Source organism: Xanthobacter tagetidis (genome assembly GCF_003667445.1).
In the GTDB taxonomy this organism is placed as follows: domain Bacteria; phylum Pseudomonadota; class Alphaproteobacteria; order Rhizobiales; family Xanthobacteraceae; genus Xanthobacter; species Xanthobacter tagetidis.
Window position 1 is genome coordinate 169,618 of record NZ_RCTF01000008.1, and the last position, 56,927, is coordinate 226,544.

General features: G+C 68.6%; 51 protein-coding genes and 1 tRNA gene (2 of these 52 only partly in view). 23 read left to right on the forward strand and 29 right to left on the reverse strand.

Annotated elements, in window-relative coordinates; all coding sequences use genetic code 11:
- The 4 genes in view from D9R14_RS11835 to crtY are tightly spaced (each overlapping or abutting the next) and all read right to left on the reverse strand, a layout consistent with a single transcriptional unit that may run on beyond the window.
- Positions 1-759, reverse strand: the 5' portion of a protein-coding gene (locus tag D9R14_RS11835) for a glycosyltransferase (protein ID WP_147453011.1). It extends 492 nt beyond the left edge of the window; only the first 759 of its 1,251 coding nucleotides appear in the window; its start codon is at positions 757-759; the stop codon falls past the left edge of the window.
- A complete protein-coding gene (locus D9R14_RS11840; protein WP_121623539.1) occupies positions 756-1,691 on the reverse strand; it encodes a phytoene/squalene synthase family protein in 936 nt (311 codons plus the stop codon). Before D9R14_RS11840 ends, D9R14_RS11835 begins: the two co-directional genes overlap by 4 nt.
- Positions 1,688-3,205 carry a phytoene desaturase gene (locus D9R14_RS11845; protein ID WP_245420759.1) on the reverse strand — a complete coding sequence of 506 codons (1,518 nt, stop codon included), beginning with the start codon at positions 3,203-3,205 and terminating at the stop codon, positions 1,688-1,690. Before D9R14_RS11845 ends, D9R14_RS11840 begins: the two co-directional genes overlap by 4 nt.
- A complete protein-coding gene (gene crtY / locus D9R14_RS11850) occupies positions 3,202-4,359 on the reverse strand; it encodes a lycopene beta-cyclase CrtY (RefSeq protein WP_121623540.1) in 1,158 nt (385 codons plus the stop codon). Before crtY ends, D9R14_RS11845 begins: the two co-directional genes overlap by 4 nt.
- A 223-nt stretch (positions 4,360-4,582) precedes the next feature.
- Here crtY and uxuA point away from each other — a divergent pair, with 223 nt between their 5' ends.
- From uxuA to pepN, 3 genes are all read left to right on the forward strand, one after another.
- The gene (gene uxuA, locus D9R14_RS11855) at positions 4,583-5,803 is read left to right on the forward strand and encodes a mannonate dehydratase (protein WP_121623541.1); all 1,221 of its coding nucleotides are present in this window, start codon (positions 4,583-4,585) and stop codon (positions 5,801-5,803) included.
- Between the two features lie 73 nt (positions 5,804-5,876).
- Entirely contained in the window at positions 5,877-6,713 is an 837-nt protein-coding gene (locus tag D9R14_RS11860; protein ID WP_121623542.1) for a sulfite exporter TauE/SafE family protein, read from the forward strand.
- Positions 6,714-6,832: 119 nt separating this feature from the next.
- Positions 6,833-9,463 (forward strand): aminopeptidase N, encoded by a 2,631-nt coding sequence (pepN, locus tag D9R14_RS11865; RefSeq protein WP_121623543.1) that lies wholly within the window; start codon positions 6,833-6,835, stop codon positions 9,461-9,463.
- 93 nt (positions 9,464-9,556) lie between these two features.
- On the opposite strand, the gene D9R14_RS11870 is transcribed toward pepN, so the two are convergent.
- From D9R14_RS11870 to D9R14_RS11935, 15 genes are all read right to left on the reverse strand, one after another.
- The gene (locus D9R14_RS11870) at positions 9,557-10,303 is read right to left on the reverse strand and encodes a sulfite exporter TauE/SafE family protein (RefSeq protein ID WP_121623544.1); all 747 of its coding nucleotides are present in this window, start codon (positions 10,301-10,303) and stop codon (positions 9,557-9,559) included.
- Positions 10,304-10,524: 221 nt separating this feature from the next.
- Positions 10,525-11,685, reverse strand: coding sequence for a UxaA family hydrolase (locus D9R14_RS11875; RefSeq protein WP_121623545.1), 1,161 nt, complete (start codon positions 11,683-11,685; stop codon positions 10,525-10,527).
- Positions 11,682-11,978, reverse strand: a complete 297-nt coding sequence (locus D9R14_RS11880) for a UxaA family hydrolase (protein WP_121623546.1) — start codon at positions 11,976-11,978, stop codon at positions 11,682-11,684. The genes D9R14_RS11875 and D9R14_RS11880 overlap by 4 nt, the downstream gene beginning before the upstream one ends.
- Before the next feature lie 129 nt (positions 11,979-12,107).
- Complete coding sequence (locus D9R14_RS11885) at positions 12,108-13,151, reverse strand: Ldh family oxidoreductase (protein WP_121623547.1); 1,044 nt, start codon at positions 13,149-13,151, stop codon at positions 12,108-12,110.
- A 29-nt stretch (positions 13,152-13,180) separates the two neighbouring features.
- Complete coding sequence (locus D9R14_RS11890; RefSeq protein ID WP_245420761.1) at positions 13,181-14,209, reverse strand: ABC transporter substrate-binding protein; 1,029 nt, start codon at positions 14,207-14,209, stop codon at positions 13,181-13,183.
- 97 nt (positions 14,210-14,306) lie between these two features.
- The gene (locus D9R14_RS11895) at positions 14,307-15,473 is read right to left on the reverse strand and encodes a UxaA family hydrolase (protein ID WP_121623548.1); all 1,167 of its coding nucleotides are present in this window, start codon (positions 15,471-15,473) and stop codon (positions 14,307-14,309) included.
- Positions 15,474-15,475: 2 nt separating this feature from the next.
- Positions 15,476-15,763 (reverse strand): UxaA family hydrolase, encoded by a 288-nt coding sequence (locus D9R14_RS11900; protein ID WP_121623549.1) that lies wholly within the window; start codon positions 15,761-15,763, stop codon positions 15,476-15,478.
- Positions 15,764-15,834: 71 nt separating this feature from the next.
- Positions 15,835-15,960: a hypothetical protein gene (locus tag D9R14_RS23490; RefSeq protein WP_281042002.1), complete on the reverse strand. Its 126-nt coding sequence runs from the start codon at positions 15,958-15,960 to the stop codon at positions 15,835-15,837.
- Between the two features lie 34 nt (positions 15,961-15,994).
- Positions 15,995-16,888 carry an ABC transporter permease gene (locus D9R14_RS11905; RefSeq protein ID WP_210210842.1) on the reverse strand — a complete coding sequence of 298 codons (894 nt, stop codon included), beginning with the start codon at positions 16,886-16,888 and terminating at the stop codon, positions 15,995-15,997.
- A 7-nt stretch (positions 16,889-16,895) separates the two neighbouring features.
- Entirely contained in the window at positions 16,896-17,765 is an 870-nt protein-coding gene (locus D9R14_RS11910) for an ABC transporter ATP-binding protein (RefSeq protein WP_121623551.1), read from the reverse strand.
- A gap of 54 nt (positions 17,766-17,819) precedes the next feature.
- Positions 17,820-18,041: a biotin/lipoyl-binding carrier protein gene (locus D9R14_RS11915; RefSeq protein WP_184759438.1), complete on the reverse strand. Its 222-nt coding sequence runs from the start codon at positions 18,039-18,041 to the stop codon at positions 17,820-17,822.
- A gap of 62 nt (positions 18,042-18,103) precedes the next feature.
- A complete protein-coding gene (locus tag D9R14_RS11920; RefSeq protein WP_121623553.1) occupies positions 18,104-19,441 on the reverse strand; it encodes an acetyl-CoA carboxylase biotin carboxylase subunit in 1,338 nt (445 codons plus the stop codon).
- Between the two features lie 13 nt (positions 19,442-19,454).
- On the reverse strand, positions 19,455-20,993 hold the full coding sequence (locus D9R14_RS11925; protein WP_245420763.1) for an acyl-CoA carboxylase subunit beta: 1,539 nt from the start codon (positions 20,991-20,993) through the stop codon (positions 19,455-19,457).
- A complete protein-coding gene (locus D9R14_RS11930; protein WP_245420764.1) occupies positions 20,990-22,255 on the reverse strand; it encodes a CaiB/BaiF CoA transferase family protein in 1,266 nt (421 codons plus the stop codon). The genes D9R14_RS11925 and D9R14_RS11930 overlap by 4 nt, the downstream gene beginning before the upstream one ends.
- Positions 22,252-22,911: a GntR family transcriptional regulator gene (locus D9R14_RS11935; RefSeq protein ID WP_121623554.1), complete on the reverse strand. Its 660-nt coding sequence runs from the start codon at positions 22,909-22,911 to the stop codon at positions 22,252-22,254. Before D9R14_RS11935 ends, D9R14_RS11930 begins: the two co-directional genes overlap by 4 nt.
- 361 nt (positions 22,912-23,272) lie before the next feature.
- Between D9R14_RS11935 and D9R14_RS11940 the strand changes: the two genes are divergently transcribed.
- From D9R14_RS11940 to D9R14_RS11980, 10 genes are all read left to right on the forward strand, one after another.
- Positions 23,273-24,859: an acyl-CoA carboxylase subunit beta gene (locus D9R14_RS11940; protein ID WP_121623555.1), complete on the forward strand. Its 1,587-nt coding sequence runs from the start codon at positions 23,273-23,275 to the stop codon at positions 24,857-24,859.
- Between the two features lie 71 nt (positions 24,860-24,930).
- A complete protein-coding gene (locus tag D9R14_RS11945) occupies positions 24,931-25,941 on the forward strand; it encodes an ABC transporter substrate-binding protein (RefSeq protein WP_121623556.1) in 1,011 nt (336 codons plus the stop codon).
- A 116-nt stretch (positions 25,942-26,057) separates the two neighbouring features.
- On the forward strand, positions 26,058-27,026 hold the full coding sequence (locus D9R14_RS11950; RefSeq protein ID WP_121623557.1) for a hydroxyacid dehydrogenase: 969 nt from the start codon (positions 26,058-26,060) through the stop codon (positions 27,024-27,026).
- A gap of 535 nt (positions 27,027-27,561) precedes the next feature.
- Positions 27,562-28,866 (forward strand): tyrosine-type recombinase/integrase, encoded by a 1,305-nt coding sequence (locus D9R14_RS11955; protein ID WP_121623558.1) that lies wholly within the window; start codon positions 27,562-27,564, stop codon positions 28,864-28,866.
- Between the two features lie 8 nt (positions 28,867-28,874).
- Positions 28,875-29,459, forward strand: a complete 585-nt coding sequence (locus D9R14_RS22910) for a hypothetical protein (RefSeq protein WP_147453012.1) — start codon at positions 28,875-28,877, stop codon at positions 29,457-29,459.
- A 75-nt stretch (positions 29,460-29,534) separates the two neighbouring features.
- The gene (locus D9R14_RS11960; RefSeq protein WP_121623559.1) at positions 29,535-29,729 is read left to right on the forward strand and encodes a helix-turn-helix domain-containing protein; all 195 of its coding nucleotides are present in this window, start codon (positions 29,535-29,537) and stop codon (positions 29,727-29,729) included.
- A gap of 100 nt (positions 29,730-29,829) precedes the next feature.
- On the forward strand, positions 29,830-30,051 hold the full coding sequence (locus tag D9R14_RS11965) for a hypothetical protein (protein WP_147453013.1): 222 nt from the start codon (positions 29,830-29,832) through the stop codon (positions 30,049-30,051).
- Positions 30,052-31,263: 1,212 nt separating this feature from the next.
- Positions 31,264-31,602 carry a type II toxin-antitoxin system RelE/ParE family toxin gene (locus D9R14_RS11970; RefSeq protein WP_121623561.1) on the forward strand — a complete coding sequence of 113 codons (339 nt, stop codon included), beginning with the start codon at positions 31,264-31,266 and terminating at the stop codon, positions 31,600-31,602.
- A 13-nt stretch (positions 31,603-31,615) separates the two neighbouring features.
- On the forward strand, positions 31,616-32,716 hold the full coding sequence (locus D9R14_RS11975; RefSeq protein WP_121623562.1) for a HigA family addiction module antitoxin: 1,101 nt from the start codon (positions 31,616-31,618) through the stop codon (positions 32,714-32,716).
- 61 nt (positions 32,717-32,777) lie between these two features.
- A complete protein-coding gene (locus D9R14_RS11980) occupies positions 32,778-34,040 on the forward strand; it encodes a restriction endonuclease (RefSeq protein WP_121623563.1) in 1,263 nt (420 codons plus the stop codon).
- 69 nt (positions 34,041-34,109) lie between these two features.
- Here the strand turns inward: D9R14_RS11980 and D9R14_RS11985 are convergent, their stop codons facing one another.
- The 3 genes from D9R14_RS11985 to D9R14_RS11995 all read right to left on the reverse strand — a co-directional run bounded on the left by D9R14_RS11985 (position 34,110) and on the right by D9R14_RS11995 (position 39,144).
- Entirely contained in the window at positions 34,110-35,372 is a 1,263-nt protein-coding gene (locus D9R14_RS11985) for a hypothetical protein (RefSeq protein WP_121623564.1), read from the reverse strand.
- A 63-nt stretch (positions 35,373-35,435) separates the two neighbouring features.
- Positions 35,436-38,831: a class I SAM-dependent DNA methyltransferase gene (locus tag D9R14_RS11990; RefSeq protein ID WP_121623565.1), complete on the reverse strand. Its 3,396-nt coding sequence runs from the start codon at positions 38,829-38,831 to the stop codon at positions 35,436-35,438.
- A gap of 236 nt (positions 38,832-39,067) precedes the next feature.
- Positions 39,068-39,144 (reverse strand) — tRNA-Met (locus tag D9R14_RS11995).
- Between the two features lie 267 nt (positions 39,145-39,411).
- Between D9R14_RS11995 and D9R14_RS12000 the strand changes: the two genes are divergently transcribed.
- Positions 39,412-40,311 (forward strand): alpha/beta hydrolase, encoded by a 900-nt coding sequence (locus D9R14_RS12000; protein WP_121623566.1) that lies wholly within the window; start codon positions 39,412-39,414, stop codon positions 40,309-40,311.
- A 12-nt stretch (positions 40,312-40,323) separates the two neighbouring features.
- Here D9R14_RS12000 and D9R14_RS12005 read toward each other — a convergent pair whose 3' ends face one another.
- Positions 40,324-41,172, reverse strand: coding sequence for an RNA methyltransferase (locus D9R14_RS12005; protein WP_121623567.1), 849 nt, complete (start codon positions 41,170-41,172; stop codon positions 40,324-40,326).
- Between the two features lie 418 nt (positions 41,173-41,590).
- Between D9R14_RS12005 and D9R14_RS12010 the strand changes: the two genes are divergently transcribed.
- From D9R14_RS12010 to D9R14_RS12050, 9 genes are all read left to right on the forward strand, one after another.
- Positions 41,591-42,805 (forward strand): NADP-dependent isocitrate dehydrogenase, encoded by a 1,215-nt coding sequence (locus D9R14_RS12010; protein WP_121623568.1) that lies wholly within the window; start codon positions 41,591-41,593, stop codon positions 42,803-42,805.
- A gap of 322 nt (positions 42,806-43,127) precedes the next feature.
- A complete protein-coding gene (locus D9R14_RS12015; protein WP_121623569.1) occupies positions 43,128-44,570 on the forward strand; it encodes a cryptochrome/photolyase family protein in 1,443 nt (480 codons plus the stop codon).
- Positions 44,571-44,655: 85 nt separating this feature from the next.
- On the forward strand, positions 44,656-45,687 hold the full coding sequence (locus D9R14_RS12020) for a cysteine synthase A (protein WP_121623595.1): 1,032 nt from the start codon (positions 44,656-44,658) through the stop codon (positions 45,685-45,687).
- 33 nt (positions 45,688-45,720) lie between these two features.
- Positions 45,721-46,569, forward strand: a complete 849-nt coding sequence (gene sseA, locus D9R14_RS12025) for a 3-mercaptopyruvate sulfurtransferase (protein WP_121623570.1) — start codon at positions 45,721-45,723, stop codon at positions 46,567-46,569.
- Positions 46,570-46,728: 159 nt separating this feature from the next.
- Positions 46,729-47,286: a dTDP-4-dehydrorhamnose 3,5-epimerase gene (gene rfbC, locus D9R14_RS12030; RefSeq protein ID WP_121623571.1), complete on the forward strand. Its 558-nt coding sequence runs from the start codon at positions 46,729-46,731 to the stop codon at positions 47,284-47,286.
- Positions 47,287-47,319: 33 nt separating this feature from the next.
- Positions 47,320-48,369: a dTDP-glucose 4,6-dehydratase gene (rfbB, locus tag D9R14_RS12035; protein ID WP_121623572.1), complete on the forward strand. Its 1,050-nt coding sequence runs from the start codon at positions 47,320-47,322 to the stop codon at positions 48,367-48,369.
- Positions 48,366-49,277, forward strand: a complete 912-nt coding sequence (gene rfbD, locus D9R14_RS12040; RefSeq protein ID WP_121623573.1) for a dTDP-4-dehydrorhamnose reductase — start codon at positions 48,366-48,368, stop codon at positions 49,275-49,277. The genes rfbB and rfbD overlap by 4 nt, the downstream gene beginning before the upstream one ends.
- Complete coding sequence (rfbA, locus tag D9R14_RS12045) at positions 49,274-50,146, forward strand: glucose-1-phosphate thymidylyltransferase RfbA (protein ID WP_121623574.1); 873 nt, start codon at positions 49,274-49,276, stop codon at positions 50,144-50,146. Before rfbD ends, rfbA begins: the two co-directional genes overlap by 4 nt.
- 354 nt (positions 50,147-50,500) lie before the next feature.
- Positions 50,501-51,586, forward strand: a complete 1,086-nt coding sequence (locus tag D9R14_RS12050) for a polysaccharide deacetylase family protein (RefSeq protein ID WP_121623575.1) — start codon at positions 50,501-50,503, stop codon at positions 51,584-51,586.
- Between the two features lie 25 nt (positions 51,587-51,611).
- On the opposite strand, the gene D9R14_RS12055 is transcribed toward D9R14_RS12050, so the two are convergent.
- From D9R14_RS12055 to D9R14_RS12080, 6 genes are all read right to left on the reverse strand, one after another.
- Entirely contained in the window at positions 51,612-52,436 is an 825-nt protein-coding gene (locus D9R14_RS12055; RefSeq protein WP_121623576.1) for an alpha/beta fold hydrolase, read from the reverse strand.
- Entirely contained in the window at positions 52,436-53,152 is a 717-nt protein-coding gene (locus tag D9R14_RS12060) for an ABC transporter ATP-binding protein (RefSeq protein ID WP_184759482.1), read from the reverse strand. Before D9R14_RS12060 ends, D9R14_RS12055 begins: the two co-directional genes overlap by 1 nt.
- Positions 53,145-53,888, reverse strand: coding sequence for an ABC transporter ATP-binding protein (locus D9R14_RS12065; protein WP_121623578.1), 744 nt, complete (start codon positions 53,886-53,888; stop codon positions 53,145-53,147). The genes D9R14_RS12060 and D9R14_RS12065 overlap by 8 nt, the downstream gene beginning before the upstream one ends.
- Positions 53,881-54,867: a branched-chain amino acid ABC transporter permease gene (locus D9R14_RS12070; RefSeq protein ID WP_121623579.1), complete on the reverse strand. Its 987-nt coding sequence runs from the start codon at positions 54,865-54,867 to the stop codon at positions 53,881-53,883. The genes D9R14_RS12065 and D9R14_RS12070 overlap by 8 nt, the downstream gene beginning before the upstream one ends.
- The gene (locus D9R14_RS12075; protein WP_121623580.1) at positions 54,864-55,724 is read right to left on the reverse strand and encodes a branched-chain amino acid ABC transporter permease; all 861 of its coding nucleotides are present in this window, start codon (positions 55,722-55,724) and stop codon (positions 54,864-54,866) included. Before D9R14_RS12075 ends, D9R14_RS12070 begins: the two co-directional genes overlap by 4 nt.
- A 260-nt stretch (positions 55,725-55,984) precedes the next feature.
- Positions 55,985-56,927, reverse strand: partial view of an ABC transporter substrate-binding protein gene (locus D9R14_RS12080; RefSeq protein WP_245420766.1) — the 3' portion only. The gene runs 194 nt beyond the window's last position; the window shows 943 of its 1,137 coding nt (coding positions 195-1,137); its start codon lies beyond the right edge, outside the window — the gene reads right to left on this strand; its stop codon occupies positions 55,985-55,987.

Sequence of the window (56,927 nt, forward strand, 5' to 3'; positions counted from 1 at the left end):
GAACACCAGCGGCCGCCCGTCGTCCGGCGCGAGGTTCAAAGGCTCCACCGGCACCGGGCTCGCCCCGTCGCGCCACGGGCTGCCATAGTGGAACGTCGCGGGCAGCTCCTGGCGCGGGAAGTCCAGCGCCTGCGGCACCTGGGAGACCGTGAGCAAAGGCGAGAAGCCCTGGTCGGCGAACGGGTCGAGGCCGAACGCCGCGCCGTGGCGCATCAGCACCTTGCGCACGGGGCGCATCAGCAGGTCGGTGACCTGGTAGCCGCCCTTGTTCATGACGAGGCCCTTCTCGCTCAGATCGTAGGGCCAGGGCACGAAGGGCGGCGGCACGGTGGGCTCGCGGTTGAGCGGCAGCGCGGTGGCGGTGGAGATGAAGGGGATGCCGAGATGGCGCGCCACGAGGCCGCCCGCCGCCTCGGTCTGGTCGGCGATCATCGCCTCGGCGCCGATCGCGCGCAGCGCCCCGGGCAGGTCGCGGCACAGCATGTCGGTCTGGGCGGCGGTCGCGCGCAGCGTGCCGAGGAGGCCGAGCAGGCCGGTCGGCTTCGCGAGGCGGTCCACATAGGCCTTCAGCGCGCCCGGCGGATAGTCGCGCGCGCCCACCGCCTGGAAGCCGGCGCCCTTGCCGTCCACCAGCTTCGCCGCATCCGCCATGTGCAGGAAGGTGACGCGGTGGCCGCGCCGGCCGAGCTCGCGCGCCAGCACCAGAAGCGGATTGAAGTGGCCCGGCAGCGGCGGGGCGACGACCGCGAAATGGGTCATGAAGGCCGTGTCCACAGATGGGTGGGCCGCGCCGGCGCGGGCCCGGCGACGCGCGAGGCGAGCGCCGCGGCGACCCCGCCGGCGAGCAGGCGCAGCTTCTCGGCCTTCGAGGTGGAGGCGCGCGCATCCCACGCCCGCGGGCCGGCGGCGCGCACCTTGGTGCCGATGGCGCGGTAGACCGCGCGCGCCGTGGCGATGGCGGAGGCCGAGCGCAGCGGCAGAGCGCGGATGCCGATCAGCGCCTGGTCGTAATAGGGCTCCGCCATGTCCAGCAGCCGCGCCGTCACGGCCGCGACCTTCTCCCGGTTCTCCGGCGCCGCCACCCGGTCTTCCGGAATGCCGGCCTCGGCGAGGAAATCCGCCGGCAGGTAGAGCCGGCCGATGCCGGCGTCCTCGATCACGTCGCGCGAGATGTTGGTGAGCTGGAAGGCGAGGCCGAGGTCGCTTGCCCGGTCGAGCACCACCTCCTCGCGCGCGCCCATGATGAGCGCCATCATCACGCCGACGACGCCCGCCACGTGGTAGCAATAGGTCAGCGTGTCATCGAGGCGCTCGTAGCGCCGGCCCTCCACATCCATGCGGAACCCCTCCAGGAGCTGGAGGGGGTAGCGCTCGGGAATGTCGTTGCGGGCGACCACCTCGGCGAAGGCGGCGAATGCCGGATGGGCCGAGGGCGCGCCACCATAGGCGCGGCGCGTCTCCTCATAGAGCGCGTCGAGCCGCTCGGCCGGGGTGCCGGCCATCTCGGCGCGGCCCATGCCCAGTATTTGCCCGTCCACCACGTCGTCGCAATGGCGGCACCAGGCATAGAGCATCACCGCATCCGCCCGCGTGCGCGCGTCGAACAGGCGCGCGGCGGCGGCGAAGCTCTTCGAGCCCTGCGCGATGGATTCTTCGCTTGCGGCGAGGACCGTCCCGCTCGGCTCGCTCACGCTTGCGCCCCCGCAAAGTCGGCGACGATCAGCGAGGCGGTGGCCTTGGCCGAGCCCACCACGCCCGGCACGCCCGCCCCCGGATGGGTGCCGGCGCCGGTGATGTAGAGATTGGCGATCTTGTCGTCGCGATTGTGCGGCCGGAACCATGCCGACTGGGTGAGGATCGGCTCCACCGAGAAGGCCGAGCCGAGATGCGCGTTGAGCTCGTCACGGAAGCCGAAGGGCGTGAGCACGCGGCTGGTCACCAGCGCGTCGGTGAGGCCCGGCAGCAGGCGCCGCTCCAGGGACGCGAGGATGCGGTCGCGGTAGAGCGGCGCCTCCTTGTCCCAGTCGATGTCGGCCTTGCCCAGGTGCGGCACCGGCGAGAGCACGTAGAAGGCGGTGCAGCCCTCCGGCGCCAGCGACGGGTCGGTGACGGTCGGGGCATGGAGATAGAGCGAGAAGTCCTCCGGCACGTCCGGCCCGCTGAAGATCTCGTTGACGAGACCCTTGTAGCGCGGGCCGAACAGCACCGTGTGGTGCTGCAGGTGGTCCCAGGTGCGGTTGGCGCCGAAATAGGTCACGAACAGCGACATGGAGTGGCGCTTGGCCGCGAGGCTCTTGCCGTAGCTGCGCCCGCGCGCGCTGCCGCGCATCAGGGTCCGGTAGGTGTGGACCACGTCGGCATTGGAGGCAACAAGGTCGAAGGGCAGCATCTCGCCGCCCTCAAGGCGCACGCCGGTGGCGCGGTCGCCCGCGATCACGATCTCGTCCACCGGACAGGAGAGGCGGATGGTGCCGCCGATCTCTTCGAACAGGCGCACCATGCCCGCGACCAACGCCCCCGTGCCGCCGCGCGGGAAGAACACGCCCCACTTGCGTTCCAGCGCATGGATGAGCGCGTAGATGGAGGAAGTGGAGAAGGGATTGCCCCCCACCAGCAGCGAATGGAACGAGAAGGCCTCGCGCAAATGCTCGTTCTCGATGAATGTCGAGACCATGGAATAGACCGAGCGCCAGGCCTGGAGCTTCATCAGGTTCGGCCCGGCCTTGATCATGTCGGACACGTGCAGGAACGGCACGGCGCCGAGCTTGAGATAGCCTTCCTCGAACACCGCGGTGGAATAAGCGAGGAAGCGGCGATAGCCCTCCACGTCCTTCTGCGAGAAAGCGGCGATCTGGGCGTCCAGCGCCGCCTGGTCGTTCACATAGTCGAACTGCGCGCCGTCCTCCCACAGGAGGCGGTAGAAGGGCGCGACGGGGATCAGCTCCACATAGTCTTCGAGCCGCTTGCCCGCCGCCGCGAACACCTCTTCGAGGCAGGTGGGATCGGTGATGACGGTGGGGCCGCCGTCGAAGGTGAAGCCATCCTGCTGGTAGACGTAAGCGCGCCCGCCCGGCTTGTCGCGCTTCTCGAACACGGTGGTCGCGAAGCCGGCGGCCTGGAGGCGGATGGCGAGCGCGAGGCCGCCGAAGCCGGAGCCGATGACGGCGGCGCGGCGGGCGCCGGAAAGGGCGGGGTCGGGCATCATGGGGAAGGCGTCGAACCTCTGGTCTCGGTCAGGCAGCGCACGGCGCGCAGAAGGGGTACGGGCGGGCGGCCCGTGAGGATGCGTGCCTGGTCCGCCAAAGTGAGCCGGCCGGCATAGAAGCGGGCGATGAGGCCGGGCGAGAGGCGGTAGAAGCGCGCGAGGATGCGGTAGCGCTGCGCCGGCTCGGCGGCGCGGAACAGCATGCGGTTCAGCAGGCGGAAGAAGCCGCGGCTCTCCCACCGTTTCACCGCGAAATCGCGCGTCGCCGCTGCCAGCGCCGGCCCGGAAAGGTCCGGCAAGGTGGAGACGTGGCCGGCGAGCGCCACCGCGTCCGGCAGCGAATAGCCGGTGGTGGGGTGGAACAGCGCCGCCCTGAGACCGCTGCGGGCGACGCCCGCCGGCCCCTCGCCGAGGAAGGCCGCGATGTCGCCGCCGAGCGCGATGGGCAGCACGCCCTCCTCCGATCGCGCCACCTGCCCGCGCCAGCCCATGCCGGCGGCGTACGCGATCACCCGCGCGCGCACCGCCTCGGCGGACAAATCTGGGCCGTCGGCATAATAGGTGTCCTCCACCAGCAGCGTGTCGGCGTCCAGCGGCAGCACATAGACGAAGCGGTAGCCGTCGAGCTGGGTCACCCGCGCATCCATGATGATGGGCCGGGTGAGGCGGTGCGGGCGCTCCAGGCGCAGTTCGAGGCCGACGAATTTCTGCCAGCCGAGGTCCAGATGCCGGCTCGGCGCCGCGCCGCGGCCGTCGATCACGGCCCCGGCGTCGAGCCGCGTGCCGTCCTCCAGCACCACATGGTCCGCCGCGACCGTCGCCACCGGGGCGCCGGTGCGGATGCGGTCGGCGAAGCGCCCGGCGAGGGCGGCGGCGAGGCGCGCCGACGATATGCTGGCATAGCCGCCCGGCAGCGTGCGCGAGAAGCCCGGGAAGTGCACGTCGGTGCCGGCCCAGGAGGCGGCGAGGAAGGGGGCGAAGAAATCGCGGTCCGCCGCGCCCACGTCGCTTGCGTGGAACGACCAGGTGTGGTTGCCGCCGAGCGCGTCCCCCGCCTCCAGGACGGTGAAGCGCACCTGCGGCCGCCGCTCCGCCAGCCGCGCGGCGATCAGACCGTTGGCGAGGCCGCCGCCCACCAGAAGGATGTCGTCCATCACCCGCCGATCCGAACCCGCCGGTTGCCATGGCGCGCCAGCACAGCGCACGCGGAGGCAATAGCCGGTTCGGCCGTCCCGTGCCACCTCCCAAACGGCGGAGCGCGCGGGCGTTTTGACACCGCGTGACGACTGCCATACCAGTGTCGGCCAGCGCGTCGGAGCTGCCCCTCATCCAAGGCGGTGCCGAGCCTGCGTCAGTTTATGGAGCGGGAGCAAGGGGATGCGTCAGACGTGGCGGTGGTTCGGCCCGAAGGACATCGTGCCGCTTTCCGCGATCCGGCAGGCGGGCGCGCAGGGGGTGGTGAGCGCGCTGCACCACGTCGCCACCGGGGCGGTATGGACCCGCGCCGAGATCGCCCAGCGCAAGCGCAAGGTCGCCACCCACGCCGACGGCACGCCCACCGGCCTCACCTGGGACGTGGTGGAGAGCCTGCCCGTCTCCGAGGACATCAAGCGCCAGACCGGCTCCTTCCGCGCCCACATCGCCAACTACAAGACCTCGATGGAGGCTCTGGCGGCGGAGGGGCTCACCACCGTCTGCTACAATTTCATGCCGGTGCTGGACTGGACCCGCACCGACCTCGCCTTCCGCGTCGACCATGGCGGGCGGGCCATGCGCTTCGACCTCGCCGACTTCGCCGCCTTCGACCTCTTCATCCTGGAGCGGCCCGGCGCGGCGGAGGATTTCGGCGACGCGCTGAAGGACGAGGCGGCGCGGCGCTTCTCGGCCATGGACGACGATGCCAAGGCGGCGCTCGTGCGCAACCTCACGGCCGGACTGCCGGGCGCGGCGGACGGCTGGACGCTCGACGGCCTGCGCGGCCAGCTCGCGCTCTACGACACCCTGTCGGCGGAGCGGCTGCGGGCGCATCTGGTGGACTTCCTCGCCGAGGTGGTGCCGACGGCCGAGAAGCTCGGCATCCGCCTGTGCTGCCACCCGGACGACCCGCCCTTCCCGCTGCTCGGCCTGCCGCGCATCGTCTCCACCGAGGCGGACTACCGCGTCTTCCTTGACGCCGTGCCGAGCCCGGCGAACGGCGTCACGCTGTGCTCCGGCTCGCTCGGGGTGCGGGCGGACAACGATCTGCCGGGCATGGCGGAGCGGCTCGGCCCACGCATCCATTTCGTGCATCTGCGCAATGTCCGCCGCGAGGCGATGGCGGACGGCATCCGCGCCTCGTTCCATGAAGACGAGCACCTGAGGGGCGCGACCGACATGGTGGCCACCATCGGCGCCCTGCTGAAGGAGGAGGCGCGGCGCCGCGCCGAGGGCCGCGCCGACGCCGAGATCCCGTTCCGCCCCGATCACGGCCAGGACATCCTCGACGACATCGGCCGCGGCGGCCAGCCGGGCTATCCCGCCATCGGCCGCCTGAAGGGCCTCGCCGAGCTGCGCGGCATCATGACCGCGCTCACGCACGCAAGCGTCCGCTACGGCTGAGGGCGGCTTCGCAAACGGCATTCCCCCCGCCGGGACACGGTGCGATGCTTCGGGTGATCCGGGGGGATTCGCCATGACCACAGCGCCCACCGCGCCCATCGCGCCGACCGTCGCGCCCACGCCCGCTCGCCTTGCGGCGGGGTTCCTGGCGGGGCTCGCCATCGGCGGCCTCGGCGGCCTGATCGGCCTCGGCGGCGCGGAAATCCGCCTGCCGGTGCTGATCGGCCTCGGCTTCGACGCCCTGCCGGCGGTGATCCTCAACAAGGCGACCAGCCTCGTGGTGGTGCTGTGCGCCTTGCCGTTCCGCGCCGCCGCGGTGCCGGTCTCCACCATCGCCGACCACTGGGCAATCCTCGTCACGGTGCTGTCGGGCAGCCTCGCCGGCGCCTATGTGGGCACGCACCTCGCCTCCCGCTTCGCCTCGCGCACGCTGTTCCGCGTCATCTGCGTGCTCATGGTCGTGACGGCCGCTTTGCTGTTCCTGGGCGACGAGATGCCGCGCCACCATGCGCTGCTCGCCCAGCCGTGGCGCGGCATGGCCGGCGTCGCGGCGGGGTTCGCCATCGGCATGGTGGTGTCGATGATGGGAGTGGCCGGCGGCGAACTCCTGGTGCCGACCTTGGTGCTGCTGTTCGGCATCGACGTGAAGACCGCCGGCAGCCTCTCCCTTGTCATCGCCCTGCCCACCATCCTGGTGGGCTTCGCCCGCATAGGCGCCGACGAGAGCCTCGCCGTGCTCAAGGCGCAGAAGGTGTTCCTCATGGCGCTCGCCGGCGGCTCCATGCTGGGCAGCGCCATCGGCGGGCTGATGCTGGGCCTCGTGCCGGCTTCTGTGATCCTGCCGCTGCTCGCCGCCATGCTGGTTCTGGCGGCGGCGAAGATCTGGCACCACGCCTCGCGCCTGCCCTGACGCGCATGAGAGGGCCCGCTTTCATCCTCCAGGCCCGCGCACTACTCTTCCGGCCGAACACGGCGCGCGCCGCAGCCCCTGGCGCCGGCCATTTGAGACCCCGATGAGGAGCGCACCCGATGCGTGATGCCGAGCCCCAAGCCGTCCGCCTTGCCGACTACCGTCCCCCGGAGTGGCTGGTGGACCAGGTGGACCTCGACTTCGCCCTCCACCCCACCCAGACCCGCGTCACCGCCCGGCTCGCGCTGCGCCGCAACCCCAAGGGCACGCCCGGCGCCCCGGTGATCCTCGACGGCGACGGGCTGACCCTGGTGCGCCTCGCCATCGACGGCGCGCCGCTCGCGGGCACGAGCTTCGAGGCGAGCCCGGAACGCCTCGTCCTGCGCCATCCGCCGGCCGATGCCTTCACGCTGGAGATCGAGACGCTGGTGGACCCCACCGCCAACACCCAGCTCATGGGCCTCTACCGCACCTCCAACAATTACTGCACCCAGTGCGAGCCCGAGGGCTTCCGCCGCATCACCTACTTCCCCGACCGGCCGGACGTGCTGGCGGTCTACACCACCCGCATCGAGGCGGAGGCGGCCGAGGCGCCGGTGCTGCTGGGCAACGGCAACCTCGTGTCCTCCGGCCCGGTCCTCGGCACCTCGCGGCACTTCGCGGTGTGGCACGACCCGTGGCCGAAGCCCTCCTATCTGTTCGCGCTGGTGGGCGGGAAGCTCGCCAGGGTGGCGGACAGCTTCACCACCGCCTCGGGGCGCCAGGTGGAGCTCGGCATCTATGTGGAAGAGGGCAAGGAGACCCGCGCCGGCTACGCCATGGACGCGCTGAAGCGCTCCATGCGCTGGGACGAGACCGCGTTCGGCCGTGAATACGACCTCGACGTGTTCAACATCGTCGCCGTCTCGGACTTCAACATGGGGGCGATGGAGAACAAGGGCCTCAACGTCTTCAACGACAAGTACGTCCTCGCCTCGCCGCAGACCGCGACCGATGCCGACTATTCCGGCATCGAGGGCGTGATCGCCCACGAATATTTCCACAACTGGACCGGCAACCGCATCACCTGCCGCGACTGGTTCCAGCTCTGCCTGAAGGAGGGCCTCACGGTCTTCCGCGACCAGGAATTCTCCTCCGACCAGCGCTCGCGCCCGGTGAAGCGCATCTCCGACGTGCGGATGCTGAAGGCGGCGCAGTTCACCGAGGATTCCGGCCCCCTCGCCCACCCCGTCAGGCCGGAAACCTATCGCGAGATCAACAACTTCTACACGGCGACCGTATACGAGAAGGGCTCCGAGGTGGTGCGCATGCTGAAAACCCTCCTGGGCGAGGAGGGTTTCCGCAAGGGCATGGACCTCTATTTCGCGCGCCATGACGGCGAGGCCGCCACCATCGAGGACTTTCTCGCCGCCTTCGCCGACGCCACCGGGCGCGACCTGACCCAGTTCGCGCTGTGGTACGCCCAGTCGGGCACGCCGACACTGGAGGTGAAGGGCGCGTTCGATGCCGCCGCCGGCACCTATCGGCTGGACGTGAAGCAGTCCGTGCCGCCGACGCCCGGACAGAGCGAGAAGAAGCCCATGGTGATCCCGCTCGCGCTTGGCCTCGTCGGGCCGGACGGCGCCGATCTGCCGCTGACGCTGGGCAATACTCCGGTGGAGCGCGGCGTGGTGGAAGTCACCGAGCGCGAGCAGAGCTTCCTGTTCACCGGGCTCGACGCCAAGCCGGTGCCCTCGCTCAACCGCGGCTTCTCGGCGCCGGTGAACGTGAAGAGCGACCTCACCCCCGAGGACCGCGTGTTCCTCGCCGCCCACGACCGCGACCCGTTCAACCGCTTCGACGCGCTCCAGGGGCTCGCGCTCGGCCTGCTCGCGAAGGCCGCCCGCGGCAAGGTGGCGGAGGGGGAGGCGGCGCTGATCGACGCCGCCCGGCGCCTGCTCACCGACGCCGCGCTCGATCCCGCCTTCAAGGCCCAGGCTTTGGCGCTGCCCGGCGAAAGCGAGATCGCGCGCGAGCTCGGCGGCGACGTCGATCCGGACGGGGTGTTTGCCGCCCGCAAGGCGCTGCGCCTCAGGCTCGGCGCGGCGCTCGCCGGCCCGCTGGTCGAGACCTATGCCGCGCTCGGCACCGACGCGCCGTTCGCGCCGGACGCCGCCTCGGCCGGGCGGCGCGCGCTGCGCAATCTCGCGCTCGACTATCTCGCCGCCGCCGGCTCAGCCGAAGGCATCGCCCGCGCCGAGGCCCAGTTCGCGGCGGCCGACAACATGACCGACCGCATGGCCGCGCTCGCCGTGCTCGCCCAGCACGACCGGCCGGAGCGCGGGGCGGCGCTCGACGCCTTCTATGCGCGCTTCGAGAGCGACGCGCTGGTGATCGACAAGTGGTTCACGCTCCAGGCGCAGATTCCCGAGGCCGGCACGCTGGAGCGGGTCAAGGCGCTGATGCTGCACCCGGCCTTCTCCATGGGCAATCCGAACCGGGTGCGCGCGCTCGTGGGCGCGTTCGCGGCCACCAACCCGACCCAGTTCAACCGCGCCGACGGGGCGGGCCACGCCTTCCTCGCCGACGTGGTGCTGAGCCTTGACGCCAGGAATCCGCAGGTGGCCTCGCGCCTGCTCTCGGCGTTCAAGACCTGGCGCCAGCTTGAGCCGGGCCGCCGCGGCCACGCGGAGGCCGCGCTGCGCCGTGTCGCCGACACGCCCGGTTTGTCGCCGGACGTCGCCGACATCGCGACACGCAGTCTCGGCTGAGCCGGCGGGCGCGCCGGTTGAACAACCTCGGCTCTCGACCTGGACGGACGGAGGTCGCAATCCTCTGCCCGGCCCGGAGAGCAGCCGCGTTGCTCACATGGCGCCGCGGCGCAGCAACTCCAGCGAGATCACCGCCACCGCGGCAAACATGATGCGACGGAACATCGCCTGGGAGAGGCGATTGCGCATGATGGTGCCGAGGCGCATGCCGGCGAGCAGCGGCACCAGGCCGAGGGTGGAGATCAGTGCCTCGCGCCAGCCGAGCGCGCCATGCGCGACCAGAGTCACCATGAGCGGCACGCCGGTGAGAAAGTAGACCGCGGCGCTGGTGCCGACGAAGACCTCCTTGTCCACCCTGAGCCACATGAAATAGAGCACCAGCGGCGGCCCCGGAAACGAGGACAGCCCGCCGACCACGCCGATGCCGAATCCGGCCAGGGGGTTCCACAGGCGCTCGTTGACGGCAAAGCGCCCGGGGGGCACCGGAACGAGGCCGAGCAGCGAGAACACCAGCAGCGCGGCCCCGAGCACCAGATAAAGCTGGTGCTGGTCGAGGCTCATGAGCAGCGAGGCGCCGATCACCGCCCCCGGAATGAGCGCGATCAGCAGCCAGCGGAAGCGCCCGAGCGCCGGCAGCACCGTCTGCAGCTCCGCCACCTGGACCAGGTTGCTCACCAGCACCGGGATGCTGACGAGGGCGATCGCGCTCGGCACCGGCATGGTCAAGGACAGGATCGGCACGATGATGAGCGGCATGCCGATGCCGATCACGCCTTTGACGAACCCGCCGAGGGCATAGGCCAAGGCGATGAGCGGCAGGGTGGTGGCGAGGGCATCCATGGGGTCGTTCCGCGCCGGCCGGCGGCGCTCCCGCAACGTGAAGTCGGGCGGGCGAAGATCACATCGCCCGATACGCGAATATCTGATGACGATAGCGTTTTCGCCCCCGGCGGCGCCGGGACCGCGGGCGCGGCGGCTCTATGGCAGGCATGCGCCCTCCCCCTGCGCCCGGCGGGCGCCGATCCCCTCGCCTTCCCTCCGCCGCGCCATCTCGCGCCGCCTCACATGGAGGGCAGGAAGCGGCTGATGCAGGTCTCGCGCACGTCGAGAACCTCGCTGGTGGTCAGTTCGCCGGAGGCGACCGAGAGCATGTAGTCGCCGAGCCGCCCGCCCACCTCGGCCAGCGGCTCGCCGCGTTCCAGGACGCCGGTGACGTCGAAGTCCACATTGTCGGCGAAGAAGTCGACGGTGTTGCGGTTGCCGGAGACCTTGATGGTGGTGGACACCACGGAGCCGATGGGATTGCCCACCCCGGTGGAGAACAGGCAGATCTGGCACCCGCCCGCGGCGAGCGCGGTGAGCGATTCCACCGCGGGCGCGGGGGTCGCCATGAAGTTGAGCCCCGCCTCGCGCGGCGCCTCGCCATAAGCGAGCACGCCCACCAGCGGCGACTTGCCGGCCTTCGCCATGGCGCCGAGCGCCTTCTCCTCGATGGTGGTGAGGCCGCCGAGGATGTTGTCCGGGGTCGGGTTCGAGCCGCGCAGGTCGATGCCGTGCGCCATGATCTCGCGCTCGAAGCCCTGCACCGCCTCCAGGAACTGAGCCTTCACCTTCGGCGAGCGGGCGCGCTCGGCGAACAGGTGCTCGGCGCCGAAGAATTCCGAGGTCTCCGAGATGATGACGCTGCCGCCGGCCGCCGCCACCCTGTCGGCGACCACGCCGATGGCGGGGTTCGAGGCGAGGCCCGACGTGGTGTCCGAGCCGCCGCACTCGACGCCGATGACCAGCTTCGACAGCGGGAAGTCCGCCCGGCGCTGGCGCGAGGCCTCGCGCACCAGCCGGGCGGCGGCGCGGGTGCCCTCGGCGATGGCATTGATGGTGCCGCCCACCTGCTGGATAACCACCGAGGCCACCGTCTTGCCGCTGGGGCGGATGCGCTTCGCCAGCGCCTCGGTCATCGCCGCTTCGAGGCCGATCAGCAGCACCGCGGCGACGTTCGGATTGCGCGCGAGCCCGGCGAGCGTGTCGAGGGTGATGTCGAGGTCGCGTCCGAGCTGGCCGCGCACGAACAGCGTCGTCACCGGAATGGTGCCGGCGACCGCCTCCGCCACCTTGCGGGTGACGGGATTGCAATTGTCCATCACCGAGACGACGGCGACGTGGTTGCGCACGCCGACCGAGCCGTCGGGGCGGCCATAGCCGAGGAATGTCGCGCCGCTCATGCCGCCCTCCCGCTCACGTCGCCGCGCGCCCGCAGCGCCTCCACATTGTGCACATGCACATGCGCGCCCGCCGGAATGGCGGCGGTGGCGCGGCCGATCACCTGGCCATACTTCAGGATGTCGGCGCCGGCCGGAATGTCGGCGAGCGCGATCTTGTGGCCGAACGGCACGTCGGCGGAGAGCGTGACGGTGCCGGAGCGGGCGCCGGCGAGCGTCGCCGCCTCGCCGGTGCGGGCGGGGTCGATGAGGGTGGCGACGGTGTCGCCGGGGTCGAGGACGATGGCTCTCGGCATTGCGGTCATTCCTGGGTCAAGCGTTGGAGCGACGGGCGGCTTCGGCGCGCCCGAAGTCGGCTGCCGTCTCGCCGGTCATCGCGGCCGGCGGGTCGGACGTGGACGACGCCACGACAGTGCGGTTCTCCTTCACGGCGCCGGCTCCACGGGCGCGACGTCGAACGGCACGCCCGCCTTTTCGCCGGCGCGCACGAGGTCGGCCACCGTCTCCGGCGGCAGCGGGATGCCGGTGCGCCGGCGCTCCATCTCCAGCGCATGCGCGCGCTCGCCGGGATAGCGGCCCTGATCGCCCGAAGCGGTCTTGTAGGTCTCCATCCACTCGGCGAGGTGGGCGCCATAGGCCCCGGGGCCGGTGGCGAGCGCGGGGTTGACCAGCATCAGGAAGGCGCCGACCCGGCTCGGCGCGCTGCCGCCGGTGGCGGCCATGGGCGGCGGCTTGGCGCCCGAGAGCGAGCCCGCGAAGCACTCCACCAGCATGGCGAGGCCGATGCCCTTGTGGCCCGCCACCGGCAGCATCGCGCCGCGCAGCGCCGCCTGGGCGTCGGTGGTGGGGTTGCCCTCGGCGTCGATGGCCCAGCCCTCGGGGATGGACTTTCCCGCGCGCGCCGCCATCACCACGTTGCCGCGCGCGACGCCGCTGGTCGCCATGTCGAACACCAGAGGCGCACCGCCCGCCACGGGGCTGGCGAAGGCGATGGGATTGTTGCCGATGGCGGCGCCGCGCGAGCCCGGCAGCGCCATCACCGGCGGGGTGGACTGGACCATGAAGGCGAGCATGCCCTGGTCCGCCGCCTCGGCCACATAGAGGCCGAGGGCGCCGAGATGGCCGACATCGTGGAGGATCGCCACCACGGCGCCGGTCTCGCGCGCCCGCGCCGCGGCGGCGTCCACCGCCATGAGGCCGGCGCCCTGGCCGAGCGCCCCGTCCGCATGGACGTGGAGCAGGCCGTTGCGGTCCTCGAAGCGGACATCGGCGCCGGCATTCAGTTCGCCGGCCATCAGCTTGTCCACGTAGATCAGCACGCGGGCGACGCCGTGGGTTTCGATGCCGCGCGCATTGGTGCGCACGATCGCCCGCGCCGAGCGGTCGGCGAGCGCGGGCGCGACGCCGATCGCGGCAAATACGTTCCCGAGCCAGCGCGCGAGCGGTTCCGTTGGATAGGACGTCTTCATTGGCCTTGGCTCCGGCTCGGGACGCACGCTCAGGATCCGGGCCGGCTGTGGACCGGCGGGAAGAACACGGCCTTCCAGTCCTCGGGCTTGTTCTTGATGGCGCCGTTGCGCTGCATGAACTCGGCATAGACCATCAGGTGCTGCGGCGAGGAGGTGAAGATCACGTCCGGGTCCTTGATCATCTCCTCCACGAAGTCGAGCGGCAGCTTCGACTTCTCGGCGGCGATGAAGATCTCCGCCGCCTGGCGCGGGTTGGCCTTGATGAAGGCATTCGCCTCCTCCAGCGCCGCCAGCACCACGTCGAAGTACTTCGGATAGGTCTTGAAGAACTTCTCCGTGGTCCACATCAGGATGAAGCTCGTGGAGCCGCCCATCACGTCGTAGGAGGTGAGGATGCGCCGCGCCTTCCCGTCCTTCACCTGCTGGTACATGAAGGGCGGGCTGGTGAAGTTGGCGGTGATCTCCGTGCCGCCGCTCATCATGGCGTTGTGGGCGTCCGGCGGCGCGACCGAGACCGTCAGCTTGTCGAGCTGGTTGTGCTTGCCCTTGCCGAACAGCTTCTCGGCCGCGATCTGCAGCGTCACCGCCTGGGTCGAGACGCCCACGGTCGGCACCGCGATGCGGTCCTTCTCCGTGAAGTCGGCGATGGTCTTCACGTTGGGGTTGATGGTGTTGAGATAGACCGGGATCGACGACACCGCGGCGATGCCCTTGATGTTCAGGTTGCCCTTCGTGCGGTCCCACACCGTGAGCAGCGGACCGGGGCCGCCGGTGGCGAAGTCGAGGTTGCCGGAGAGCAGCGCCTCGGTCATGGCGGCGCCGCTCGCGAGCTGCATGTAGACGCCCTTCACCGGGCCGAGGCCGGCGGCGGCGGCCTGCTTCTCCACCAGCTTCTGCTGGTCCATCACGGTGATCGGCAGATAGGGGATGCCGAACCCCTTGGCGATGCGGATCTCGGTCAATTGGGCGCTCGCGGGTCCGGCGAGCGCGAGGAGGGCGGCGGCACCGGCCGCGGCGCCGACCATATGGCGCAAAGCGTTGGAAACGGTGGCGTTCATGTGCGTTTCTCCCTTCCGAACAGCCGCGTTTGCGCGGTCTCGTTCCGATGTTGGACGGCGCCGGGCGATTGGCGTTGGGTGCGCCCGGCGCCGCCGGTCACGCGCTGCGGTAGAGCTTCGTCATCGAGAATTCCCGGTGGCGCAGCGTCTCCGAGCAGGTGTAGCGGCCGTCGCAGGTGCGCAGCGTCATGTCGATCAATGCCTCCCCGGCCTGGTCGATGTTCATGCGCCGCTTGAGCAGGTCCGAGACGTCGAGGTCGATGTGCTCGGGCATGGTGCGGGCGGTGAGCGGGTTCGCGGTCAGCTTCACCACCGGCATGATGGGATTGCCCACCACGTTGCCCTGGCCGGTGGGGAAGAGATGCACCACGAAGCCGCCGGCCGCCTGCACGGTGAGGCACTCGGCGGCCGCGCTGGAGGTGTCCATGTAATAGAGGCCCGGCCCCTTCTCCGGCGTCTCGGCCGGGCCGAGCACGTCGATGTAGCGGCAGTTGCGGCCGATCTTCTCCAGGTTGCCGAACGCCTTCTCCTCGATGGTGGAGAGGCCGCCCGCCTTGTTGCCCTTGGAGGGCTGGCTGTCGAGCAGGTCGTCCACCTTGAAGCGCGTCACCTCGTCCTGGTAGTCCTGGAACACCTTCATGAACTTGGCGGCGACGTCCGGCGTGGCCGCCCGCGAGGCGCACAGATGCTCGCCGCCGGTGATCTCGGTGGTTTCGCCGAAGCACAGCGTGCTGCCCTTGGCGTCGAACTTGTCGAACAGGTTGCCGACCGTGGGGCACGAGCCGAGGCCGGACGTGGTGTCGCTCTCGCCGCACTTGGTGGCGACCCACAGCTCGTCGATGCCGGCCTTCACCCGCTGCTGCTCGGTGGACCACTTCACGAAGTCCTGCGCGGTCTTGGAGGCCGAGGCGATGGTCGCGAGCTCGCCGCGGCCCTCGATGTGGAAGCCCGCCACCGGCTTGCCGGTCTTGGCGATGCCCTCGACGATCTTCTCGGTCCAGCCCGGCTCGATGCCGATCACCACCACCGCGGCGACGTTGGGGTTGGAGCCGCAGCCGATGAGGGTGCGGAAGTGCAGATCGAGGTCCTCGCCATATTGCAGCCGGCCGTAGGAGTGGGGCAGCGCCATGGTGCCGAACACGAGGCGCTCGACGCCCTCGCAGCAGGCATTGGAGATGTCGTCCACCGGCAGGATGAGGACGTGGTTGCGCACGCCGACGCGGCCGTTATCTCGCCTGTAGCCGTAGAAGTAATCGCGGGCCATCGTCACCACCTGTTGCTCTTGATGTTGTGGTAGTGGACGTAGCCGCCCACCGGGATCGCCTCGACCGCCTTGCCGACATTGTTGCCGTACTCGATGACGTTGGCGCCGTCGTCGATGGCCGCGAGCGCCACCTTGTGGCCGAGGGGGATGTCGGCGAGCACCTTGACGGTGGTCGTCTCGTCCGCATCCATCACCCAGCCCGTCAGGGTCTGGCCCGCTTTGACCCCCTCCACGACGACGACGCCGAGCGTGTCGCCCTTGTGGTGCACGAGGAAGTCCGGTTCTTCCATGGTCTCCTCCCGATATTATTGGTCTTTACTGTCCGTCTTTGGATTTCTTCTTGGACCGCGGCACCGACGGCTCACGCGGTCGTCGGCTGCGGCGCGCCGGCGTGCCCGAGGGCGGCGCCGAGCAGGCCGAATGCATGCATCAATCCCGCCGCACGGAGCGCCTCCACCACCGCCGCGCCGTCGTGCATGTGGGTCATTGTCCTCCTCCCGCCTGTTGCCGGCATGCAGAGGCTAGTTCTGCATGCCCCACTTCTGGACGGTGTGCTTTTCGAGGGTGCGGAAGATCACGCTCTCCACCAGGAGACCGATGATGATGACCATCAGGAGGCCGGCGAAGACGTTGGCGGTCAGAAGCTGGTTGCGGTTCTCGAAGATGTACCAGCCAAGGCCGCCCGAGCGGGACGACACGCCGAACACCAGTTCCGCCGCGATCAGCGTGCGCCAGGCGAAGGCCCAGCCGATCTTCAGGCCGGCGAGGATCGAGGGGAAGGCCGCCGGGATCAGCAGCAGCACCACGTAGCGGATGCCCCTGAGCCCATAGTTCTGCCCCGCCATGCGCTGGGTCTGGGACACCGACATGAAGCCGGTATGGGTGTTGAGGGCCACCGCCCACACCACCGAATGCACGATGACGAAGACGAGGCTCGGAATGCCGAGGCCGAACCAAAGCAGCGCCAGCGGCAGGAGCGCGATGGCGGGCAGCGGGTTGAACATGGCGGTCAGCGTCGAGAGCACGTCGTTGCCGAGCCGCGTCGACACCGCGAGCGTGGTGAGGACCGCCGCCAGGGTGAGGCCGAGGCTGTAGCCGATCAGCAGCACCTGGATGGTCGTGAAGGTGCGATCGATCAGCGGGCCGTGGACCGTCTCCTCGTAGAGCGCGCCCACCACCTCCGAGAAGGATGGCAGCATCAGCGGATTGTTGATCCAACGCGCATAGAGTTCCCAGGCGACCGCCAGAACCACGAGGATGAACAGCCGGCGCAGCCAGGCATAGCCGTAGAGGCGCTCCCACAGGGAGAGCGGGCGCTCCACTGCGCCGACATAGCCGAGCTGTCGGCGATCGGCGGCGCGCTCGGGGCGCACCGGGGGAAGGCGGCGTCCGGCCCTGCCGGCGCCGTCGGACATCGAGACGTCAGCCATGTCGCACCTCCGCAGCTTCGGGCTCGAAATCCTCGGCGAACAGCATTTCGTGGATGCGCAGCTGCAGCGACTGGAATTCGGTGCCGCCCTGATGGGCGTGGGTGAATTCGTGGGAGTTCAGCTCGGCGCGCACCTGGCCGGGATGGGGCGAGAGCACGAGGATGCGCGAGCCGACGATGATCGCCTCCTCGATGGAGTGGGTGACGAACACCACGGTGAAGCGCAGGTCATCCCACAGCAGCAGCAGTTCCTCCTGCATCTTGCGGCGCGTGAGCGCGTCGAGTGCGGCGAACGGCTCGTCCATGAGCAGGATCTTCGGCTCCATGGCCATGGCGCGGGCGATGGCCACGCGCTGCTTCATGCCGCCGGAGAGCATGTGCGGATGCACGTCGTGGAACTTGGTCAGATTGACCTTGGCGATGGCGGCGAGCGCACGCTCGCGCGCCTCCTTGTGGCCCCAGCGGTGCGACACCAGCATGGGGAACATCACGTTCTCCAGCACCGTCTTCCACGGCAGGAGCTGGTCGAACTCCTGGAACACCATCATGCGGTCCGGGCCCGGCCGGTCCACCACCTTGCCGTCGAGCCGGATCTCGCCCTCCACCGGCTTCATGAAGCCGGCGATGCCCTTGAGCAAAGTCGACTTCCCGCAGCCCGACGGCCCGAGCAGCACGAAGCGGTCAGCCTGGTGCACGTCGAATCCCACCTGGTAGGTGGCGGTGACGAGATGGTCCTTGGTCTTGTACTGGAGCGTCACGCCCTCGACGCTGAGGACGGGTGTCTCCTGGCCGTGTTGGCGTCCGGCCGTTGCGGTGTAGTCGTATGCCGTACTCGTCCGTCCTTCCGGAGCGTGTGCGAGCATTGAATCCTCCCTCCGTCGAGCGCCCGGTATTCCGGTGCGCGGCTGCTGGGCTGGTCAGGTCTCGACGATCGCCACCACCTGACCCTCTTGGATTGCGTCTCCCTCGGCCACGGTAATCTCAACGACCACGCCGCCATCTTCCACGATAACAGGAATTTCCATCTTCATGGATTCCAGAATCATCAAGGTATCACCTTCCGCAACGTCCTGTTGCGGCGTGGTCAAAATCTTCCAGACGGTGCCGGTGATTTCAGATTTTATTTCCTGGCGGCTCATTATTTCCTCTCATCATTCCGAAGCCAACGGGACCGCTGCGAATAATTTTCATGCCGCATGACTCATGCGGCCATGACTTCCCCAACGAGACCGGTATGAACCTGCCCGTCGCGGAAGGCCTGCGAGCGCAGGATGGTCTGGAGCGCCGGGATGTTGGTCTTCACGCCCTCGATCACGAACGCATCGAGGGCGGCGGACAGGCGCTCGGTGGCGGCCGCGCGGGTGGCGCCGTGGGCGATCACCTTGGCCACCAGCGGGTCGTAGAAGGTGGAGATCCGGCAGCCCTCGCCATAGCCGGTCTCGACGCGGATGCCCTCCGGCACGCGGAACGTGGAGAGCACGCCCGGCGAGGGCAAAAAGCGCTTGGGGTCCTCGGCATAGACGCGCGCCTGCACCGCATGGCCGCTCACCTTCGGCGGCACGGGCAGCACGGCGTCGATGGGCTCGCCGGCGGCGAGGCGGATCTGGCTCGCCACGAGGTCGATGCCGGTCACTTCCTCGGTGACGCCGTGCTCCACCTGGAGCCGGGTGTTCATCTCCAGGAAGGAGAAGGTGCCGTCCGCATCCATCAGCATCTCGACGGTGCCGATATTGTCGTAGCCGATGTCGGTGAGCACGCGCGCGATCTTCTCGCCCAGCGCCTCGATCACATCGCGCGGCACGCCGGGAGCGACCGCCTCCTCGATGATCTTCTGGTTGCGGCGCTGGGCCGAGCAGTCGCGCTCGAACACGTGGCGCACGTTGCCGGCCCGGTCGCCCACCACCTGGAACTCGATGTGGCGCGGCGTGCGCATGAGCTTTTCGAGATAGATCTCGGCATTGGCGAAGCCGCGCTGGGCCATGGACCGCGAGCGCTCCACCGCCGCCGCGAGCTGGCTCTCGTCGTGCACCGGAAGCATGCCGATGCCGCCGCCCCCGCCCGCCGGCTTCACCATCAGCGGGTAGCCGATGGTGCGGGCGGCGGCGAGCAGATCGTCGATGTTGTCGCTCACGAGCTGGGTGCCCGGCGCCACGGGCAGGCCGCGTTCGGCGGCGAGGTCGCGGGCGCGGGTCTTGTGCCCCATCGCCCGGATGAAGCGCGGCGAGGGGCCGACGAAGGCGATGCCGCGCTCGATCACCTTCTCGGCGAAGTCGGCATTCTCGGAGAGGAAGCCGTAGCCGGGATGGATCGCGCGCGCCCCCACCTTCGCGGCGAGCGCCAGCACCTTCTCCTGGTCGAGATAGGATTGCGGCGCCGGACCGGGGCCGATCTCGTGCGCCTCGTCCGCCTCCTTCAGGAAGGGCAGGTCGGCGTCGGCCTCCGAATAGACGCAGATGGAACGCACGCCGAGCACCTTGCAGGCGCGCACGATGCGGGCGGCGACGGCGCCCCGGTTGGCGATGAGGATGCTCTCGAACATCAGGCGTCCTCCCTCAGAAGCTCGTGGGCCAGGCGCGCATCAGGTGCTGGCCCACCCCATTGGTGAGGCGCAGTTCGTGCGCCTCCAGCATCTGCGCCAGCCAGTCGCGGGTCTCCTCCGGCCGCACGACCGCCTGGGCGGCGTAGATGGAGGCGATGTCCCACACGCTGGTCTCGCGCTGCATCTTCGCGAGCGCCGCGTCATAGGCCGGATCGCCCGCCTCGGCGCCGGTGACGACCGAGGCCGCGAAGGCCGGCTCCATGAAGGAGATCTCGGCGGTGGGCCACACCGCCATCTCGTCCGAGTTCCGCCCGCCGCCCATGTTGAGATAGGCCTGCCCGTAGCTCTTGCGCACCACCACCGAGAGCTTCGGCACGGTGCAGAGCGCGAGCGCGTTCATGAAGTTCATGATCTTGCCCGGCGCGCGGCGCTGCTCGGCCTCCTTGCCGATGATGAAGCCGGGCGTGTCGACGAGGATCACCACCGGGATGTTGAAGCTGTCGGCCATGACGAGCAGGCTCGTGCCCTTCTCGCAGGCATCCACGTCCATGGCGCCGCCCTTGTGGAGCGGGTTGTTGGCGATGATCGCCACGGTGCGCCCGTCGATGCGCGCAAGCCCCGTGAGCAGCGCCTTCCCGAAGCGCGCCTTCAGCTCGAAGAAGCTGTCCTTGTCGACGATGGTGCGCACGATCTTGCGCATGTCGTAGACCTGGGTGCGCTTCTCCGGCATCAGGTCGAGGATGCCGCCCATCTCGGCGCCGGAGCCCTCCGGCACGCTCGCGCGCGGCGGCGCCTGGCGGTGGTGCGCCGGCATGTAGGACAGGAAGGTCTTCACCGCGTCGAGCGCCTGCTGATCGGTGTCCACCACGAGGTCGGCGAGGCCCGTGGTCTCGGCGTGCAGGCGCCAGCCGCCCAGTTCCTCGGGGTCGATCTTCTCGTTGACCGCCTTGGAGACGAGCAGCGGGCTCGACACCGCGAACACCGCGCCCTTGCGCATCACGTTGAAGTCGGAAAGGCAGGCATACCAGGAGGACGAGCCGAAGCAGTGGCCGAGCACGGCGGAGGCCCACGGCGTCTCGCGCATGCGCTGGTACTGTGTCGGGTCGTTGCCGAGCATGGTGCCCATGCCGGCGGCACCCATGGTGTCGGGCATGCGGGCGCCGGAGGATTCGCCGAGGAACACGATGGGCATGCCGCGCGCCGTGGCGGTGCGCTTCATGTGGCCGATCTTGCGCCCGTTGACCGCGCTGGAGGAGGCGCCCTTCACCGTGAAGTCGTTGGAGATCACCGCCACCTCGCGGCCGGCGATCTTGCCGTAGCCGGCGATCTTGCCGTCCGCCGGGGTGCGGCCGCGCTCCTCGGCCATGATGGAGGTGCCGAACAGGCCGCTCTCCACGAACGTGCCGGCATCGAGCAGATGCGCCACCCGCTCGCGGGCATCGAGCAGGCCCTTCTCGCGCCGCGCGGCGAGCTTGGCCTCCCCGCCCATGCCGAGGGCGTGCGCCTTGCGGGCGTCGTATTCGCAGAGCTGGGCGTCCTTCATGGTCGTCATGCCGAAATCCGCTCCCCACTGGCCGCATCCCGCGCGGCCTTGTCCTGTTGGATGACGCCCGCGCGTTCGAGCGCGTCGAGTTCGGCGCCGGCAGTGCCGAGCCAGTCGGCGAGCACGGCGCGCGTGTCCTGGCCGATGCGCCGGCCGGCATGGCGCACAGCGCCCGCGGTCTGCGACATCACCGGCGCGATGCCGGGGATGACCACCTCGCCGAACTCCGCGCTCGGCGCATTCACCAGCATGCCGCGCGCCGCGTAGTGCGGGTCGGCGAAGATGTCGGCCATGGTGAAGATGCGTGTCGCCGGCACCGCGGCGTCGATCAAGAGCGCCTCCAGCTCGGCGCGCGGCAGGCGCACGGTCCACTCGGCGATGATGGCGTCGAGCGCATCCACGTTGCCCACGCGCTGCTTCGCCTTGGCGAAGCGCGGGTCGGTGGAAAGATCGGCCCGCCCCATGGCGGCGCACAGGCGCGCGAACACCGCGTCGCCCATGGCGGTGATGTGGACGAAGCTGTCGTCGGCGGTGGGATAGAGGTTGTTCGGCACGCTGCCCGGCAGCGCCGAGCCGGTGCGCCCCGCCACGTGGCCGAGCTTGTCGTAGGCCGGAACGTGCGGCTCCATGAAGGAGAAGGCGCATTCCGAAAGCGCCGCGTCCACCACCTGCCCGCGCCCCGTCCGGCTGCGGGCGAGCAGCGCCATGGACGCGCCGAAGGCAGCATAGAGGCCGGTGATGTAGTCGGTGAGCGAGACCGAGACGCGGGCCGGCGGGCGGTCCGGATCGCCGGTGATGTGGCGCATGCCGCTCACCGCCTCGCCGATCACGCCGTAGCCCGGCCGCGTGCTGTAGGGCCCGGTCTGGCCGAAGCCGGAGATGCGCACCAGAACGAGGCCGGGATTGACGCGGCTGAGCACGTCGTAGCCCATGCCCCACTTCTCCATCGAGCCGGGACGGAAGTTCTCCACGAGCACGTCGCAGCGCGCCGCCATCTCGCGCACCAGCGCGCGGCCGGCTTCGGTGCGCATGTCGAGGCTCACGAGGCGCTTGTTGCGGAAGATGCTGGCGGCGTAGAGGGACTTGCCCTCCATCATCTTGCCCATGGTGCGCACCACGTCGCCCTCGGGCGGCTCCACCTTCACCACCTCGGCGCCGAAGTCCGCCAAAAGGCGGCCGCAGAACGGCCCCGCGACGGTGGAGCCGAGCTCAAGCACCTTCATGCCGGCCAGCGGGCCGGCGCCGGGGGATATGGCGCGGGGATCGCTCACAGCACGTAGGCCTCGAACCTCTTGAGGAAGGACTTGGCGCTGCGGATGTTGGCGCGCGCGCAGCGCTCCGCCTCGTCCGGATCGCCGGCGCGCAGCGCCGCGAGCGTCGCCCGGTGCTCGGCGAGGCCGGTGGCCATGCGGCCCGGCAGCACGATGATGCGGCGGATGATGACCTTGGTCTGGTCGCGGATGGAATCGAGCGCGTCGCTCAGCACCGGATTGGCGGCGGCGGCGACGAGGCGGCGGCGCATGCCGTCCAGCTCGGTGACGAAGGCGCTCACGTTGGCGTCCTCCACATAGCGTGCCATGGGGCCGTCGAAGGTCTCGGTGAGGTCCTGCCAGGAGGCCGGATCCGCCTTCTCGGCGGCGAGCCGCGCGCACAGGCCTTCCAGCATCTCGCGCACCTCGTAGAGCGCGAACACCTGCCCCACCTCCAGGCGCACCACCACCGCGCCGCGATTGGGCTCGCGGCGGATCAGGCGGCGCTGCTCAAGGAAGCCGAGCACCTCGCGGATGCAGGCGCGGGAGACGTCGAACTCCTCGGCCAGCTCCACCTCCTGGAGCTTGCTGCCGGGCGGCAACTGATGCCCCGAGATGCGTTCCCGCAGGATCAGGGCCACCTCCGCCGCCGTGCGTCCGTCACGCGCCTTCCCCACGCAAACCTCCGTTCCTCACAAGCGTCTTGACGCCATGAAAGTTACATTCGACACTTCTGTCAACAAAAGTATCTGCATTATTGCACTGCAAACGTCGACAAAAGTGTCGACACAATAAAATGAGGGAGGCCGATGACCGGTGCCGCCTGTGGCTGGGAGCCGAAAACCATTTCGATTGAAAGATTTTCTGCGGACCCGGTGGCCGCTGTTCCGGCGCGGTGCCGAGCGTTCGGGCATGGCCAAGCCCGCGATGCGGCGACGCAAAATTTCCAGATGAACCTTCGCACACGCAACATCATTGCGCGCCCGGCATCCCTGCTCCGCAGCGCCTGCCCCCTCCCTACCCTCGGGAAGACCGACCATGAATGAGCGCCCCGCCCTGCCCGAAAGCTGGGCTGCAGAAGCCGCCGAAATCGCCGAGCGCCGCCGCCATGCCGAGGGCCTCGGCGGACCCGAGGCGGTCGCCAAGCACCATTCCGTCGGCCGCCTCACCATCCGCGAGCGCATCGGCGGGCTGGTGGATCAAGGCTCGTTCCAGGAGGTGGGCGGCCTGACCGGCCAGGCCCGCTACGAGGACGGCAAGCTCGTGGGCGTCACCCCGGCGCCCTACGTGATGGGCCTCGCGCAGATCGACGGCCGGCCGGTCGCCGTGGGCGGCGAGGACTTCACCGTGCGCGGCGGCACGAGCTGGGGCGGTTTCCGCCGCAAGGGCGGCCAGGGCGGGTTCGTCGAGGACCTCGCCGCCAACTACCGCATTCCCCTCGTCAGCCTGATCGACGGCGCCGGCGGCACGGTGACGAGCGCGCGCCGGCGCGGCTACACCGTGTTCCCCGGCGTGGACAGCTTCGACCGCTCCATCGAGCTGCTCGGCAAGGTGCCGGTGGTGTGCGCGGTGATGGGCACCGCCGCGGGCGGCCCGGCCGGGCGCGCCATCCTCGCCCACTGGTCGGTGATGGTGAAGGGCACGAGCCAGGTGTTCGCCGCCGGCCCGCCGGTGGTGGAGCGCTCGCTCGGCCAGAAGATCGACAAGGAGGAGCTGGGCGGCGCCGCGGTGGCGGTGGACATGGCCGGCACCATCGACAATTTCGCCAAGGACGAGGCCGCCTGCCTGGAGATGATCCGGCGCTACCTCTCTTACATGCCCGCCAACGTCTGGGAGCTGCCGCCGGTGGTGCCGGCCGGCGATCCGGTGGACCGCATGGAAGAGGCCCTGCTCTCCATCGTGCCGCGCGAGCGGCGCCGGCCCTACGACATGCGCCGCCTCATCAAGCTGATCGTCGACAAGGACTCGGGGTTCGAGATCCAACCCTCGTTCGGCAAGTCGGTCATCACCCAGTTCGCGCGGCTGAACGGCAAGGTGGTCGGCATCGTCGCCAACAATCCCATGGTCAATGGCGGCGCCATGGACGTGAAGGCGGCGCGCAAGCAGACCCATTTCATGGAGCTGTGCGACTGCTTCAACATCCCGCTCATCTTCCTGGTGGACGTGCCGGGCTTCATGGTGGGCCAGCAGGCGGAGATCGCCGCCACGCTGCGCGAGGGCATGCGCTGCGTCTATGTGGGCGGGCAGCTCTCGGTGCCCACCATCACGCTGGTGATCCGCAAGTGCTACGGCATGGCCGGCATGGCCACCACCTCCAAGCGCGGCCTCGACCTCAAGATCGCCTGGCCCTCGGGCGAATGGGGCTCGCTGCCGGTGGAGGGCGGCGTCGCCGCCGCCTTCAAGCGCGAGATCCAGGCCGCGCCCGACCCGCTGGCGCGCGAGCACGAGATCGAGACCGAGCTCCGGGCGCTGGCTTCGCCTTTGCGCACCGCCGAGGCGTTCGCCGTGGAGGACGTGATCGACCCGCGCGAGACGCGGCCCTACCTCATCCGCTTCATCGACGCTGCCCAGGGGGCGCTGGCGCAGAATGTGGGTCCCAAGCTCAAGGCCGGCGTCCGGCCCTGAAGAAGCCGCCACAGAGCGGCCAAAGCCGGCGGCAAGCCGCCGGCGACTGCAACGACAAGAGGAGGAAGACCATGGGAGTTCTCACCCGCAGGGCAGCCTTCGCGCTCGCCCTCGCCGCCGGAGCCGCGCTCGCCGTGCCGGCTCATGCCGAGGTATCCAAGATCCGCATCGCCAAGGGTTTCGGCATCAGCTACCTGCCGCTGCTGGTGATGGAGCACGAGAAGCTGTTCGAGAAGCACGCCAAGGCGGCCGGGCTCGACAGCACCACCGAATGGCTGGTGGTGGACGGCGGCACGGTGCAGGCCAACCTGCTGATCGGCGGCAACCTGGAGATTTCCTCCGGCGGCCTCGGCCCGCTGATCACGGTGTGGGACCGCACCAAGGGCAACATGGACGTGAAGGGCATCGCCTCGATCAACTCCATGCCGCTCTATCTCAACACCATCAATCCCAACGTGAAGACCATCAAGGACTTCACCGACAAGGACCGGATCGCGCTGCCGGTGGTGCGCACCTCGATCCAGGCCGTGGTGCTGCAGATGGCGGCGGAGCAGGCGTTCGGCCCCGGCAAGGCCAACGAGCTGGATCGCCTGACGGTCGCCATGGCCCACCCGGACGGCGCGGCGGCCCTGATGTCGGGCCGCACCGAGGTGACCGCCCATCTCACCGCCCCGCCCTTCATGTACCAGGAACTCCAGGACCCCAAGGTGCACCGCGTCTTCTCGTCCTATGACGTGGTGGGCGAGCCGCACACCTTCAATGCGGTGTGGACCACGGCGAAATTCCGCAACGAGAATCCGAAGACTTACGCCGCCTTTGTCGCGGGACTCAACGAGGCGATCGAGAATATCAACGCCGACAAGCTGAAATATGCGCGCTTCTACAAGGAATACGACAAGTCGAAGCTGGACCAGGCCTTCATCGACGCGATCATCACCAAGCCGGAGGTGATCTACACGATGGCCCCCCAAGGCACCATGGCGTTTGCGAAATTCCTGAACCAGGTGGGCTCGGTCAAAAACAAGCCCGCCGGTTGGCAGGACCTGTTCTTCCCGGAAGCGCACCAGCTCAAGGGAAGCTAGGGTCCGCCGCACTGCGGCCGGGCCACCCTGACCCGCCCGGCCGCTCTTCCTTCCGCCCGTCCGGAAACGCCCCAGTGCGCCGGGCGGGCGCCCTTTCCCCCTGCGAAGGCCCTGCCATGCCCGCCGTCATCATCACCGAGTTTATGGACCAGGACGGCGTCGACCTGATCGCCGCGCGCCACGAGACCGTCTACGACCCCGACCTCGTGGACCGCCCGGCGGCGCTCGCCGCCCTCCTCGCCGACTGCCGCGGCCTGATCGTGCGCAACCGCACGCAGGTGCGCCCGCAGCTGCTGGCGCAGGCGCCGCACCTGAAGACGGTGGGCCGGCTCGGCGTCGGGCTCGACAATATCGACCTTCCCGCCTGCGGCGCCGCCGGCATCCGCGTGCTGCCGGCCACCGGCACCAATGACGAGACGGTGGCGGAGTTCGTGATGGGGGCGCTGCTGAGCCTCACCCGCGGCGGCGCCTTCCAGGCGACCGCGGAGGTCGCCGCCGGCGTCTGGCCGCGCACCCGCTTCAAGGCGCGCGACGCCAAGGGCATGAGGCTCGGCCTGATCGGCTTCGGCGCGATCGCCCGGCAGGTGGCGCTGCGCGCCAAAGCCTTCGGCATCACGGTGTCCGCCTGCGACCCGTTCGTGCCGGAGGGCGATCCCGCCTGGGCGCTGGCCGACCGGCGCTGCGCCGACGTCGCGAGCCTGATGGCGGACGTCGACATCCTCAGCATCCACGTGCCGCTCACCGACCAGACGCGCCACCTCGTCGATGCCGCCGCGCTGGCCCAGCTGCCGCACGGGGCCTACCTCATCAACACCGCGCGCGGCGGCATCGTCGACGAGCCGGCGCTGGTGGCGGCGCTGAAATCCGGCGCCCTCGCCGGCGCCATGCTGGACGTGATGGAGACCGAGCCGGTGGCGGCCGGATCGCACCTCGCGGACGTGCCGAACCTGCTGCTCTCGCCCCACATCGCCGGCATCACCAAGGATGCGGTGCTGCGCGCGAGCCTGCTGGTGGCCGACAACGTCGCCCGCGTGCTGGAGGGCGCCGCGCCCACGGTCGCCGATGCGGCGGCCGGAAGGCGCTGACGGCGGCCCGCGCGTCGGGTCCTGGGGGAGATTCACGCGGCACGACCGCGGCGCCCCGGGGCGGGCGGGCGGGATGATTCCGGACGCAAGCCTTCCAGAACGGCACCAGGCCGTCAGAGTCGTCGCGCACCATCCTCGAATGGACCGAACGCCAGGCAATCACCAAGACCGAGTGAAAAACAAAAGCCAGAAGCCGAAGCTGCGGGCTTGTAGGTGCCAGTGGCTGCGGGGGAGCTGCTCTGATCAGCACTCGCGCACGAAAAAAGCCGCCCGGCTGGGGCGGCTGATCTGCGCGATTTGGAATCGGAATTTGAGATGGTTGCGGGGGCAGGATTTGAACCTGCGACCTTCAGGTTATGAGCTTCATGGCAGATGATATACCGCACTTCCTGAACATATATCCCGATGCACATGGCCGTTGTAAATCAGCATCTTATGGACCATATGCAGCCCTGGGGGTATAGGTCGCTTCCAATCTCGGTGCGGACCCGGTGCGGACCGCGCGGACTGGAGAAGCGACCTTCAGGAGACTGACATGGCGGGACGGATCGACAAACGGATTGTGGACGCTGCGGCTCCGCAGGTGAAGCGCTTCACTATCTGGGATGCCGACCTGTCGGGCTTCGGGCTGCGCGTGGAGCCCTCGGGACGCAAGAGTTATGTTTTTAGGTATCGGGTTGGCTCGGGTGGCCGGAATGCCCCGGAGCGCCTTATTGTCTTGGGGCGTCATGGTGAGTTGACGCCCACGGAGGCACGCAAGAGGGCGGAGACGGAAGCTGCCCGCGTTCGTCTTGGCTCCGACCCCGGCGGAGATCGCCGGAAGGAACGTTCCATTCCGACTTTCGCGGCGTTCGCGGACGCCTACTTGAACGAGGCGGCCGAGATTGCCGAGGCCCGGCCGGCAGAAGCACGCCTGCGGCCCGGCTCGATCCGCAACTATCGCTCGCTGATGGCTCAGCACCTCCGGGCAGCCATCGGGACCACCAAGCTGGATGCGCTCACCACGGCCGACCTCGTGAAACTGCACAAGCGCGTGGGGCGAGAGAAGCCCGCCACCGCGAACCGGTGCCTGGAGTTCGTCGGAAGCGTATTCAAGGAGGCCGCGCGACAAGGCCAGCTTCCCATCGGCACCAACCCGGCCCGCGGCATCCCAGCATTCAAGGAACAGAAGCGCGAGCGCTTCCTGTCCGCTGAGGAGGTGGTGCGGCTCGGGGAGGCGATCCGGGAGGGCGAGACGGATGGCATCCCGTGGGAGCCGGACCCGGAGAAGAAGACGAAGCACGTCCCGAAGACGAACCAGCGTACGAAGGTTGACCCGGACGCCGCCGCCCTGCGGCTCCTGATCTTCACGGGCGCCCGCCTGCGGGAAGTCCTGCACGCGAAGTGGGCGGACGTGGACCTTGAGCGCGGGGTGCTGTTTGTGCATGGCAAGACGGGCCGGCGCCCCGTCATCCTCCCCGCCCCCGCTGCAGCCATCCTCGCGGAACTGCCCCGCCGGTCCGTGTTCGTCTTCCCCGGCGCACTCGACACTACGGAGAAGCCAGCCCCGCGGGCGGACCTCACGAAGCCATGGGCAGCCGTATCGCGTAGGGCGGGCCTGAAGGGCGTTCGGCTCCATGACCTCCGGCACAGCTTCGCAAGCTTCGCCGCCGCTGGCGGGGCTTCCCTCCCGATTATCGGGCGCCTGTTGGGCCACACCCAGCCGCAGACAACGGCCCGATATTCCCACCTCGCCGATGATCCTCTGCGCGCCGTCGCGGATCGGGTAGGTGACAGAGTTGCTGCGGCTCTTGCTGGTGAAGCGGAGGCCCAAGTTATTCCCCTCCGGCGCGTGAAGTGAAGTTGTTCATGATTCACGATGATGCGTGGCAGCGCGCCGCGGCTGAAGTACCCGACAAGGCACGCATCGATGCTCTGCGAATCCAGCTTGAGGCCGCAGGCGCGCGCTTCGTACAGGCGAAGGAAAGGCGTGCGTTTAACGAGGCAGAGGCAAACCGCTGGGCGGAAATTGAGCGGCACGCTTCCGCGTTGCTGGTCCTCTTGCCCTCCGGCGACGAGTCTAGCTCCCGGCTGAAAAAACTAGCGAAGCGGGCACGCTTAAAGGCGCGCGCCTTTGGCGTTAGGGCCGACCTCACGCTGGAACAAATGCGATATGGCGCACGAGTACGTCCTGCCGACTTGCCCCGGCTCGTTCTTTATCGCGAAGTGCTCGACGCATACGTAGCGGCCGGCGGACAGGTGGCGCGCTCGACAGATGCGCATGGTAAGTCGGGCGGTCCGTGCGTCCGCTTCCTAGCAGCGGTCCTCCCCCAGTTGATGGGAGCCGACGCGCCGTCCCCGAACTCCCTCGAGAATCTTGTCAAGGACTGGTGGGATCGGCCACGCCACCCCGCCATCACGGTCGCGCATGGGCATGTGACCTTCAAGAAATAATCTTTCGTACCCATTTAGCACCCGCTTGCCGCAACACTCATACTTGCACCATTCGATACTTGGAGGTGTAAAGTAATGGGTGGCTCTGCAAAACTGATCCCCCGCGAGGCGGCGGACTACACGCGCCTCAGCGTGTCTATGCTCGCCAAGCTCCGCGTGTCTGGCGGCGGACCCGAGTATATCAAGCTCGGACGGAAGGTCATTTACGAGCGCGATACCCTCGATGCGTGGCTGGCATCGCGGGTTCGCCGCAACACTTCCGAAATCTGAAGACTATCTCCAAACGAAAACGACGCCCTATCAGGGGCGTCGTCTCGCATTTTTGCACCTATCTTCGCCAGGAACGCCATAAATATAAGGGACAACACACGTGCGCATGATCTTCACCAAGAACGTCGATAGGCTCATCGTCGGTTCCGACCAGCGCTGGCTCCTCTTCATGGCGACGCCGGACGGCCTGCGGCAGGCGGGCGGCATCTTCCCTTCGCCGCGGGCCGCGCTCGCGGCCGTGGATACGCGCCTGAGGCAGCACGGCGGTGTCTTTCGCGGCCGCGCTACCGCCCGGCGGGCGCTGCGTTCGGCGTCCCGATGAGCGGCGGCGGGCGGGCCTCTCCGCCGCCTCGGCGGTTGCCCCCACACGTGATGCAAGCCTACCAGGTTCGCAACGAGCTCGGTCGGCTAATTGCGGATCGCAACCAGCGATCCGTGCCTCTTCCTAATGCAGTCGCCATCGCATTCGTGCTTGCCCGCGTCGCGGTCGTGACCGAACGCGGCGGCGTCGACTTCGACACTGTCACACGGCTCGCCGCTCGCCTCAGGGCTCCCCTCCCGGATGAGCGAGCACTCATGGGAGAGGTGCACCGTGCGGGGGCCGAGGGAGCGAGGCTCGGGAGCGCGTGGCGTTTGCCCTCATCCGACACGCTGGGCGTCATGCTTGGGATCACCGAAGATGAGCGCGCGCGCCTCCGGTTGAGGCGCCTCGGAAGCTGTGAAATGACGACCGCAGAACGCCGCCGCGATCGTGACCGGAAGCGCAAAGAAAATAAACGCTCTGCAGAGGGAGTCACACCTCGTTCCCCTTGTTCCGAGCCGTGGGTTGCCTTAGGCATCTCTCGCGCAACTTACTTTCGCCGCAAGCGAGCCTCCGATTTGCAGGAAACAAGGATCGAAGCCGAAATTGAGACTCAAAACTCTCCTTCTCCTGTAAGTATAAAAAGAAGCGCGGACTTTCAGGTCTCAAACGCCATCATGGCGAGTGCCAACGCGGGCTCGCCCGGCATCGACGTGCAGGCAGAGGCGTCATTGGAGGTCGCCCTCCCGCTTCGGCCGCCTCGGCCCTTCCAGCCCGCACCCTCGGCGCCGACCCGGGAGGGCGGTGTCCGCGAACGCGCGATGGGTCGCGTTCGCGGCGCCCATTGCGGCGACGGGCGCGAGCGAAACAGAGCATGCGATAAGACCGGCACTTGAGCGGTTCGCGGTGCGCATTTTACCGCGGCCACGGATCGATCCGTTACTCGCTGTTCAGCTTGCTACATACCAGGAAGGGGTAGAGCGCAGTTTGGGTCCTCCGGAGGGTGCCCCCCTCGGCGCGGCCCCGGCAGCGTACCATCTGGCTATATCTACGCTTGGTCGATCCTCGCTTTGCTTGTGACAAAGCGCGGCGGCCGAACGCGCCGCTTCTCGGAGCACACCATGATTATCCCGTGGACTTCTCCAACGGGTAGTCTGGCGTGGCGCTGGCGTAGCTGTTACCGATTGCGTAACGAGTCTCTCCATATTACCTGTTCGGTAACGGAACCTTCGGATGCTGGCCTCGTTCGCGTCGAAACGGCTGAAAAAGGACATGGCGACCGCCGAGGCCATGGTGAAGTGCTACGGTACGCTCGCGAAGCGGCTGAAGCTGCGTCTCGATGTCCTCTATCAGGCCGACTGCCTCGCCGATGTGCCGACAGAGCCGCCTCCGCGGTGTCATCAGCTCACGGGCGACCTCGACGGCCACTACGCCGTAGACCTCAACGGCAACTGTCGGCTGGTGTTTCGGCCGAACCACGATCCGCTGCCCTTGAAGGAGGATGGCGGGACCGACCTGACGAAGGTGACCGAGATCGAGATCGTGGGAGTCATGGACTACCACAAGAAGTAGGGGGAGAATGGCAATGCCGAGCGCAGAGACGATCGCCCCGTGGGCACCCGATTGGGCAACCCATCCGGGGGAGCATCTTGCAGAGTTCATCGAGGCGCGTGGGATGTCCCAGGCCGAGTTCGCTCGGCTCGCCGGCATGACCTCGAAGCACATCAGCACAATCATCAGCGGCGAGAACCCGGTCACGGCCGAGTCGGCGCTGCGCCTTGAGCGCGTCACCGGGATGAAGGACTACATCTGGACCCGGCTTCAGGCAGCCTGGGACCTGCATCAGGCTCGGCAGAAGGAGCGAGCTAAGGCCGAGGAGTGGGCAAACTGGTGCCGAGAGTTCCCCATAAAGGAACTGGTGGCACGGGGGGCGATACCGGATGCTCGCCGTGACATGGGGCGCCAGATCGAAAGCCTTCTCGCCTTCCTCGGCATCGGTAGCCCGGCCGCCTTCCAGTCGCTTGTTCGCGGCCTCGCGGTCCAGCACCGGCAATCGCGCGCCTACACCACGTCCGACGCGCATGTAGTGGCGTGGCTTCTGCTGGGCGAGCGAAAAGCGCGCGCGATGGATATAGCGCCTTTTTCCAAGGAGGTATTTCTAGAGGCGGTCCGGGAAATCCGATCGCTTACTGTGAAGTCTCCATCCGAGTTCGAGCCGCGGATGCGGCGTCTCTGCCGGGACGCAGGCGTGGCGCTGATCTTCGAGAAGCCCGTGCCCAAGACCTGCCTATTCGGGTCCGCGCGATGGCTCGACGATGGGCGGGCGGTTATCCAGATGTCGCTGCGCATGAAATCCAACGACCACTTCTGGTGGACGTTTTTCCACGAGGCGGCGCACATCCTGCTGCACCACGGGCGCACCTTCGTCGATGACAAGGGCGGCGAAGGCGACGGCGTTGAGGAAGAGGCGGATGCCTGGGCGGAGGAGACCCTTGTTGGCCGCCGGCTGTTTGAGGCCTTCAAGGCGACGCGCCCGTGCTCGGCCGCTGAGGTGACGCGCTTTGCCGCTGATGTCGGCATCCATTCCGGGATCGTCGTCGGCATGCTTCAGCACGCCGGGATCGTTCCGCACACACATCTGAACGGGCTGAAGGCGAGGTTTGCTTGGGCCGATGAGGTTGGCTGATATCCCCTCGATTACAATAGGATGGGCACGAGCAGCAGCCGAGGGGCGCGAGTCCTAGCACATGCCTAAGCCCACGCCGACGCGAACGATCAACCCCGTCCACTTTGAAGACCTTGAACCGCGCAGGTTCGAGGATCTCGTCCGGCAGCTCGCCTACGAATTCCGTTCCTGGTCCCGGATCGAGGGGACCGGTCGCGCAGGATCGGACGATGGCTTCGATGCCCGTGCCATTGAGACCATGCAGCTTGCGGAAGCGCAGCACGATGACGGCGGCGATGAAGGGTCCGATCTACCGGCAGCCGAGAATGGGCGCGTTTGGTTGATCCAATGCAAGCGTGAGAAATCGATCCCGCCGAAAAAGATGGCGGACTACATGGACGGTCTGAGGTCGATATTGGCGTCCGAGAACGTCTACGGCATCGTCTTCGCCGCAGCCTGCGACTTCTCTAAGCAGGCGCGAGACGTATTCTTTAACAAGGCCCGAGAGATGGGACTTGGGGAGGCGCACCTCTGGGGCAAAGCTGAACTCGAAGACATGCTCTTCCAGCCGAAGAACGATGGTATTTTGTTCGCCTATTTCGGGATCTCGTTGGCGACCCGCCGGCGTTCGATTAGGGCCGATGTGCGGGCGATGCTCGCCACTAAACGGAAGGCATCTAAACTCCTCAAGACCTACGTGCCCACTCTCATCCGCGACGCCACAGATGATCGATACCCCTGGCTCGATGACGACAAGAAGCGGCACCGCTTCGATCGGGGTCGCTGGCGTGTGATGAGCTACGCCGGTGTTGCGGTGGACGGACTCAAGTTCCACCACCGCAGGTATTTTGCGTGGATCGGCGCGGACGGTGAGGAGTGGGACTACGCCGAGCAGCCCAACATGGCGGTTCCTTCCCCGTTTGAAGACCCGTGGAACGAGGAGACCAAGGAACAGGGGCGCGAACGTCAGGGTCAGGAGGCAGCAGCGAGAGGAGTTTGGAGCGGGCTACCGCAAGACGAGCAGGCTTGGTTCGAGACGGACGTGATCATACCTTGGGCCTCGGTGCTCGATATCGACGAGACCGGCGACGAGTTTTTCAGGGGTCCCATTATCTACACGACCGAGTTCATCCCCGACCGCAATGGCCCCTTTTCGAGCTATCGGCAGGCCCTAGAAACTAAGGCTACATTCGGCGCCCGGACGGCGCACCCCATTGAGGACAACCGGACGCAGAAGTTCTCCAAGGTCGAACCTGAGGCAAACCGCGACGACGAGGCCGAGGCAGCCCCTCCGCAGAGGCATCAAGGCGGAGCGCGCATCGACGTGCCCGACGATGAGGAATAGCAGGTTCGATTCGCCGGCAGCGCTCTTTATCGGCCCGACTCGGGACGCGCCCCCCTGTCCTCGGGCTGATCACCTCCGTCTGCCTTTCGGGGCTTTCTTGGTGTTGCCTGTGCTACCTTCAGCAAGACCGCCGGTGGCAACCTGCGCAGCCGCGTCCTTGACCGATCGCTGCACATGCGCGCCCCATCGCGCTTCGTTCAGGATGCGCGGCCAATCCGGGCCGCGATGGCGATTCACAACCTTGAACCCTTCGACCAGCAACCGATCGAGTATGCCGCAGGAGACTTCATCGTCGACCGAGAGCGCATAATGCCCCTCGGCAACAAGGAGAAGCTTCACGGTTAACGGGAAGGCGAACGACGCTGCGATGACGTGCTGCCAAGCCGTCCAGTTCGAGGAGCGGCCCGAGATCAGCCGGTGGTGCACATACGAGTTTCGGGCCTCATAGAGTTCCTTCATCCATTTGCGGCGCACCGGGCCGGCCAGCTGCGCATCGGCATGCTCGCCGGCATCGGGCTTCAGCCGGGCAGCCGCAAGGGTGATGTGACCGAAGGCCTCCCACGCCTCGGCGAAGGCGCGCGCGAGCAGGTGCGCCTTGCTGTCCTCGGGGTCGAGCAGCCGCTCGAAGGCGAGGGCGAGCAGCATCGCGGCGCCGTCAGAGGCGAGTTCCGGCAGCTCGGACGCGCCGAGGATGAAGAACGGCAGGGCCGCGTCGATCCGCTCCCAGGCGGGGGCCGCAGCAGCGCGCGCCGCCACCAAGGCCGGCAGCAGGCCCCCCCCCGATGGCGCCGGGCAAGTGTCGTGCGGGATGATGGCGGGCGCCTGGAGCGTCACGTCCGCAATGTCCCACCCGCCATCGAGCGTCTGCCCGTCCCGGCGCTGCTTCACCAATGTGATGCCGTCTGTCCCCGGCACCATCCCCTGCACCGCCTGGGCGAACATGGCGCCGTTGATGTGCGCGCCGCCCCGGAAGAATTCCTGCTCGGCGAGGCAGGCCAGGGCGAGGATTTGCCGGTCGGAGTTCACCCGCTCGCGCGCGGCTTGATCGTCCTGCGTCTTCCATGACCACGCCCCGTTCCGCCGATGGAGGGCAACCGTGAGGCCGGGCAAGCGATGCCCACGGGCGTCGCGATGCCGGCGCAGCAGCGCGGCCACGGTGGCGCCCGTAGCGCCGAGCAGACGGCGGCGGGCTGTCTTTGCGGTGACGGGCACGAACGCCGTCTCGCCGACGACCACGGGTGCAGACAGGATCAGCCACGGCAGAAGTGTTAGGAACCCCTGGCCGCTTTCGCCCTCGGCCCGGATCGGATCAGGCCCAACGTCACCGGTCATGCCCCCTGGTCTCCGCTTGGCGCGATGCGCACTGCTGATGCTGATCGCGCCTCGATCGAGCGATCAGGCCGCGCGTCGCAGTCCGAACGTTTTCCCCCCGTCGGCTGTGGCTATGACGCCGATCCGGAACAGGGCAGTGAGAATCGCCGCGACGGCGCCCCTGGTCTTCGCGTTGGCCCGGAAGCCCGCAGCGATCGTGGCGGCGTCCACCGCGCCCGGCGCCGCGGCGAGAGCGGCCATGACCACGGCCGTCTGCTCCATCTCGCCCTTCGGGAAGGCCGGTCGGGGACCTGTCGCCCTGGCTTCGGGAGCCTCTTCGAGATCGGCCTCGATCTGACGTGATTTCTCCTGCTCGGAGCCGAAAAGGGGAATTTGGTATTCGGGCCTCAGCCAGCGCACGAGCCCGCGCTTTTCCTCCATCGCCCGGACCTTGTTCAGGGCCACGAGGCGCGCGAGCACCTCCTCCTCGGGAAGGTCGGCAGGCCAGCCGTAGGCGGCGGCTACCGCGGCGTCCAGCCGATCGTGCAGTTCCTTCAGGACGAGCACGAGCCCATCGTCGAATGTACGCCGCTCGGTGGCATCAAGCGCTTCCGGGACGGCGCCCGCCCTAAGCCGCTCCAGCACGTTATAGAGGCCGGTGAGGGTGAGATAGGCGTGCGCGGCGAGGACGCGCTTGCGGTGCGCGTCCAGCTCTTCCGCAATGGAGCGGATTGCAGCCTTTTGCGCGTCGGTACAGTCGGGGAACGGGAACGGATCGAAGCAGCGGGATTTGGAGTATCGCGGGTCGTTGCCTACGCCGAGCCATCCACCGGCGCGCAGTGACCAGAAAACATGGATGGATGACGATAGGACGCCGAGCAGCAAGGCATCATCTGATCCGATCGCGATCAGCATGTTATCAGGAAGGATGCTCTGATCGAGGAACTGAAAAACCCGGTGCTTAGCGGTCTCCCCTGTAGCAATGTAACGTGGAATACCACGCGTGAAACCCCGCATAAGCGTGTTTTTTCGACCAAACAACCACCAGTTTAGGCGACGATATTCTTCGTTGTTGCTATCTCGTTCCGGCTTTACGTTCAGAAGAACGTGCTGGTAGACCGCAGGATATTTACGACGGACATCGTCAATCCCAAGCCCATCTAGGTCGATTACCATTACGCCGCGGGGGCGGGCAGTAAGGTCGCGACCGTTACGATAGTCTCGAATATGCTTCTCCAGACCCCCGATACTCCCGAGCCCAAGGCGTGCGGCATCCTCTGGCGTCACGATGAAGCCTGCGCCATGCAGCTTTACGCCGGGCGATGAGATGCCCTCGTTGGCAAGCAAAGGGACGGCGGTCGTTACATCAACGCCCACCGTAAGATCGGGGTTGATCTTGCCGGCGCGATCCACGAACTGAATCATCGGCGCGTCTGTGTCGACGCCCTCTTCCGAAATCACCTCACGAAGGACCCCGTCGCGCTTTCCCGCCTCCGCCACCGTCATCGCAATGCGAACCGCTGCTCGATGATTCAGCGCTCCTCTCCAAGGGTGATCGGGGGTTGCCATCACAATGGAAAGCGGCCGCTTGGCCGACATATGTCTTTCCATCACACGGCGGAGGAACACTTGGCTGATGGAATTGGTGGTCACGAAGCCGAAGCGCTTCAGCTCGGTGCCTCGGCGTAGCAGGATGTCGGCCGCCCGATCCCACCAGTACATAACGAAATCCGCGCTCTCGTTAACGTGGGGGTGCGCCGCCCACAGGGCCTCAGCGTAGCCGTCCCCCAGCCTCGCTCTGATGTCTTTGCCGCCTATGAACGGCGGGTTGCCGACGATGAACTCGGCCTTCGGCCACTCCGGAAGCCGGGGGTTCGGAAACACCTCGTGCCCTTCGATCACTTTTCGGGCCGGGTATCCGTCCCACGTGAGCGCCGCGTCCTTAGCCTGGATGTTCCTGAACGCCTTCAGGATCGGATCGCTCGGCAGGCCGCCGCGCGTGCGCACGTACCATTGCAGGTGACCGATCCACAGCACCAGCTCGGCGATCGCCGCGGCGCGGGGGTTTAGTTCCAGCCCGAGATACTGGTGCGGATCGACGGTGTGGCCTTCGAGGCCGGTCAGGGCTTCCTGCCCGCCGAGATCGGCGAGGGCTTCCAGCACCTCGCCTTCCAGGCGCTTCATCAGCTCAAGCGACACGTAGAGGAAATTGCCGGTGCCGCAGGCCGGGTCGAGCACGCGGGTATCACAGAGCTTGTCGTGGAAGGTCTGCACCGTCCTGACCGCCTCAGCGCCGCGTCCGTCCGTCTTCTGGCGTTCGGCAGTAGAGAGCACCTGCTCCCATTCCGCCCGCAGCGGATCGATGATGGTTGCGACAACAAGCCTTTCGACGTAAGCGCGCGGCGTGTAATGCGCCCCCAGCCGGCGGCGGTCGTCGGGATCGAGCGCCTCTTCCAAGAGGGTGCCGAAAATCGCGGGCTCGACATCCCGCCAATCATGTTCGGCAGCTTCGCGCAGCTTGCCGATCGAGCCTTTGTCGAGAGGCAGGGCCGTCCGATCCTTGAAGAACTCACCGTTGAAGCGGCGGACCTTGTGCTTGATCGTCGCGGTGAACCTACCTTCGTCCATCGCCTGCCACAGGTCCTCCAGCATGGCCGGGAAGACATCGGGCTGCGCCTCGCATTCCCGTAGCAGCACTTTGAACGAATCGGTCGGCAGCAAGCCCACGTCCTCGGCAAACATCGTGAACAGGACGCGCATCAGGAACATGGCGACCCGCTCGGGCGGCTCACCCGCGGCTTCAAGGGCCTTCGACACCTCGGCGAGCCGCTCCGCTATGCCGCGCGTGACGCGCGCCGCATGCTTCGATGGATCGAGCGACATGGGCTCGCTCCAGATGGCGACGAGACGCTTTCGGACAGCCTCGTCGCGCAGGTCTTCGAGATAGATGCGGAAGGAGCCGCGATCGGGGAACTGATCGTAGGCTTTGCCGTCCCGCCGGAAGTTGGCATAAACCTCGATGCAGTGACCCACGTCGCACACCAGCACGAAGGGCGGCGGCTCGTGGTCCGGGGGCAGGAGGCGCACATAGTCCTCAGCCTGCCGGCGCGCGTTGAGCATCAGCACGTCCCAGGCGCGATCGGCGCCGCGTCGCCCTCGGGTCTTCCCCGCGGTGGGTTCAGCCGGCGCTTCGGCCAATTTCTTGTCGCCGGCAAATCGGGATTGCTTCGCTTCGAGGATGAAGCAGTCGCGCTTGTAGAGATCGATCCGCTTGTGCGAGACCGTGCCGTCGCGGGCAGTCTCGCGCACCACGCGCTCGAACACGTAGTCGTTGGCTTCGTGGCGCGCGCCGGCCGGGTCAGGCGGGGGCAAGCCGAGGACAGACGCCAGCTCGCCGAGGAAGAGGGCATAGTTGGCCCGCTCCTGGCCGCCTTCGCGTCCCTGCCACCGCGCAATGAAGGCTTCGATCGCCTCCCGCATAACGTCCCCCCGAGAACCCCAAGGCAGCTAACATATGCGGTGCCATAAGGTCGATCCTGCGATGCAGCGATGGTCCCTCAAGCCGCAGCAATGCACCTCAAGTGGGGACACCGGCTCAAACGCAATGTCGAGCCCGCGATCCCTGTCGGTGCGGACCGGGTGCGGACCGCAATCCAAAACGCAAAGGGCCGCCTTGCAGCGACCCTTGAGAACATCTTGATAAATCAAGGAAAGTTTGGTTGCGGGGGCAGGATTTGAACCTGCGACCTTCAGGTTATGAGCCTGACGAGCTACCGGGCTGCTCCACCCCGCGTCATCACCGCTGAGCCGGCGAAGCGGCCGGGCGGCGAGGAGGCGTATGTAGCAACCTGCGCTCCCAATTGAAAGGGGCGATGGATAAAAAAGCGTCAGGCCGCCTGCCCCTGTGGACGGCGCCGCCGCGCGCCGAGGCGCGGGCAGGATCCGCCGGGTCCAGAAGCCCACGCCGGCAGGCACCGGCGACCTTCGGGCGGGGCCGGCCTGACGCGTTCCCGCGTGGCCGCGACCCGCTATGCTTTCTCCGAAGCACAGGAGGACGCCCATGACGCCGCCCGATGACCGGCACGAGATCGCGGCGCTGCGCGCGCTGATCGCCGCAAGCCCCCGGCCCGCCAATCTTGCCGAGCGGCGCGCGCGCATGGAGTCGATCACCGCCATCGATCCCATTCCACTCGACATCGCCATGGCGCCGCTTCAGATCGGCGCCATGGCAGCGGAATGGTCGCTGGCACCGGGGAGCGATGCCAGAAAGGCCCTGCTGTTCTTCCATGGCGGCGGCTATCTCTCCGGCTCGCTGAAGAGCCACCGCACCATGGTCACCGGCGCTGGCCGCGCCGCCGGCATTCGCACGCTCGCCATCGACTACCGGCGCGCGCCGGAGCATCCCTTCCCCGCCGCTCTCGAGGACGCCCGCGCGGCGTGGGATTTCCTCGCCACGCAGGGCTACGGGCCGGGCGACATCCTGGTGGGCGGCGACAGCGCCGGTGGCGGCCTGACCCTCGCGCTCTGCCTCGCGCTGAAGGCGGAGCGACTGCCCCTGCCCGCCGGCCTGTGGCTGGTCTCGCCCTGGACCGACCTCAAGATCACCGGCGCCAGCATCGCCGAGAAGGACGCGGACGACCCACTGATCCACCGCGGCTATCTCCAGGAGCTGGCGGAGGCCTATCTCGCCGGCCGCACGCCGGCGGACGATCCGCTGGTGTCCCCGCTCTATGGCGACCTTGCCGGCCTGCCGCCGGCGCTGATCCAGGTGGGCACGGCCGAGACGCTGCTGGACGATGCGGTGCGGCTCGCCCGGCGCCTGGCGCTGGCGGACGGGCGGGCGACGCTCTCCGTGTGGCCGCGCATGATCCATGCCTGGCCGATCTGGCATGCGCGCCTCGCGGCGGGGCGCGCGGCGCTGGCGGAAATGGGCGCCTTCGCGCGGGCGCAGCTCGGCTGAGCGCCGGGCGCCTCAGTCGCCGCGCTCGCGCCGGGCGCGCCGTTCCACAGCCTTTTCCGCCGCGCGGGCATTGTTCTCGGCCTTGCGCGCCTCGCGCCCTTCGCGGCCCTCCACCAGTGCCGCCACGGCGCCGTGCAGCGTGGCGAGGTCCTGCTTGGTCAGGCCGAGGCGGTGGAAGATGTTGCGGATGTTGCGGGTGGTGGAGGGCTGCTTCTCCGCAGAGCGGAAGAAGCCCGCCTCTTCCAGCGCCCCTTCCAGATGGTCGAAGAAGGCGAACAGGTCCGCCTTGTCGGCCAGCGGCGAGCGGTCCGGCGGGGCGAAGGGAAGCGCGCCGGCGCTCGCCGCCTTGGACCATTCATAGCCCGTCACCGCCACGCAGGTGGCAAGGTTGAGCGAGGCGAAGGCCGGGTTCACCGGCAGCGTGAGGATGGCATCGCACAAGGATACCTCCTCGGTATAGAGCCCGGTGCGCTCGCGGCCGAATACCAGGGCCACGTCCTCGCCGGCGGAGAGGCGCGCGAGGGTGTCGGCGGCGGCAGCATCGGCGCCGAGCACGGGCTTCGCCATGCCGCGCTCGCGGGCGGTGGCGGCGAAGGCGTAGCGGGTGCCGGCAAGGGCCGCGCGCAGGTCCGGGAACAGCTCCGCGCCGTCCAGGATTCGGTCGGCGCCGGCGCTGAACACGCGCGCCTTCTCGTTCGGCCAGCCCTCGCGCGGATTGACGATGCGCAGCCGCGACAGGCCGAAATTGCCCATGGCGCGCGCCGCCGAGCCGATATTCTCCCCAAGCTGGGGCTCCACCAGGATCACCGCCGGGCCGCCGACGATCCAGGGCTTGGTGCTGTCGGTTCCGGAACCTGGCATCGTCTTCCCTCAAGACGCGCTCTCTCGCACGTCCGGCAGGGGAAAGTCGAGAGCCGCCCTCGCGTCCCGGCCGACGGGAGCGGAGCGAAGCGCAGCGGGAGGAGAGCCGGGACCCAGCGCGAGAATTCGACGAAGGCGGTCTTGCTCTTCTCCGGCGTCGCGTCCGGGTTTTGCCCGCTGCGCGGGAGTTTCCCCTGGACTCAGGCTCGGCGCTCCACCTTCGGTGTCGCTGGGCCGGGGAACGGGGGATGGCGCTCCTCAGTCCAAAGACGAGCGCGCGCGCCGCGTTTGGCGCTTTTGCAGTGCACCGCGGCGATGCTATAGCGGCGGCGCCGGAGGATTGCCGGCGCGAGAGCCGCGCCGGAGGTCGTCCCCCCGTTTCCCCAAGGCTCTTAGAGCACGCGCGAAAGGCCGACCCATGGCGAAGATCAAGGTGGCAAATCCGGTCGTCGAACTCGACGGCGACGAGATGACCCGGATCATCTGGCAGTACATCAAGGACAAGCTGATCTATCCCTATCTCGACATCGACCTCGAATATTACGATCTGTCGGTCGAGAACCGGGATGCCACCGACGACAAGGTCACCATCGCCGCGGCGGAAGCCATCAAGAAGCACGGCGTGGGCGTGAAGTGCGCGACCATCACCCCCGATGAGGCGCGCGTTAAGGAATTCAACCTCAAGGAAATGTGGAAGTCGCCCAACGGCACCATCCGCAACATCCTGGGCGGCGTTATCTTCCGTGAGCCCATCATCTGCAAGAACGTGCCGCGCCTGGTGCCGGGCTGGACCCAGCCCATCGTGGTGGGCCGCCACGCCTTCGGCGACCAGTACCGCGCCACCGACTTCAAGGTGCCCGGCAAGGGCACGCTCTCCATCTCCTTCGTGGGCGAGGACGGCACGAAGATCGAGAAGGAGGTCTACAAGTTCCCCGGCGCCGGCGTCGCGCTCTCCATGTACAACCTGGATGAGTCGATCCGCGACTTCGCCCGCGCCTCGCTGAACTACGGCCTGGTGCGCAAGTATCCGGTCTACCTCTCCACGAAGAACACCATCCTGAAGGCCTATGACGGCCGCTTCAAGGACATCTTCCAGGAGATCTACGAGGCCGAATTCAAGGCCGAGTTCGACAAGCTGGGCATCACCTACGAGCACCGCCTGATCGACGACATGGTGGCCGCGGCCATGAAGTGGTCCGGCGGCTATGTGTGGGCCTGCAAGAACTATGACGGCGACGTGCAGTCCGACATCGTGGCCCAGGGCTTCGGCTCGCTCGGCCTCATGACCTCGGTGCTGATGACGCCGGACGGCAAGACCGTGGAGGCGGAAGCCGCCCACGGCACCGTCACGCGCCACTACCGCGAGCACCAGAAGGGCAAGGAGACCTCCACCAACTCCATCGCCTCCATCTTCGCCTGGACCCGCGGCCTCAGCCACCGCGCCAAGCTCGACGACAATGCGGAACTCGCGAAGTTCGCCGCGACGCTGGAGAAGGTTTGCGTGGACACGGTCGAGGCCGGCTTCATGACCAAGGACCTCGCGCTCCTGGTCGGCGCCGACCAGAAGTGGCTTTCCACCACCGGCTTCCTGGACAAGATCTCCGAGAACCTCACGAAAGCCATGGCCGCCTGAGGCGGCCAGAAGAGATTGAGGACAACGCCGCCGGGCCTCCCGGCGGCGTTTTTTGTTCACCTGAGGCGCCGCGACGTGCGCGCCGCGCCCCCTCGCCGTTTGCGGGCGGCCGGCTCCATGGGCGCTGGAGGTGAAGGCGAACCGGACGCGATCGGCGGCCCGCTGTTCACAGCCGACGCGAAACGCGCTATCCAATTGGAGCTGCGAAGCATTTTTGCATCGCAGCAGCCGGCGGCCGGACCAGCACGTCACCGGACGGATCCGGGGAAGGGCGCCGAGACCCGTGAACCGACCGGGCCGCGGGTGCGTAAGGACTTGCATCATGCCGTCCCACACCCCTGCTCTGGTCTGGCTGCGCGACGACCTGCGCCTCGCCGACAACCCCGCTCTCACCCGCGCCGCCGAAGACGGCCGGCCGGTCTGCGCCCTCTATGTGCTCGACGAGGACAGCCCCGGCATCCGCCCGCCCGGCGGGGCGGCGCGCTGGTGGCTCGCCGGCTCGCTCCGGGCGCTTCAGGTCGACCTCTCCCGCCACGGCGTGCAGCTGGTTCTGCGCCGCGGCCCGGCAGCGCGGGCGGTGGGCGAGGTGGCAGCGCAGATCGGCGCCGGCCTCGTGGCCTTCAACGACCGGGCCGGCGCGGCGGAAGCCAAGGTCGACCGCAAGGTGGCGGAACTCTTGCGCAGCGAGGAACGGGAGGTGGCCCGCGACTGCGCGCACCTCCTCCACCCGCCCGGCACCGTGATGACGGCGGCCGGGCGCATGCCGCGCACCTTCTCCGCCTTCCACCGCGCCGCTCTGAAGCAACCCGTCGCCGCCCCCCTGCCCACGCCCGCCCGCCTCACCGGGTTCGCCGGCACCTTGTCCGGCGAGACGCTCGAAAGCTGGGGCCTTGAGCCGCGGCGGCCCGACTGGGCCGGCGGGCTGCGGGAGGCCTGGACGCCAAGCGAGGCGGCCGCGCGCGAACGGCTCGCCGCCTTCATCGAGGACGGGCTTCCCGGCTATGCGGTGGGCCGCGACCGGCCCGACCTTCTCCACGTCTCCCGGCTCTCGCCGCACCTGCGCTTCGGCGAGATATCGCCGAGACAGGTGCGCGCCGCCGTGCGGCATGCAGCGGCCGGGGGCGCAGCGCCGCAGCGCGACGCGGACAAGTTCGAGGCCGAACTCTACTGGCGGGAATTCTCCTACCACCTGCTCGCAGAAGACGGCGACATCGCCCGCCGCAACATCCAGGAGGCGTTCGATCAGTTCCCCTGGCGCGAGGCGCCGGGCGAGCTGAAGGCCTGGCAGCGCGGGCGCACCGGCTATCCGCTGGTGGATGCCGGCCTGCGCCAGCTCTGGCAGACCGGATGGATGCACAACCGCGTGCGCATGGTGGTCGCCTCCTTCCTGGCGAAGCACCTGCTGATGGACTGGCGGCTGGGAGAGGCCTGGTTCTGGGACACGCTGGTGGACGCGGACCCGGCGAACAACCCGGCAAGCTGGCAATGGGTGGCGGGCAGTGGGCTCGACGCCGCGCCCTATTTCCGCATCTTCAACCCGGTGATGCAGGGCGAGAAGTTCGACCCCGACGGCGCCTATGTCCGGCGCTATGTGCCGGAACTGGCGAAGCTGCCGAACGCCGTGATCCACAAGCCATGGACCGCCGATGCCGGCACCCTCGCCGCCGCCGGGGTCCGGCTCGGCATCACCTATCCCAAGCCGATCATCGACCATGCGGCGGCCCGGGAGCGGGCACTGCGGGCCCTTAAATCTACAAAAAAATAATGTGATCTCAATTATCGCCGTATTCAGTTGATGGAATGTGGCCGGATCGCTAATTTACGCTGGAAAATTGCTTGAAGGCTTCATCATGACCATTCGCGACGGGCTTCTCGATGCCATCGGCCACACCCCCCTCATCCGCCTGAAGCGCGCCTCCGAGATGACGGGATGCGAGATTCTCGGGAAGGCCGAGTTCCTCAATCCCGGCCAGTCGGTGAAGGACCGCGCCGCGCTCGGCATCATCCAGGACGCGATCGCACGCAAGGCGCTGCAGCCCGGCGGGGTGATCGTGGAGGGCACCGCCGGCAATACCGGCATCGGCCTCGCCCTCGTGGCGGCGCCGCTGGGCTTCAGGACCGTCATCGTCATTCCGGAGACCCAGTCCCAGGAGAAGAAGGACATGCTCCGCCTCGCCGGCGCGACCCTGGTGGAGGTGCCGGCGGTGCCCTATTCCAACCCCAACAACTACGTGAAGGTCTCTGGCCGCCTCGCCGAGGCGCTGGCCAAGAGCGAGCCGAACGGCGCCATCTGGGCCAACCAGTTCGACAATGTGGCGAACCGGCAGGCGCATATGGACACGACCGGCCCGGAAATCTGGGAGCAGACCGGCGGCAAGGTGCACGGCTTCACCTGCGCGGTCGGCACCGGCGGCACGCTGGCCGGCATCGCCATGGCGCTGAAGGCGCGCAACCCGGACGTCCGCATCGCCTGCGCCGATCCCATGGGGGCGGCGCTCTACTCCTATTATACCACCGGCGCGCTGCACGCCGAGGGCTCCTCGATCACCGAAGGCATCGGCCAGGGCCGCATCACCGCCAATCTCGAAGGCGCGCCCATCGACACCGCATTCCAGATCCCCGACGAGGAGGCGCTGCCTATCGTGTTCGACCTGCTGGAGCACGAGGGCCTGTGCCTCGGCGGCTCCTCCGGGGTGAACGTCGCGGGCGCCATCCGCCTCGCCAAGGAGATGGGGCCGGGGCACACCATCGTCACCATCCTGTGCGACTACGGCACGCGCTATCAGTCGAAGCTCTTCAATCCCGACTTCCTTCGTGGCAAGAACCTGCCCGTCCCCGGGTGGCTTGAGCGCAAGGGCGAGGTGCCGAACGTGCTCGTCTGAGGCCCCCAGAACAACAACAGGAGGACCCTCAGGATGCCTGCCGCCCCCAGCCCCTTCGTCTCCACCGAATGGCTCGCCGCGAACCTCGGCGCGCCCGACCTTGTGGTGGTGGACGCCTCCTGGCACCTGGCGCCCACCGGGCGCGACGGGCGGGCGGAGTTCCTGGAGCGGCACATTCCCGGCGCGGTGTTCTTCGACCTCGACGGCATCTCCGACCATTCCAGCAGCCTGCCGCACATGCTGCCGGACCCCAACACCTTCGCCCGCGAGGTGAGCGCGCTCGGCATCGGCGACGGCCTGCGGATCGTCGTCTATGACGCGCTCGGCCTGTTCTCCGCGCCGCGGGTATGGTGGACCTTCAAGGCGTTCGGCGCCTCCGAGGTGATGCTGCTCGACGGCGGCCTGCCCAAGTGGCTGGCCGAGGAGCGCGAGACCGAAAGCGGCCCGGCCACCCGCGCCCCGTCCCATTTCACCGCGCGGCTCGACCGCACGGTGGTAGCGGACACGGCCCAGGTGGAGCGCGCGCTCGGCACCGGCAGCGCGCAGCTGCTGGACGCGCGCTCGAAGGAGCGCTTCGCCGGCACCGCGCCGGAGCCGCGCACCGGCCTGCCCTCCGGCCACATGCCGGGCGCGCTCAACCTGCCCCATTCCGCCGTGGTGGCGGACGGCCGCCTCGCCGATGCCGACACCATCCGCACGGCGGTGGACGGGGCCGGACTCGATCTGGCGCGCCCGGTCATCACCACCTGCGGCTCCGGCGTCTCCGCCGCCATCCTCTGGCTGGCGCTGGAGCGCATCGGCAAGCGCCCGCTGGCGCTCTATGACGGCTCGTGGAGCGAGTGGGCCTCCAGCGGCAAGCCCGTGGAGACCGACGGCGCCTGACCACCCGGCGCGCTCCCGCAGGGGAGAGGCCGCGCAAGCGGAAGTGGACCGGCCGATTTTCGGGCCGTTCCCCGCGCCGGAAATCTTCCCTCGCGCCGGTTCCCGCTCTAGAAGCGCTCAGTTTCCCGCCCGCCGCACGCCGAAGGCCAACCGCGCACCATGACCACGTTCACGCCGCTCGCCCTTCCCGAGGTGATCCTCGCGACGCCGCGCCGCTTCGGCGACGCCCGCGGCTATTTCTGCGAGACCTATGTGAAGCCGCGATACGAAGCCGGCGGCATCCGCGCCGACTTCGTGCAGGACAATGAGAGCCTGTCGGAGACGGTCGGCACGATCCGCGGCCTGCATCTCCAGGCGCCCCCGTTCGCCCAGGCGAAGCTGGTGCGCGTGCTGGACGGCGCGATCTTCGACGTGGCGATCGACGTGCGCAGGAGCTCTCCCAGCTACGGCCGCTGGGTCGGCGCGACGCTCACCGCGGAGGGCGGCGAGCAGCTCTTCATCCCGCAGGGGTTTGCCCACGGCTTTGTCACACTCGCACCGGGAACCCGCGTCGCCTATAAGGTGGACGCCGTCTACGACCGGGACAGCGAGCGCGGGATCATCTGGAACGACCCCGACCTCGCCATCGACTGGAGCGTCGCGGCCGGAGCGGCGGTGCTGTCCGACAAGGACCTGGTGCTGCCCCGCTTCAAGGATTTCGACAGCCCCTTCGCCTGAACGGCGGAGCGGCGGCAAAGGTGGGCGGATCGCATGCGCGTATTGGTGACGGGGGGCGCGGGCTTCATCGGTTCGGCCGTGGTGCGGCACCTGATCGGGCTCGGGCACGAGGTGCTCACCTTCGACAAGCTGACCTATGCCGGCAATCTCGGCTCGCTGGCGGGCGTGATGGATCACGCCCGGCACACGTTCCTGAAGGCCGACATCTGCGACGCCGCCGCGGTGCGCGCCGCCTTCTCCTCCTTCCGGCCCGAACTGGTGATGCACCTCGCCGCCGAGAGCCATGTCGACCGCTCCATCGACGGGCCGGGCGAGTTCATCAACACCAACGTGGTCGGCACCTACACCATGCTCCAGGAGGCGCTGCGCCATTTCCGCGCGCTGCCCGAGAGCGCGCGCGCGGCGTTCCGCTTCCACCACATCTCCACCGACGAGGTGTTCGGCAGCCTCGGCCCGGAGGGCCTGTTCCGCGAGGACACCCCCTACCAGCCGAACTCCCCCTATTCCGCCTCCAAGGCGGCGTCGGACCATCTGGTGCGGGCGTGGTTCCACACCTATGGCCTGCCGGCGGTGATGTCGAACTGCTCGAACAATTACGGCCCCTACCACTTCCCCGAGAAGCTGATCCCGCTCGTCATCCTCAACGCGCTCGAAGGCGCCCCGCTGCCGGTCTACGGCACCGGCGAGAATGTGCGCGACTGGCTCTTTGTGGAGGATCACGCCGAGGCGCTGGTGCTGATCGCCACCAAGGGCCGGCCGGGCGAGAGCTACAATGTGGGCGGCGCCAGCGAGCGCCGCAACATCGACGTGGTGCGCGCCATCTGCGGCGTGCTCGACCGGCGCGTTCCCGATGCGCGGATCGGCCCGCGCGAAAGCCTGATCCGCTTCGTCACCGACCGCCCGGGCCACGACGCGCGCTACGCCATCGACTTCTCCAAGCTCGAACGCGAACTCGGCTGGACCCCGCGCCACAGCTTCGAGAGCGGTCTTGAGGCGACCGTCGACTGGTATCTCGCGAACCGAGACTGGTGGGAGCCGCTGCGCACCCGCTACCAGGGCCAGCGCCTGGGCCTCGCCTCGTGATGCGCATTCTCCTGTTCGGTGCCGGCGGCCAGCTCGGCCGCGAGATCTGCGGCCTCGCCGGGGCGCGCGGGCTGGACCTCGTCGCCCTCGACCGCGCCGCCATCGACGTGTGCGACCCCGTGGCGGTGGCGCGCGCGCTGGAGGCGCACCGGCCAAACGCGGTCATCAATGCCGCGGCCTATACCGCCGTGGACAAGGCCGAGAGCGAGCCGGAGCTGGCCGCGCGCGCCAATGCCTTCGCTCCCGGCCACATGGCCGAGCGCTGCGCGCGGTACCGCACACCGCTGGTCCATGTCTCCACCGACTATGTGTTCGACGGCACCAAGCAGGGCGCCTATGTGGAGGCCGACCCGGTGGCGCCGCTCGGCGTCTACGGGCGCACCAAGGCGGCCGGCGAGGCGGCGGTGCGCGCCGCCACCGAGCGGCACGTGATCGTGCGCACCTCGTGGGTCTACGGCCCGTACGGCAACAATTTCCTGAAGACCATGCTGCGCCTTGCGGGCGAGCGCGACCGACTGACCGTGGTGGCGGACCAGCGCGGCTGCCCCACCGCCACGCGCGACCTCGCCGAGGCACTGCTGGCGGCGGCCGAGGCGGCGGCGAAGGGCGAGGCGCGGTTCGGCACCTATCATTTCGCCGGCACCGGCGCGACTACCTGGCACGGCTTTGCCAGCGCCATCGTCGCGGCGGCGGCGGCGCACACCGGCCGCAGTCCGGAGGTCGCCCCCATCACCACCGCCGAATATCCCACGCCGGCCCGGCGGCCCCGGAATTCCGAGCTTTCGAGCGCGCTGTTCGAGCGCACATTCGGCTACAAGGCCGCGCCCTGGCCTGAACGGGCGCGCGAAGTGGTGGACCAGCTTCTCGGCGCCACGGCTGCCGGGACGCGCACCGAGGAGGCAAAGTGAAGGGCATCATCCTCGCCGGGGGCTCCGGCACCAGGCTCCACCCCATCACCCTGGTCGTGTCGAAGCAGCTTCTGCCGGTCTACGACAAGCCGATGATCTATTATCCGCTGTGCACGCTCATGATGGCGGGCATCAAGGATATCCTCATCATCACCACGCCCCACGACGCGGCGCTGTTCAAGGCGTTGCTGAAGGACGGCTCGCAGTTCGGCATCTCGCTGACCTATGCGGTGCAGGAGCATCCGCGCGGACTCGCCGATGCCTTCATCGTCGGCCGCGACTTCGTCGGCGACGAACACGTGGCGCTGGTGCTGGGCGACAATCTGTTCTTCGGCCACGGCCTGCCCGAGCTGATGCAGGACGCCGCGCGCCGCACCGAGGGCGCCACGGTGTTCGGCTATCCCGTGACCGACCCGGAGCGCTACGGCGTGGTGGAGATGGACAAGACCGGCCGCGTGCTCTCGCTCGAGGAGAAGCCGGCAAGCCCCAAGTCCAACCTCGCCGTGACCGGGCTCTATTTCTACGACAACCAAGTGGTGGAGATCGCCGCCGGCCTGACGCCCTCGCCGCGCGGCGAAATCGAGATCACCGACGTGAACAAGGCCTATCTGGAGCGCGGCCAACTGCACGTCTCCATGATGGGGCGCGGCTTCGCCTGGCTCGACACCGGCACGCCGGATTCTCTGGTGGAGGCGGCGCAGTTCGTGCAGATCATCGAGAAGCGGCAGGGCCTTCGGGTCTCCGCGCCCGAGGAGGTGGCGTTCCGCGCCGGCTTCATCGACGAGGTGCAGCTGCGCGCCCAGGCGAAGGTGTTCGCCAAGTCCACCTACGGCGCCTACCTGTCCCGCCTCGCGGACGAGGGCATCTAGAGCCCACGCCGATCAGCTTGCACCGCGAGCTGATCGGATACCGCGTTCTCGCCATCAATTGGAGGGCGAGAACGGCGCCCAGCAGACCGGGCCTGTCGCGCATCGCAGCCGACGGCCCCGATGACGCCCTGGCCGCCTCGGCACCGGGGACGCGCGCGGGCATCTCCTTTTCGGCACGACTTGGGCAGCGACGGCATTCGGCTGCCTCCGCGATGGTATCCCCGCCCGACATCAGCAAAAGCAAAGGCGCCATTCGGCAAATCGCGGCCTGATTGCGGGTTGTGCTTCACGATTTATCCACAAAAACCTGTGACGATTCAGGGAGATCGAACTTAAGGTCGGGATATCGCCGCCGTGAAGCCGCTCCTCATCGTCACTGGTTTTGTGGCTGCCGCCGCCTTGGGCGCGGGCGTGGCCGTTACCCCGTTCCTGATCGCTGCGGACGACGGTCCGGCGACCACGCAGTCCATTTCCCAGCCGGCGGCCCCCGCCGGCTCAGGGCAGGCCGCGCAGAGCAAGCCGGCCACTGCGGGCCAGAAGACGGCTGCCGCCGTCCAGCCGGCCGCGGCTCCTGCGCCCGCGCCGGAACCGGCCGCCCCGGCGCCGGTGGCGCCGCGCAAGAACTACACCTACAAGTCGTTCGACGTGGACGGCGCCTACATCGCCATGACGTTCGACGACGGCCCGAGCCCCGAGACGACGCCGCGGCTGCTGAAGACGCTGCACGAGCGGAACATCAAGGCCACCTTCTTCGTGCTCGGCAACATGGCCGCCAAGCATCCCGAACTGCTGAAGATGATCGCGGACGAGGGCCACGAGATCGGCAGCCACTCCTGGAGCCATCCGCAGCTCACCCGCATCAGCCAGGCGGCGCTGGACAAGGAGCTGGGCAACACCTCCGAAGTGATCCTGCAGGCCACCGGCAAGCGGCCGATCTATCTGCGCCCGCCCTACGGCACCATGAAGCCGTCGCTGCGCACGCTGATCGAAGAGAAATACGGCCTCACCATCGTCAACTGGTCGGTGGACCCCAACGACTGGAAGAACCGCAACAGCCAGGCGGTCCATGATGCCATCCTGGCGCAGGTGAAGCCCGGCGCTATCGTGCTCTCGCACGACATCTACCCCACCACCGTGGACGCGATGCCGCGCATTCTCGATGAGCTGATCGCCAAGGGCTACAAGTTCGCGACGCTGTCGCAGATGGTGGCCATGGACAAGCCGCTGAAGGCGCCGATGGTTGCATCGGTCCATGCGGGTCAGAAGCCGAAGCCGGCGGCGCAGGCCAACGCCAAGCCCACGGCTTCCGCCGGTGCGCCCAAGCCCGGCGCGCAGGCTGGCACCAAGCCCGCGGCGCCGTCCGGCACGAAGCCGGCCGCAGCCTCCGCACCGAAGCCCGCGGCCACCGGCGCGCCGGCCCGCAGCGCCGGCGTCTACTGATCGGGCTGCCGCGCCGCCGGCCGCATCATGCCGGCCGGGTCGATGCCTCGGCGTGCGCGCGTTCACCAACCCCGCCGGCCGCAAAGCGGCGCAGCAGGTCGACGACCGTGTCGGGCGCCTGCAGGGTCGGCACGTGGGCGCAGTCCGCGATCTCGTAAAATGTGCCGTCAGGCACGAGATCGGCCAGTTCGCGCGCCATCGCCGGTGGAGTCGCCTCGTCCAGGGCGCCGACGCAGGCGAAAAGGCGCACAGGCAGCCGGCGCGCCTCCTGCCTGAGGTCGAGCGAGGCGAGAAGGCCGCAGGCCTCGCCGAACACCTGCGGGTCGGTGGCGAGGAAGCTCGCCCGCCGCTCCGCCACGATTTGCGGCACCCGCGCCGCCATCGCCGGCGGGAACAGCCGCAGCATGGCCGTCTGCGCGATGGCCTCAAGGCCGCTCTCCTCAGCCTTGCCCGCCATGAAGCGGAAAGCGCCGCGCCCCGGTTCGGAGAAGGCGGCGCCGCAGCCGGCCAGGAACAGGCCGCCGCTCAGCTGCGGATGGCGCAGAGCCGTGGCGAGCGCCAGGAACGCGCCGTAGCCGTTGCCGACCAGGATCGGCGCCTCGCCGGGGCACGCCTCAGTCACCGCCTTCGCGATCGCATCGGCCTGCCCGTCGAGGCCGCCAGGCGCTCGCGGCGATCCTCCGAAGCCCGGCAGATCGAGCAGCACCAGACGGAAGTCTCCCGAAAGCAGCGGCACCACCGGCTCCAGGCTGCCGCGATCGGACAGCAGCGAGTGGAGAAACACGATGCTGGGACCCGTGCCGGTCACGTGCGCGGTGAGGCCGGCGGCGCGGCTGTTGGCGGTCAGCATCAGTGTACTCCGAGATGTTGGGCCATGAGGGCGGGGTCGTCGGCAAGGATGTTCGGCGCGCCGCGCCACGCCACCTCGCCCGACGACAGGACGACACAGGTGTCGGCGAGGCGCAGCGCTAGCGGCAGGTTGTGCTCCACCAGCAGGATCGAGAGCCCGTCCGCCTTCAGCGCGGCGATCGCCTGCGCCACCTCGGCGACGATCTGCGGGGCGAGGCCTTCGGCCGGCTCGTCCAGCAGCAGCACGCGCGGGTTCGTGACGAGGGCGCGGGCGATGGCCAGCATCTGCTGCTCGCCGCCGGACATGGAGCCGGCAAGCTGCCGGCGCCGCTCCTTCAGGCGCGGGAACAGCGTCTCGACGGAAGCGATGTCGAACACCCGCTCCGCCGCGTGGCGCGGCGGCCGGTAGGCGATGGCGAGGTGCTCCTCGACGGTGAGCGAGGGGAAGATGCGCCGCCCCTGCGGCACGAGGCCGATGCCGAGCTTGCAGATGCTTTCCGGCTTGCGGCCCTCCAGCGCGGTGCCGAACAGGCGGATGTGCCCCTGCCGGGGTTCCAGCAGGCCGGCGATGGCGCTGAGCGTGGTCGACTTGCCGGCGCCGTTGCGGCCGAGCAAGGCGGTGACGGCGCCTTCGGCGCAGGTGATGTCCAGGCCTCGGACGGCGCAGATCTCGCCGTGATAGACGTGGAGGTCGCTGAGGATCAGGGCTTCAGGCACCGAGATAGACCTCCCGGGTGCGGGGATCGGCGGCAATCTCCGCGCGGCTTCCCGTGGCGACCACGCGGCCGTGGTGGAGCAGGGTGATGCGTTCCGCGAACGCCAAGGCGACATCCATGTCGTGCTCGATCAGGACCACCGTGACGTCGGGCGGCAGGTTGGCCAGCAGGTCCTGGACCGTGACGCGCTCGTCGCGCGAGAGGCCGGCCAGCGGCTCGTCCAGCAGCAGGACGCGCGGCGAGAGCGCGAGTGCCATGGCGATCTCCAGGCGGCGGCGGTCCCCGTAGGCGGTCTGGGAGACGGGCCGATCGGCAAGATCGGCCAGGCGGACCCGGTCCAGGATCGCCATGGCCTCGGCGCGCAGCGCCCGGTTGGCCTCGAAGGCGCGCCAGGTGCCCCACTTGCCGGCCTTGAGGCCGTTCAGCGCCAGCATCACGTTCCGGCAGATGGTCTCGTGCGGGAACAGGGTCAGGATCTGGTAGGTCCGCGCGAGGCCGAAGGCGGTGCGCTTGCGCGGCGGCAGGCCCACCAGCTCGGCGCCGAACAGGCGGATGGAGCCCAGGGTCGGCGCCAGGTCGCCGCAGATCAGGTTGAACAGCGTGGTCTTGCCGGCGCCGTTGGGGCCGAGCAGCAGGTGCCGCTCGCCCGGCATGATGGCGAGGCTGACGTCGGAGACCGCCGGCAGGCCGCCGAACTGCTTGGACAGTCCCGCAATATGAAGAGCCGGTTCAGCCATCGGTGCGCTCCCGCGGCACGAGGGCTGGGGCAGGCGCGGGACGGAACCGGCGCAGCCAGGCGGTGAGCCGGCCGAGGCCCGGAACGATGCCGTCCGGCATCAGCAGGACGATCACGACGAAGGTCACGCCCAGCAGCATCATCCAGCGGTCGATCCAGATGGAGGCGAGGTTCTTCAGCAGCACGACCAGCGCCGCGCCGATAAGGGGGCCGGCCAGCGTCCCGGCGCCTCCCGCCACCACCATCAGCAGCACCTCGGCGGAGGCCGTCACCGCCATCATGTGCGGACTGACGAACTGGTGGTACCAGGCATAGAGCAGGCCGGCCGCCGCGCCCCAGCCGGCCGCCAGCATCCAGGCGACGAAGCGGATGCGCCAGACGTCATAGCCGACCGCGCTCATGCGGCGCGGCTGATCGCGGGTGCCGCGCAGCGCCACGCCGAGCGGGCTGTCGAAGAAGCGGCCGAGCTGGAGCAGCGCCAGCGCCAGGACGCACAGGCACAGCCACAGGAACCATTCCGGACGCTCCAGAGGCAGGACGGCGCCGCCGGGGCGCGGCACGCCGGACAGGCCGTTGTCGCCGCCTGTCACCGAGGTCCAGCGATAGGCCGCGCCCCAGACGATCTGGCACAGCGCCATGGTGATCATGACGAAGCCGAGCCCGGTGGTGCGCAAGGCGACGAGCGCGAACAGCATCGACGCCGCAAGCGTGCCGCCGATGGCCAGGAGTGCAGCCGGGACGGGATCAAAGCCGCCGACGGTGGAGAGCCAGGCCACGAGATAGGCGGTCAGCCCCGGAAACACCGCGAAGCCGAGGGAATTCAGCCCGGCATGTCCGACCAGCACGTTCAGCCCCAGCGCGCCGATGGCGGCGATCGCCACCTGGCTGGTGAGGTTCACATAGAACGGCGAGGTGGAGACCAGCGGCACCATGGCCATGGCCGCCAGCACCATGATGAAGGGCAGGATGCGCGGGCTCATCCGAGCCTCCGGCCGAACAGGCCCTGCGGCGCCACGGAGAGCACCGCGATCATGGGCAGGAACAGGATCACATAGGCGAGGTCGGGCACGAGCACCTGTCCGAACGTGTAGATGAAGCCGATGGCGTAGGCGCCGACGAATGCCCCAATGAGGCTGCCGGCGCCGCCGAGGATGACCACCAGCAGGGCCAGCGGCAGCATGTCCTGGTCGAGGGTGGGATAGACCGAGAGGATGGGGCCGCCGATTACGCCGCCGAGCCCCGCCAAGGCGGTGCCAAGGCAGAACACGGCGGTGAAGAGGGTGGAGGCGGAGACGCCGATGGCGCGGGCCATGCCCACGTCGTCCACCGCCGCGCGGATCATTGCGCCGGCGCGCGTGCGCTCCACGAGAAGCCACAGCCCCAGCGCAACCGCAGCCGAGGCGCCGATGACGAACAGCCGGTAGCGCGGGAACACCGCATCGCCGATGCGCACCGCGCCGGACAGTTCCGGCGGCGGCGGCAGGCGCATGGGGTCGCCGCCCCACAACATCAGGCAAGCATCGGCGATGATGAAGGCGAGGCCGAGCGTGAGCAGCACCTGCGGCAGGGTGCGCCCGGCGAGGCGGCGCAGCAGCGTGCGCTCAAGCACCCCGCCGAACAGGCCCACCGCCACGGCGGCCGACGCCGCCGCGACCCAGAAGCCGAACCCGGCCTTCACCACCGCGAGGCCGAGATAGGCCCCCAGCATGAACAGGGCGCCATGGGCGAGGTTCGCCACCCGCATCAGCCCGAAGATGAGGCTGAAGCCGGAGGCCAGCATGAACAGCAGCCCGCCGAGCGCCAGGGCATTGAGGCTTTGGCTGATCCAGAAGGCCATGATTGGTCCTCGGAAAGGAAGGAGGGGCCCGGGACGATGCCTATCGAGCCGTCATCCCCCGGCTTGTCCGGCAGTCGGCTGTTGCCGACTGCCGCTTGAGAGGACGGAACCCGGCATCAGCCGGGTTCCGAGGGATCCACGATGCGACCGGGCCGGTTGCCGGGAGTCATGCAGCCGGCAAGCGGCGTGGTGGATGCCCCGGACAAGCCGGGGCATGACGGCTCTCAGCAGGGAGAAGTCCGGGGCTTAAATCCCCGAAATCACTTCCCGAGGTTCTTCGCCGGCGGGTAGTCGCGGCTGTAGACCGGATCGGCGAGGAAGGCCTTGGGATCGTAGGTCCAGAACTGCGTGACCTTCGGATAGGTCTTGATGACCACGTTCTGGAGCCTGCCGTCCTTCTCCTCGGTCTTGCGGATGGTCACGGTCATGATGGGATTGCCATATTCGTCGAGCGTGACCTCGCCGAAGGGTCCCTTCTCCAGCTTCACCGCGCGCAGGGCCTTCATGAGCGCCTGCTTGTCCTCCACCTTGCCGTCGATCGCCTTCACCGCGGCGTCCAGGAAGGCGCACGCCTCGTAGGCGCCGGCGGTGTAGTAGCCGGGGTCGGCGCCGTACTTGGCGCGGATGCCGGCGGCGAATTCCTTGTTGCCGGGCACGTCCTGGGTCGCCGTGTACCAGCCGGAGGAGATGACGCCGACCGCTTCCTTGCCCATGGACTTGAGGATGCCCTCGTCCACCGTGGTCATCTGCGCGATCACCTTCACCGGCGCGCCGTATTCGGCGTACTGCTGGAGGAAGCGCAGGCCGTTGCCGCCGGCGAAGGCGGCGTAGACCGCATCCACGTCGGTGCGGATCTGGCTGATGTAGCTGCCGTAGTCGGCGACGTTCAGCGGCGGCCACAGCTTCTGCACCACCTGTCCGCCATTGTCCTCGAAGGCGCGCTGGAAGCCGGCGGTGGCCTCGTGGCCGAAGGCGAAGTCGTCGCCGATGGTGGCGACGCGCTTGAGCTTCAGGTCCTTGGCGGCATATTCGCCGAGCGCGTGGTTGGCCTGGGCGGAGGTGCCCACGGCGCGCACGAACCACGGGTTCACCTTGCGCTGGGTGAGGTCTTCAGCCGCCGCGGACGGCGAGATCACCGGCACGCCCACCTGGCGGATATAGTCGTCGATGGCCAGCGCCTCGAAGGCGGCGAGCGGGCCGATG

Coding starts and splice junctions, on each gene's coding strand:
- D9R14_RS11905 (WP_210210842.1), bottom strand. CDS start 16,888: ATGTCCGACGGCGCCGGCAGGGCCGGACGCCGCCTTCCCCCGGTGCGC.
- D9R14_RS12075 (WP_121623580.1), bottom strand. CDS start 55,724: ATGGCCTTCTGGATCAGCCAAAGCCTCAATGCCCTGGCGCTCGGCGGG.
- D9R14_RS22910 (WP_147453012.1), top strand. CDS start 28,875: ATGATTCACGATGATGCGTGGCAGCGCGCCGCGGCTGAAGTACCCGAC.
- D9R14_RS12015 (WP_121623569.1), top strand. CDS start 43,128: ATGCCGTCCCACACCCCTGCTCTGGTCTGGCTGCGCGACGACCTGCGC.
- D9R14_RS11940 (WP_121623555.1), top strand. CDS start 23,273: ATGAATGAGCGCCCCGCCCTGCCCGAAAGCTGGGCTGCAGAAGCCGCC.
- D9R14_RS12065 (WP_121623578.1), bottom strand. CDS start 53,888: ATGGCTGAACCGGCTCTTCATATTGCGGGACTGTCCAAGCAGTTCGGC.
- sseA (WP_121623570.1), top strand. CDS start 45,721: ATGCCTGCCGCCCCCAGCCCCTTCGTCTCCACCGAATGGCTCGCCGCG.
- D9R14_RS12020 (WP_121623595.1), top strand. CDS start 44,656: ATGACCATTCGCGACGGGCTTCTCGATGCCATCGGCCACACCCCCCTC.
- D9R14_RS11845 (WP_245420759.1), bottom strand. CDS start 3,205: ATGATGCCCGACCCCGCCCTTTCCGGCGCCCGCCGCGCCGCCGTCATC.
- rfbC (WP_121623571.1), top strand. CDS start 46,729: ATGACCACGTTCACGCCGCTCGCCCTTCCCGAGGTGATCCTCGCGACG.
- uxuA (WP_121623541.1), top strand. CDS start 4,583: ATGCGTCAGACGTGGCGGTGGTTCGGCCCGAAGGACATCGTGCCGCTT.
- D9R14_RS11925 (WP_245420763.1), bottom strand. CDS start 20,993: ATGACGACCATGAAGGACGCCCAGCTCTGCGAATACGACGCCCGCAAG.
- D9R14_RS11875 (WP_121623545.1), bottom strand. CDS start 11,685: ATGAGCGGCGCGACATTCCTCGGCTATGGCCGCCCCGACGGCTCGGTC.
- D9R14_RS11960 (WP_121623559.1), top strand. CDS start 29,535: ATGGGTGGCTCTGCAAAACTGATCCCCCGCGAGGCGGCGGACTACACG.
- D9R14_RS11885 (WP_121623547.1), bottom strand. CDS start 13,151: ATGAAGACGTCCTATCCAACGGAACCGCTCGCGCGCTGGCTCGGGAAC.
- D9R14_RS11975 (WP_121623562.1), top strand. CDS start 31,616: ATGCCGAGCGCAGAGACGATCGCCCCGTGGGCACCCGATTGGGCAACC.
- D9R14_RS12000 (WP_121623566.1), top strand. CDS start 39,412: ATGACGCCGCCCGATGACCGGCACGAGATCGCGGCGCTGCGCGCGCTG.
- rfbB (WP_121623572.1), top strand. CDS start 47,320: ATGCGCGTATTGGTGACGGGGGGCGCGGGCTTCATCGGTTCGGCCGTG.
- D9R14_RS11910 (WP_121623551.1), bottom strand. CDS start 17,765: ATGCTCGCACACGCTCCGGAAGGACGGACGAGTACGGCATACGACTAC.
- D9R14_RS11880 (WP_121623546.1), bottom strand. CDS start 11,978: ATGCCGAGAGCCATCGTCCTCGACCCCGGCGACACCGTCGCCACCCTC.
- D9R14_RS11890 (WP_245420761.1), bottom strand. CDS start 14,209: ATGAACGCCACCGTTTCCAACGCTTTGCGCCATATGGTCGGCGCCGCG.
- D9R14_RS11915 (WP_184759438.1), bottom strand. CDS start 18,041: ATGAGCCGCCAGGAAATAAAATCTGAAATCACCGGCACCGTCTGGAAG.
- D9R14_RS11985 (WP_121623564.1), bottom strand. CDS start 35,372: ATGACCGGTGACGTTGGGCCTGATCCGATCCGGGCCGAGGGCGAAAGC.
- pepN (WP_121623543.1), top strand. CDS start 6,833: ATGCGTGATGCCGAGCCCCAAGCCGTCCGCCTTGCCGACTACCGTCCC.
- D9R14_RS11900 (WP_121623549.1), bottom strand. CDS start 15,763: ATGGAAGAACCGGACTTCCTCGTGCACCACAAGGGCGACACGCTCGGC.
- crtY (WP_121623540.1), bottom strand. CDS start 4,359: ATGGACGACATCCTTCTGGTGGGCGGCGGCCTCGCCAACGGTCTGATC.
- D9R14_RS11860 (WP_121623542.1), top strand. CDS start 5,877: ATGACCACAGCGCCCACCGCGCCCATCGCGCCGACCGTCGCGCCCACG.
- D9R14_RS12005 (WP_121623567.1), bottom strand. CDS start 41,172: ATGCCAGGTTCCGGAACCGACAGCACCAAGCCCTGGATCGTCGGCGGC.
- D9R14_RS11920 (WP_121623553.1), bottom strand. CDS start 19,441: ATGTTCGAGAGCATCCTCATCGCCAACCGGGGCGCCGTCGCCGCCCGC.
- D9R14_RS11870 (WP_121623544.1), bottom strand. CDS start 10,303: ATGGATGCCCTCGCCACCACCCTGCCGCTCATCGCCTTGGCCTATGCC.
- D9R14_RS23490 (WP_281042002.1), bottom strand. CDS start 15,960: ATGACCCACATGCACGACGGCGCGGCGGTGGTGGAGGCGCTCCGTGCG.
- D9R14_RS11945 (WP_121623556.1), top strand. CDS start 24,931: ATGGGAGTTCTCACCCGCAGGGCAGCCTTCGCGCTCGCCCTCGCCGCC.
- D9R14_RS12070 (WP_121623579.1), bottom strand. CDS start 54,867: ATGAGCCCGCGCATCCTGCCCTTCATCATGGTGCTGGCGGCCATGGCC.
- D9R14_RS12055 (WP_121623576.1), bottom strand. CDS start 52,436: ATGCTGACCGCCAACAGCCGCGCCGCCGGCCTCACCGCGCACGTGACC.
- D9R14_RS12010 (WP_121623568.1), top strand. CDS start 41,591: ATGGCGAAGATCAAGGTGGCAAATCCGGTCGTCGAACTCGACGGCGAC.
- D9R14_RS11980 (WP_121623563.1), top strand. CDS start 32,778: ATGCCTAAGCCCACGCCGACGCGAACGATCAACCCCGTCCACTTTGAA.
- D9R14_RS11970 (WP_121623561.1), top strand. CDS start 31,264: ATGCTGGCCTCGTTCGCGTCGAAACGGCTGAAAAAGGACATGGCGACC.
- D9R14_RS11955 (WP_121623558.1), top strand. CDS start 27,562: ATGGCGGGACGGATCGACAAACGGATTGTGGACGCTGCGGCTCCGCAG.
- D9R14_RS11990 (WP_121623565.1), bottom strand. CDS start 38,831: ATGCGGGAGGCGATCGAAGCCTTCATTGCGCGGTGGCAGGGACGCGAA.
- D9R14_RS11950 (WP_121623557.1), top strand. CDS start 26,058: ATGCCCGCCGTCATCATCACCGAGTTTATGGACCAGGACGGCGTCGAC.
- D9R14_RS11895 (WP_121623548.1), bottom strand. CDS start 15,473: ATGGCCCGCGATTACTTCTACGGCTACAGGCGAGATAACGGCCGCGTC.